We start from the raw sequence: 57,671 nt of genomic DNA, 5'->3' as shown, positions 1-57,671 counted from the left end.
ACTTAGTGAATGGGGTCGTATGACACAGCTTTACTATAAAGACAGTGATTGGGAATATTTTCGTGTTGGCGATCCTGCTTGGGGAGATTCTAGAGCCGCTTATTGGACTTCAGATGATCAAAATCGTTGGAGATATAACTATGTTGTAGAGGCCAATACTGGTGGTGTTGGTGATAGAGATCATTCGGATCAAGATTATAGAGTAGCCTGCGTTACACCTTAGTTTGCAGCTACCATCTAAAACACGTCTAATCATGGTTATTTAGGCAAGAAAAAACTAAATTTTTTGCCGAGATAGCCAATAAAATGTACATTGATGTAGACTAAGAACTAATGTGGTTGCTAATTAGTTTTTAAGCAATATGCCAGTAAATACTACTTTTCTTATTTAAAAAGTAAAATGTATAACAAATATTGAGCACACACTTTAATAGAAATTAACCTTAGATTTAAAATATTTATAAAAATAATTAACAATAAACTATATTGTTAAAAAGTGGGTTTTGTATCAAAAAATATTCTATAATTGTGAAAAAGCATTGATATTAAAAAGGTGGTAAATAAATGGAACAAAAAATTGGTTTTATTGGTTTAGGTAACATGGGGAATGCCATATTGCAAGGTATTTTGGGCAGTAATATTGTGCCGGGAACCCAAATTTATGTTTATGATCATCATCCAGAAAAAGGTCAAGTTCTTAATCAAACTTATTCAGTAAATAATCTTGATTCAGCGAGAGATGTTGCTCGAGAAGCCGATATAGTTTTTGTTGCGGTTAAGCCTAATGTGATTGTTGATGTACTTGTTGATATTCAAAAAGAATTAAAGAAAAATACCATCGTTATTTCAATTGCGGCAGGTGTTACCATTAAAACAATTGCCAAATGCGTGGGTTATGAGCAAAAAATTATACGAGTTATGCCTAACACACCAGCCCTTGTTAATGCCGCTATGTGTTCAATTACCCCTAATACCGAAATTACCGATGAAGAATTGTCTATTGTTCAACAATTGTTAAATTGTATTGGTGAAACGGAAGTTGTTCCTGAAGATTTAATTGACGCAGTTATTGGTGCAAGTGGATCTTCCCCCGCTTTTGTGTTTATGTTTATTGAAGCATTAGCTGATGGTGCGGTTAAAGGCGGATTATCAAGAAAACAAGCTTACAAGTTTGCTGCCCAAGCAGTTTTGGGATCGGCAAAACTACTATTAGATACAGGTAAACATCCAGGGGAGTTAAAAGATATGGTCTGCTCACCTGCGGGTACAACCATTGAGGGTGTGCAACTACTTGAAGCCAAAGGATTTAGGTCAGCAGTTATTGATGCAGTGGAAGCAACGATAAAAAAATCTCAAATGATGGCAAAAGATTAATGTTATAAAATTCATAATGTTATATCTTTAAATTAGCGTTATGAATTATTTTTACTGATATAATAGGTAATCTTTTAAAAAGATTGCTTGCATTAGTAAACTAATTATGAGTAAATAGAAACAAGCATACGACATGCGGATTTATTTTGTAACATTTCGATATATGTAGTTTGTAGTTTACTATAGCTTAGAGATTAGTTTTCTTTAGTATATTCTTCTTAGTGTTAATAAGTAATCTAGGTTTTATGTTTTTGAATATAGTCCTTTAAGGGCTAAAGTTAATTTATTTATAGGAAGATTATTATGTCTAAGAAAACTGGTCAAGTAAAATGGTTCAACGAAAGTAAAGGTTTTGGTTTCATTTCCCCCGCTGATGGTAGCAAAGATGTATTTGTACATTTCTCTGCAATTTCTGGCGATGGATTCAAAACATTAGGTGAAGGTCAACAAGTAGAATTTTCAATTCAAGACAGCCCTCGTGGTCCTTCTGCTGCTGATGTTATTGTAATCTAAGTCTTTTATTATCTTATCAGCATTTGCTGGTAAGATTTATATATTTCCATCCTAAAATTCTTCGCTACATCCTAGCTATTTTATAATATTCAAATTATTTTTTATAGATTATCAATGAAATGTAATAAAGGATAAAAATTAGTATTTTTATGGCGCCTTTAGGCATTTTTTCAGTAACTATGACTGATTTATCTGAAGTTTGTAAAAAGTTTTTATAAAATTGATACTTTACTCAAAACTAGCCCTGATGATTTAGCAATTAAATAACAAACTGACATAATCAAACAAAGCTTAGAATATAATAAACAATAAATTTCTGCACCACCAGTCGATAATCAAGAAGTGGACTGTAAACTAGTTATTGGTTCACATTGACATGTTGAAGCTTCACTCCCCCCTAAAAAAATAGGTATTTTATAAGGTGCCTTATTTGTTATTATGTCGAAAATCCCAAGGAGCTATTGGATGTTTATCTTTCCATAGTCCTTTTTTATTTTGTTTTGCTCTAGTCTCTAATTTTACCATCATTTTGTTATTAGCTACTCCTTTATAACGGTATGCCCAAGCATAACCTTTTTCGACCATTTTGGCATTGATATTAACTTTATTTAAAAAAATAGTACCTAAGGTTCTTTTATAGATATCTTTTTTGTTTTCTTTAACAAAAACATTTTTACCAGCAATGAGTGAAGCTAAATATTTCCGTGATACATTACCATAGGCTTGTTTACTTTCAGGCGCATCGATATCAAGCAAACGAACACGGATTTTTTGTTTTTTGATAGTTAAGATATCAACTGTATCGCCATCAATTACTTTGACAACTTTACCATTGAAATCAGCATAAACTAGTGTGTTTGATAAAAAAAATAAAATAATACAAATTAATAAAGGTTTTAAACGATTCATTATAAATAAAAAAGTATAAAAATTTGTAGCATTATACATGATTATTCATGCTATAACTAAATATGGATTTAATAAAAAAAGAGATGATGTCAACCTTACTTGTATTTAATAAGGCTGACAGAATGAGTAGCTTTAAATTAAAAAGCGTTGGTATCTTGGAATAGACCTACTTTTAAATCAGATGCTTGATAAATAAGCTTACCATCAACAAAAACTTCACCATCACCGATACCCATAATTAATTTGCGATTAATAACACGTTTGAAATGGATTTTATAGGTTACTTTTTTATTAGTTGGTAGCACTTGGCCAGTAAATTTTACCTCACCAACACCTAAAGCGCGGCCTTTCCCTTTACCACCAATCCAACCTAAATAAAATCCAACTAATTGCCACATAGCATCAAGTCCTAGGCAACCAGGCATAACTGGATCGTTTTTAAAATGACATTTAAAAAACCATAAATCGGGATTAATATCAAGTTCAGCTTCAACAAAACCTTTGCCAAAGTTGCCACCGTTTTCATTCATTTCGATAATACGATCCATCATTAACATTAAATCAGATGGTAATGGTGGTCCATCATGACCAAATAATTCATTATTGCCTGATTTAATCAGATCTGCTTTATCGTACGATGATTTACGTTCAAATGTCATAAAAAAACCTTTTATTTAATGTAAATTAAAACATGTTTTGAAAAATTGAAAGTTAGCTAACTCTCTTTTTCTATTTCGTAATTAATAAAATTTTGAACCAAAGTTTATTTGGTATTGTTACTTTTTGCAATATTTTTGCCATCTACTTAACCAACTATCTTGTTTTTTGTCCTGCAACAATACTGCTTGCATACGTGCATGAATCAATTGGTAAAGATTAATGCTATCTTTATCTTTATAAGGAATACCTGTTAGTAGGTAAAGCGCATCAGCAACATGTTCAACAGACCATATTGAAAACTTTCCTTGATCGATTGCTTCAATAACATCATCATTTAAACTTAAATGGCGTTGATTGGTGGCTGGTATGATCACTCCTTGTTGACCTGTTAAGCCTTGTTGTTTACAAACAGCAAAAAATCCTTCAATTTTTTCGTTCACTCCACCAATTGATTGGACATGACCAAATTGATCTACTGAACCAGTAACAGCCAATTGCTGATCAATAGGTTGCTGTGATAAAGCGCTAATGATTGCACAAAGCCCTGCAAGTGAAGCGCTGTCACCATCTATTTCACTGTAAGATTGTTCAAACACTAAAGAAGTTGAAAAAGGTAATTGATGATTGATAGCAAATTCAGACATAATAAATGCCTGCATTATCATCATTCCTTTTGAGTGAATATTACCAGCTAATTCTGTTTTGCGTTCTATATCAATTATCTCTCCATCACCAAAATGAATAAGACAACTTAGACGAGTGGGTTCACCAATCGCTTTTGGATATCCAGGGTATTCAATGACTGATAAGCCATTTATTTGACCAACAACTTGCTCTTTAGTATTAATCATTATTTGATTACTAAATATCTCCTCATGTAGCCTTTCTTGCAAATAATTTTCATGCCATGATTTTTGCTTTATAGCAGAAGTGATGGCTGATTCATCGATTACATTATTTTGCATAAAGTGTGTAGCATTAACTAATAGCGAATTAATCCAATCTACTGAAAGAGGGAGGTAATGTTGATCACCAGTATAGCGCGTTGCTTCTTTGTAAATTTTTGCAAAAGCTAAGGTATCAATATTGGGTAATTGTTGTTTGTTCGCAATAAAATTTAAATAATTAATCCATTGTTCGATTTGTTCTGGTGATTTGACCTGCAATTCATTTTCAAATTCAGTATAAATAGAAGTTGAATAAAATTCAGGTTCAAAATCTTGTAATTCTGCTAAACTTAATCTATCTCCAACTAAAATGATTCGTAAATCAAGTGGCATAGGAGGAATGGACAAAGGTAAAGGATGAGATTCGTCAGCTGAAACCCATTCAAACTCTTGCTTTATTACCATTTGTTTTAGTTTAGACCATAACAATGGTTGGCTAAGTAGTGAGCGAAGGCCTAAAATTAAAATGCCGCCATTAGCACGATGAACAAGTCCAGCTTGTAATTTTATAGGGCTATTTTCAGGTTGTCTAACACAACCAAATAGTTTTTCACTATCAACAGAAGATGCAAATAAACAATTGTCTTGAGCTGCAAAATTATCTTGTTTGCTCTTTGCATTGGCCAGCGTAATTTTACTTTCGCTAAAAAAATAACTATAGCCTAATGAAGGTGAATATAAATCAGATTTAATGGCTTGTCTTAGTAAATCAAAAAAAAGCTCGCTTTCAGGTGCTTTAAGCAACATAAAACGTGGGCTATAACATACTCTTTTGGGTGGGCATAACAGTGCTAAGGCTGAGGCCACACGTGGTTGCCACATGAGTAAATGTTCTGATTTTTCTGATGCTAATGATATTGAATTATTAGTTTTGTTTCTAAGTTCAGAAATATAGGATAAATCAGGCTGGATCTGTTTTGCGTTGAGTTGTTTAATTGCCAAAGTTTTTATCTTTTTGTTAACTTATTTCATTTTGAAATTATAACAAGTATCCGATGTATCGCCAACAGATTACCAAAATCTTTATGGTAGCAAATAAAAAATTTACAGAAAGATTTTTTAAAATCAGGTAAACTAAAACATAATTTATTGTTTATTCATCTTAATAATCACCATTAGCAACGACTTAATATGCTCAAAATCAAAAATACTTACTTCAAAGACTATCGTGCCTCACAAATTGTTAGTTGGGGGCATTGGTTTACGTTGTTTAATATTTTTGTTGTAATTTTACTAGGTAGTCAATATTTATTTATTGCAGATTGGCCTCGTACTTTTATGGGGCGATTTTATGCAATTATTAGTGCAATCGGACATTTCAGCTATTTGACCTTTATTGCTTATTTGATTCTGCTTTTTCCGTTAAGTTTTTTCATTCATTCATCTCGATGGCAAAGGATAATTGCAACGGTTTTTGCAACAGTAGGTCTTTCATTACTAATTATTGATATTGAAGTTTTTTCGCATTTTAGAATGCACCTTAATTTGTCTATTTGGCAATTATTTTCATCGCAAAAAGTCACTTATTTAAGTACGGTATTTATTGCTATTCCGTTTATTTTGTTGATTGAAATTTTATTTTCGGTATGGAGCTGGAAAAAATTACGTAGTTTAAGTAAACGTAAACGTTATGCAAAGCCCGTAGTAATTCTTTTTATTCTTTGTTTTGTTACCTCACATTTGATTCATATTTGGGCTGATGCTAATTTTTATCGACCAATTACTATGCAGCGTTCAAGCCTACCTCTTTCTTATCCTTTAACTGCTCGCCATTTTCTTGAGCGCTATGGCTTTATTAAAGAAAATGATTATCGTGATCGTGTTGCTCAAGAAGGGAATCCTTTTGCGATGGCAATTGAATATCCGTTGGGAAATATTGTTTATAATCAAAAGCCAATAAAAAATAATGTGTTAATGATTGTTATTGAAGGGTGGAATACTAATTTATTAACTCAACATATGCCGTGGTTAAATGAATTTTCTCAAGATAATATTTTCTTTGCTAATCATTATGGTGCAAGTAATCAGTCCTATTTAAATGACTTTTCATTGTTTTATGGATTAGATCCTAACTACTATAATAGTATCCTTGTTGGACATAAACCGTCTGTATTGCTTGATGTCGTTACAAAACAGCACTACAACTTAGGTCTATTTTCGGAAGATGGTTTTGCTGAGCCTTTATATCGTTCAGCTTTGTTATCTAATTTTTCAATACCACAACCTAAAAAACAATCTAATAAACAAATAACAGAAAACTGGAGGACTTGGCATGAAGAACAAAATAGCCTTGCTAATCATGCACCTTTGTTTTCTATAATCCAATATTCATTGGGTAATAAAAATAAAAAAATCACGATATCTGATCTTCAATCAGAAGCTAAAAGGCTAGATCAATACATTGAATCATTAATTGCCTATTTAAAATTATCTAATGCCTATGATGATACGATTATTGTTATTACTGGTTCGAATGATATTAAAATTGATGAGGTGAAAAAAGTAGCATCACGCAATACAAGTAGTGATTTTAAGAGAGAATCATTAAAAGTACCATTGATTATATCATGGCCGAATAAAGGAAGTGCTCAAATAACAGAAGCAACTTCGCAAACTGATATTATGCTTACATTAATGCAAGACGCATTTTATGTTACTACGCCACCTCAACAATACAGTCAAGGTAAAAACCTATTTACTCAAAAGCCTAGACAATGGCTAGTTGCTGGTGATGAAAATACTATAGCAGCACTTTATGATGATAAAACGGTTGTTTTAGATGCTTTTGGTCGTTCTAAAATTTATGATATTAATGGTAAATTGCAAAAAGAAGAAAAAATTAGCTTACCCATCTTTTTGCAAATCGTTACTGAAAATCGCCGTTTTATGGTTGTCGATAATTAATTTAGCTTTTGAGTAGAATTATAAAAAGGGGGGTGAAGATTACTTCACCTCTTTGCCCATTGCTTGTAAATCAGCATGATAAGATGAACGTACAAATGGTCCACAAGCTGCATGTGTGAATCCCATGTCTAATGCCGTTTGCTTTAATTCTTCAAATTCTTGTGGCGAAACATAACGTTCAACGGGTAAATGATATTTACTTGGTTGTAAATATTGACCAAGCGTCAACATAGTAACACCATGGCTGCGTAAATCTTTTAACACTTGAATTAATTCTTGATTTGTTTCGCCAAGTCCTACCATTAAGCCAGATTTTGTAGGAATTTCAGGATGTCGTTCTTTAAATGCTGCCAGTAATTTAAGTGATCCTTCATAGTTAGCACCAGGTCGAATCCTTTTATATAAGCGAGGTATATTTTCTAAATTATGATTAAATACATCGGGAGGATTATCACTTAAGACATCAATTGCTTCATCAATACAACCACGAAAATCAGGAGTTAATGTTTCAACCTTTATATTTGGATTTAATTCTCTGATTTCTCGAGTACAATTAGCAAAATGGCTAGCTCCACCATCTTTTAAATCATCCCTATCAACCGAGGTAATAACAACATAGCGTAATTTCATTTCTTGAATGGTTTGCGCTAGCTTAATGGGTTCTTTACTATCTGGTGGTAATGGTCTACCATGAGCTACATCACAAAATGGGCAACGGCGGGTACAAATATCACCTAAAATCATAAAAGTAGCCGTGCCATGATTAAAACATTCAGCTAAGTTAGGGCAAGATGCTTCTTCACAGACTGAATGTAATCCATGTTTGCGCATTGTGTTTTTAATATGTGCTATATTATCAGAGTGAGCAGATAATTTAATTCGCATCCAGTCAGGTTTTTTTAGCGGTGCGACATCTTCTAATGTTACAGTTGGAATTAAGCGCGTCTTTTCGGCATCACGATATTTCGAACTTCTGATTATTGTTTCATTATTTTGCATAATTGGTATCTTATCTTTGAGGTAACTGCTTAATAAAATTATTAGTTAATAGTTGTTTTATCTCTTTACGGTCAATTTGAGAGACATATTCTTTTAGTTGCGTCATTTGTAATCCAGCGTAGCCACAAGGGTTAATGTTATTAAAAGGGGAAAGATCCATATCAACATTGAATGCAAGTCCATGTAAAGTGCAGCCACGACTGATATGCAAACCAAGTGAACAAATTTTCTTTTCGTTAATATATACTCCTGGTGCATCAGACTTTGCATTAGCTATAATACCATAATGGAGCAATGTTTGAATGACACTATTTTCTAAATAACTAACTACATCTCGGATACCTATCTTAAGTCTTTTTAAATCAAATAAAATATACATGATTTGTTGACCTGGAGCATGGTAAGTAATTTGACCACCGCGATCGGTCTGAATAACAGGGATATTTGTCTGATTTAATAAATGTTCTGCTTTACCAACTTTACCTTGGGTAAATACCGGTTCATGCTCGACTAGCCAGATTTCATCAAGAGAATGCTCATTGCGTTGTTTGGTAAAGTCATGCATAGCTTGATAGGTATACACATATGGTTTAATTTTTAAGTCTTTGATTATGACATTATTAATGATCATAGTTTTTTCTGTTGTCTTCAAGTAATATTATCGAAATTTTTACAAGTATATAACAGATTTTGTAATAACTTGACAACTTGTAGTTATTCTAAGCATAGCTGTTAGGAATAATATTTAAATTTATTATTAAGTAAAATTTAGTTATTTATCAGATAAATACCATTTATTTTATTATTAGTATTGAAATAGTTGATTAATTTGATAGGAATTAACATTCTTTTCAAAGCGGCAGTTTGCTTTACTTTTTTTTTTTAAATGGCAGACTGATATTAATGAAGCTCCGTAATGCAGAGTTTAAGCTTTCTTTTATTACGTTTTTTAATGTAATTGAGAATAGCAAATAATGCATTTTTCTAAACAAAAAAAGAGGTTTTTATATGTCGGACATGCAAATGAATGATGTCGATCCCATTGAAACACAAGATTGGCTCAAAAGTGTTGAGTCTATTATTCGAGAAGAAGGAATCGAACGTGCACAGTATATTATTGAACAAATAGTTAATAAGGCGAGAGATGGGGGTGTTCCAGTACTTTTTGGATCTTCAACAAGTAATTATGTCAATACTATTCCAGTAGAAGAGCAACCTACTTATCCTGGCGATTGGGAAATAGAAAGACGTATTCGTTCAATTGTCCGTTGGAATGCAATTATGATGGTGTTACGAGCTTCAAAGAAAGATTTAGAGCTTGGTGGTCATATGGCATCGTTCCAATCTGCAGCTACTTTTTATGAAGTCTGTTTTAACCACTTTTTCCGTGCTCGTAATGAAAAAGATGGCGGTGATTTAATTTACTTCCAAGGGCACATCTCACCAGGTATTTACTCTCGAGCCTTTATTGAAGGACGTTTAACCGAAGAGCAATTAGATAATTTCCGTCAAGAAGTTCATGGTAAAGGTTTACCATCATACCCTCATCCTAAATTGCTTCCAGAATTTTGGCAATTTCCAACAGTATCGATGGGGCTTGGTCCTGTTAATGCCATTTATCAAGCACGTTTCTTAAAATATTTAGAAAATCGTGGGTTGAAAGATACTTCTGAACAAACTGTCTATGCTTTCTTAGGCGATGGTGAGATGGATGAACCAGAATCAAAAGGTGCAATTACCGTTGCAACACGAGAAAAACTAGATAATTTAGTTTTTGTTATCAACTGTAATTTACAACGTTTGGATGGTCCAGTAACGGGTAATGGCAAAATTATCAATGAACTAGAAGGTGTATTTGCTGGTGCTGGTTGGAACGTAATTAAAGTTCTTTGGGGTGACCGTTGGGATAAACTTCTCCAAAAAGATAAATCTGGTAAGTTAATTCGACTAATGAATGAAACACTTGATGGTGATTATCAAACATTAAAATCAAAAGACGGTGCTTATGTTCGCGAGCATTTCTTTGGTAAATACCCTGAAACTGCTGAATTAGTTAAAGATATGTCTGATGAAGAAATCTTTAGATTAAACCGTGGTGGTCAAGATCCTGCTAAAATGTTTGCAGCATTCCAACGAGCAAAAGAAACTAAAGATCGCCCAACTGTTATTCTTGCTCACACCATAAAAGGTTATGGTATGGGGGCTGCTGCTGAAGCAAAAAATATCGCTCACCAAGTGAAAAAAATGAATATGGATGGCGTGCGTCATGTTCGCGATTTCTTCAATATTCCAGTGACAGATGAAGCACTTGAAAAATTACCATACATCAAATTTGAGGAACACACGCCAGAATACAAATACATTCATGAGCGTCGTGAAGCGTTACATGGTTATGTACCATCTAGATTAACTCATTTTTCAGGAACAGTTTCAATTCCTCCATTAAGTGAATTTGCGTCATTACTTGAAGCTCAATCGAAAGAAATATCAACCACTATAGCATTTGTCCGTGCGCTTAATATTATGCTTAAGGATAAAGAACTTGCTCCACGTTTAGTACCTATTCTAGCTGATGAAGCACGTACTTTTGGTATGGAAGGTTTATTCCGTCAAATTGGTATTTATAATCCACACGGTCAACAATATACACCACAAGATAAAGAACAAGTGGCTTATTATCGTGAAGATGAGAAAGGTCAAATTCTTCAAGAAGGAATTAATGAATGTGGTGCAACGGCTTCTTGGATTGCTGCGGCCACTTCATATAGCACAAATGATTTTCCAATGATTCCATTCTACATTTACTATTCAATGTTTGGATTCCAACGTATTGGTGATCTAATGTGGGCAGCAGGTGATCAACAAGCACGTGGATTTATGATTGGTGGAACCTCTGGTCGAACAACGCTAAATGGTGAAGGTTTACAACACCAAGATGGTCACAGTCACATTCAAGCATTAACCATCCCTAACTGTATATCATATGATCCTGCTTATGCTTATGAAGTTGCGGTAATCATGCAAGACGGTTTACGTCGTATGTATGGTGAGCAAGAAAACGTTTACTACTACATTACAACTCTCAATGAAAACTACGCACAACCAGCAATGCCAGAAGGTGCAGAAGAGGGCATTCGACGAGGTATTTATAAACTAGATACCGTTGAGGGTCAAAAAGGCAAACCGACTGTTCAGTTACTAGGTTCAGGCTCTATTTTACGTCATGTTCGTGAAGCGGCTGAAATCTTAGCTAAAAATTATGGTATTAGCTCAGAAGTTTATAGCGTAACATCATTTACTGAACTGGCTCGTGATGGTCAAGATTGTGAACGATATAATATGTTGCATCCAAGTGAAACACCAAAAGTGCCTTATGTTGCACAAATTATGAATAACAATCCAGCGGTGGTTTCAACTGATTATATGAAATTGTTTGCTGAGCAAATTCGTGGATTTGTACCTGCTGAAAGTTATCGAGTACTCGGTACTGACGGTTTCGGTCGCAGTGATAGCCGTGAAAATTTACGTCATCACTTTGAAGTCGATGCATCTTATGTTGTGGTTGCAGCATTGGGTGAACTTGCTAAACGTGGCGATATTGAAGTTAGTGTTGTTGAAGATGCGATCAAAAAATTCGAAATCAATGCCGATAAACTTAATCCACGAATTGCATAAGAGGTTATTATAATGAGTATTCAAATCAAATTACCTGATATCGGTGGTGACGAAGTAGAAGTAACCGAAATTCTGGTTAAAATAGGTGATAAAGTTGAAGCTGATCAGTCAATTATGACAGTTGAAGGTGATAAAGCATCAATGGAAATCCCTGCACCACAGGCTGGTATTGTTAAATCTATTTCTGTAAAAATTGGCGATAAAGTCAAAACAGGTGTTGACATTATGGTCTTTGATGGGCAAGGTGGCGAAACTGCTGCTCCAGCTCCAGCTCCAGCTACAGCTACAGCACAAGAAGCACCAAAAGTTGAAGTAACGCCAACTGCAACTAGCCAAATTGTAGATGTAAAAGTTCCAGATATTGGTGGTGATGAAGTCGAAGTAACGGAAATTTTGGTAAAAGTAGGCGATACTATATCTGTTGATGATTCATTAATTACCGTTGAGGGTGATAAAGCCTCAATGGAAGTACCAGCAACCATTGCTGGTACGGTTAAAAGTATCACGATAAAAGTGGGTGATAAAGTGAAAACAGGTTCCAAAATCATGGAATTTGAAACCACATCTAGTGCAGCTCCAGTTACTCAAGCAGCTCCAGCTGCCGCAGCGCCTGTTGCTGAAAAAGCAGCACCTGAGCCAACGCCAACGCCAGCACCAGTTGCTGCAAAATCAGCGCCTGCTTCATCAAGCAATGAGTTTGTTGAAAACGATGCTTATGCTCATGCAACACCATCTGTACGTCGTTTAGCACGTGAATTTGGGGTAAATTTAGCAAAAGTTACTGCTACAGGTCCTAAAAACCGTATTTTACGTGAAGACATTCAAACTTACGTAAAAAATGCTGTTAAACAAATTGAAAGTGGCGCTACAGGTGGTGCATTACCTGGTCTATTACCATGGCCTAAAGTTGATTTTAGCAAATTTGGTGAAGTTGAAAGTTTACCATTAACTAAAATTCAAAAAGTATCAGGTGCAAATTTACACCGTAACTGGGTAATGATTCCGCATGTGACAGAATTTGATGAAACAGATATTACTGATTTAGAAGCATTCCGTAAGCAACAAAATGCAGAAGCAGAAAAGAAAAAACTTGATCTTAAGATCACGCCACTTGTGTTTATCATGAAAGCGGTAGCAAGTGCATTAACAGCGTATCCACGCTTTAATAGCTCATTATCTGAAGATGCCCAAACCTTAATTATCAAAAAATACATTAATATTGGCGTTGCTGTCGATACACCAAATGGTCTTGTAGTACCAGTATTTAAAGATGTTGATAAAAAGGGTATTGTTGAACTTTCTCGTGAGCTTGCGGCAATTTCTAAAAAGGCACGTGAAGGTAAATTGACAGGTAGCGATATGCAAGGTGGATGTTTCACTATTTCTAGCCTTGGTGGCATTGGTACAACCTCGTTTACACCAATTGTTAATGCGCCAGAAGTTGGTATTTTAGGTGTATCTCGCTCTAGCATGAAACCAGTTTGGAATGGCAAAGAGTTTACACCACGGCTAATGTTGCCATTATCATTATCATTCGATCACCGAGTTATTGATGGTGCTGATGGTGCACGCTTCTTAAGCCATATTGTTAACGTCTTATCCGACTTACGTCGTTTAGTGATGTAATTAAGGAGATCAAATTATGAGTCAAGATGTTAAAACACAAGTTGTGGTTTTAGGAGCAGGACCAGCGGGTTATTCCGCTGCGTTCCGTGCTGCCGACCTTGGACTAGAAGTTACCCTTGTTGAACGTTATTCAACACTTGGTGGTGTTTGTTTAAATGTAGGCTGTATTCCATCAAAAGCATTACTTCATGTTGCTAAAGTAATGGATGAAGCAAAATCATTAACCGAACATGGTATCCATTTTGGTACACCTAGACTTGAATTAGACAAAGTGCGTGGCTGGAAAGAAAAAGTTATTAGTCAACTGACTAATGGACTAGCTGGTATGGCCAAAATGCGCAAAGTCAATGTTATTCAAGGTGAAGCACAGTTTACTGGTAGTCATACAATGGAGGTAACTTCATCAAAAGGAATCACTAAGATCACCTTTGATAATGCAATTATTGCAGCGGGCTCTCGTCCAATCAAGTTGCCTTTTATTCCACATGATGATCCTCGTATTTGGGATTCTACAGATGCCTTAGCCTTAACCACCATTCCTAAAAAATTATTATTAATGGGTGGCGGAATTATAGGTCTTGAAATGGGGACTGTATACCATGCACTTGGTTCAGAAGTCGATGTAGTTGAAATGTTTGATCAAGTGATTCCGGCTGCTGATAAAGATGTAATTAAAGTCTTTACTAAGCAGATCCAAAAGAAATTCACTTTACGATTGGAAACTAAAGTTACTACCGTTGAAGCAAAACATGATGCAATTTATGTTACCATGGAAAAGAAAGACGGCAGCACCGAAACTCATACTTATGATGCGGTATTAGTGGCTATTGGTCGTACACCAAATGGTAAATTAATTAGTGCGGAAAAAGCAGGCGTTAATGTTACTGACCGTGGATTTATCGAAGTCGATAAACAGATGCGTACCAATGTTCCGCATATCTATGCAATTGGAGATATTGTTGGTCAACCAATGCTTGCGCACAAAGGCGTACACGAAGGTCATGTGGCAGCAGAAGTAATTGCAGGTAAAAAACACTTCTTTGATCCAAAAACCATTCCTTCTATCGCTTATACTGAACCTGAAGTTGCTTGGGTTGGTTTAACTGAAAAAGAAGCGAAAGAAAAAGGTATTGATTATGAAGTATCAATCTTCCCATGGGCAGCTTCAGGACGAGCTATTGCTTCTGATTGCTCTGAAGGGATGACAAAACTGATCTTCAATAAAGCAGATAATCGCCTATTAGGTGGTGCGGTTGTTGGTGCAAATGGTGGTGAATTACTTGGTGAAATCACCTTAGCTGTCGAAATGGGTTGTGATGCCGAAGATATCGCATTAACTATCCATGCTCACCCAACATTGCATGAATCAATTGGCTTAGCCTCTGAAATTTATGAAGGCTCTGTCACTGATTTACCAAATGCTAAAGCGAAGAAGAAATAGTTAATAAGTCATTTATTTACTTAATAAAATGCCGTTAGCTTAAACTAACGGCATTTTTATTTTTTTATAAGATAATTTTTGTCAAAAAGTTTCAGGTAACTATACGTTTCAGTAAAAAATGAATTAAATAACTAAGTGTTGATCTTAATGAAAACGAGAGATAAATAAGTTATATATCATTGATAACTTTCGTAAACGTTAATACTCTAGTACCTGTTATTAACAGGTGTCTTTATATTATTAAAAAGATTAGAATACTTAGGATTTTATTCAGATGATTTATCGCAGATAAATTTGTCTGTAAATATATAAAAAGATTTTTCAGAAAAACAATACCCATTAATAATAAATTGAAAAAATGAGGTTTATATGAATACACAGGAAATACAAACAAAATACGGCATTATTTATACACGCAATGCATTGATATTATCTGACGTTAAATTAGAATGTATACCATTCACTTTGATGGTCAATACATCATTATCATTAGCAGGCTGTAAGCCAGAAATCCTGGATGCTCCAGAAGTTAAAGTTACATTTATTTTTAGTGATATTGATAGCTTATCTATTTATCTAATAGATGAATACCCTTATGAAAAATATTCAAAATCTAGTTTTGATTTAGTAGATGAAGTTCATAAAAAAGGCAAGCAACGTATAATTCTTAGTACTTATGATCATATTTTTGATGTTATAGGCAGATATAAAATTGAATATGATTAATTGATAGAAGCAATACCAACATAAACCTATCTATTGTTGGTTGTTGACAGCCTAAAAATACTCAGTAATCATTGGTAATAGAAATTATTATAAATAAAATTCATAAAACACGGTTCTATCTTTCTGCCTTTGATTAAATAGCTTGGAATATTGATTCACACAGTATTAAACAATATTTGGATGTTGGTAACAGAGTTTGATATGTTAAAACTGAATGTTTTTGCTGATCAAAATTTAATATTTGAACACGCCTTTCCTGTTGCATCCTTATTTACTTAATAAAATGCCGTTAGCTTAAACTAACGGCATTTTTATTTTTTATAAGATAATTTTTGTCAAAAAGTTTCAGGTAACTATACGTTTCAGTAAAAAATAAATAAATTATCTATAACTATATTTTTAAATGAAAGTAATTTTATAATGAATTCATTATATTCATCAGGCTTTGATAACTATCAACATCATGATAGCGTACCTTACTAGTCGAAAGTTCGTTAAAAAGCTTTTTCGCGCACGAAATTTTTGCTTGTTCAATTGGCCTTAAATTTAAACTATCCATAGTACCTTTGGTTTCAGCAATAAAAAAGATATGCTTTACTTTCCCAACATGAAAAGCAATTGCCCAATCGGGTGAATAATTACCAACAGGTGTTGGAATATGAAAACCTTTTGGTAATTTTGCATATACGCACACTTCTTCTGCCGTATCAAGATCTTCAACAAATTTCCGTTCAATACTTTTTTCGGCTAGACCATCGGTAAATACATAATTTTGAATTGCTTTTTTCGCTAAAAACGCTTTATCGTAACTTTGTAAACTTTTTTCCTGAGTGAAAATAGTACTGTCATATTTGCCTGAAGTTTTATTGTATGTAATATGTTCTATAATTGTAGTTGCTTTTTGTTCTTTAATTAATTTAATAATTTTAGCAATAAATTCTTCTGGATTATCCTTGAACATATCTAGTTTTTTTGTATCTAACCCCTTTAATATGGCCACTACTGTTTTGCGGGTTAATGTGGTTTCTTGCGCAATCTGACCAATCAAGTCGTATTTTATTGGTTTAAAATAAGCATGTTCCAAAGTGGTAGTCTTTGTTTCTTGAGTTTTAAACGCATCATTTTGATAGATACTTTGTGTCGTTATCTGCTCTTTAAGTTGACCGACAGCCGTAATGTATTGTAGCTGCGAGACAAATAACTTATCGTTGATATGAGCAATTGCTTTGTTGATTAATTCATCACTATCAAAGTCAACAGTATAGGCATATTGCTGATTAATTTGCTGCCATAATGCTTGGAATTCGGCTTTATCAAAATTCTCATTAAGTGGATTATCTTTAATCTTTGTTTCATGACCATCGGTAAACATGGCGTCTAACTCGCTATCATTATAAATAGTCTGAATTAGGCGATGAATTCCGTCACCCATTGGTTGTAATTCATCTGGTAATGGTGCCACTGAGTTCATTACAACATCGTTGCGGTATTTATCGGTTATTTTACGCTCGATATCAACATAGCCATGACTAATTAAATAAAATTCAATTTTATCAGCTACTGCTTTATCGATAATGGTTGATACACCATTAACTTCTACATATTTACCGAAAAAGTACTCACTGGTGGCAACAGTTGGTCGATCATAAATGACTGTTTTTATGTCGGCTTGAAGATCATTAACAAAGTTTCTATAACTTTCACTAGCGATAACGGTTAACATGTTGATATCGTGGACTTGTTCGCCGCAGCTTTCAATATCCATACGATTACCATCTTGATTAACACATAAACGAAGACCACGACCAACTTCTTGCCGTTTAGCTGTTTGGTTATCGGAGTGTTTTAGTGTACAAATCTGGAAAACATTGGGATTATCCCAACCTTCACGTAGTGCTGAGTGCGAAAAGATAAATCGAGTGGGCTCATCAAAGCTTAACAGTTGTTCTTTATTTTTAAGAATCAGGTCGTAAGCTGAAATATCATCTGAAGATTCGCTACCTCGTTTTAATTGGCTATCAATACTTTTGCCAGTTTTTTTATCAATGCTAAAGTAACCTTTATGTACTTGGCTTGCATCATTACACTTAGTTTTTAAATATTGTTGATAAGGTGTGTTGCTGGCTTGGTCTAAGTATTGTTGCAAAATCGTTAGGTATTCTTGTTCAAATATTTGTCCATATTCGCCCAATATTTCGTTATTGTTATCATCATATTGGCGGTATCTTGCCACTTCATCAATAAAAAATAATGATAGTGACTTAATGCCCATATTGAACAGTTTTTCTTCTTTGTCAAAGTGGGATAATATGGTTTCTCTAATTTGAATGCGGCGCATATTTTCTTCAGAAATATCACCTATCACTTCACCGGTTTTAATTGAAACACCATTGGTAAAAGTGACTATTCCAGTCAAAGGATTGATCTCAGATACTGTATATCCCTTGTATTGCTGCATCTGTTTTGAAACAGAATAAAGATTATCACCCTCAGTAAAATGACGAATTTCACGTTTGATACCATTCTTATGATTTATTTCTAGCTCAATATTTGCCAGTGGTGGCTTTTTACTGGATAAGACGATTTGTTCAAGATACAAGTAGCTATCAGTACCTCTTAGATTTTTAACTTCAAAACCCTTTACTTCAATTTTTTTAACTAGCCGTTTATTGTATGCATCAAGTGCATCAAGGACATAAATTAGATTATTCTGTTTTTTATGGGTGGCAGAATAATTTAATGAAAATAATGGATTAAAATTTTTTAAAGCTTTTTGCGTGACTTCACCACCCATTTTTTGTGGCTCATCCAAAATAATAATGGGATTATTAGCGGCTATCACATCAATCGGCCGGCGCGAGGCAAATGCATCGCGTTTTGAGTAAATAATTCGTGCTTCTTTATTTTTGCCATCTTCTTTTAGCGAGGAAGCAAAAGCTTGGGTGTTAATGATCATAACATTAATGCCCGAATTGGCAGCAAAACTATCTAATAAAGTTAAATTTTTACTGTCATAGACAAAAAAGCGAGCCTTTTGACCATAATGCTCCATAAAATGGTCTGAGGTTATTTCAAAGGTTTTTTTTACTCCCTCACGAATGGCAATAGAGGGTACCACAACAATAAACTTGCTCCAGCCATAATGCTTGTTCAGTTCAAACATGGTTTTGAGGTAAACATAGGTTTTACCAGTACCTGTTTCCATTTCAATATCAAGACTACACCGACCTAAGTTTTTAATTAAATCAGCCGACTGTTTGATATTGTTTATATTTTGTATTTTTTTAATATTAGCGAGTAACTCGTTATCGGTTAACGAAATAATTTCATTTTTAAAACCAATATCGATTGCGCTATCATCTGATGTATAACTTGAAGCCGTTTCATAACTCATTTCTGCCTGAGTAGGTGCATTGCCTAAATCACGCACATAACGCAGGCTATTTTGATAACCTTGCCCGTTAAAAACTTGAACTACTGCATTTACTGCATCGGTTTGATATTGTTGAATTTTAAAATTAAATTTCATTACAACACCTTCCTCTTGGTTTCAGGGCTGTAGGTAGTAAAAATTTGTTCAAAATTGGTGGCAACACTATCATTTTCCATTGAGCTGTCACGCATAACAAAATAGTAAGGTTTTTGTTTGGCAATAGCCGTGATGACCTCTTCATTAATGTCTGTATCAAAGCAAGCCATTAAAAAGTTATCTGCTACGTTAAATACGGTTTTACCAGCAATGGTGGTTTGCTTAATATCACTAGAAAGTAATACCCCTAAATCCAGCATAACTTGGAACAATAAATCTTCCGCCGTTCTATCGGTTTTGATATTGTCAATCAGGGCGTCAAGAAGATCGGTATTATACTCAGCAGGGTTGTAATAAACCTCTTTCATATTACTGCTATCGCACTTTAAGACGCGAAAGCCTTTATCAAATTTAGCCTGTGGATTTTCTTGAGCAATTTTATTGCCTGCCCGGCGAATGCGCTCTTTACCAATTTCGCAGATATTTTTATAACCAGCCTTATAAGCTTCGCTTTTCTCATCCGTTGTTTCTGGCAGTTGCACCATGATAAATTTGCGGTTGCCGCCATCTTCTGCGTTGAGTTGCATAATAGCGTGGGCGGTAGTAGCGGAGCCAGAGAAAAAGTCGAGGATTATATCGTTATTATTAGTTCCAATTTGTAAACATCTATTAACTAATGATGTAGGTTTGGGATTATCAAAAAGTCCCCTAATACCGATTGAAGTTCCAAGTTCCTTGCTTCCTACATTATTCTCTGCTAAATCATTCCAAAGGGTATCAATTCTTTTTCCTTCATTCTCTCTTTCATTCCAATAGTCTTTAACTCGTAGACTTTTCCCTCCAAATACAAGCCTATTATCATTTTCAAGTGCTTTAATTTTGTCATATACCATACGCCAGCCTTTTGGTGGACAAAGCCATACACGTCCGCTATTATCGATGTAATCAAAACTTGTTTCAGGACCAGGATCCCGTGGTTTTTGTAAGCTTACTGTTTGATATAGCCCTCTACCATCGTTATCATCCTTGTTATACATTTTTCTTGATGAATCTGCTAAAGGCTTGTATGCTGAATTTAATAAAAAATTACGAGTTTTTGTGTAGAGTAATACATACTCTGTATTTATCGTAAATTTATCTATTTCTGTTTTACCACTCGAATTTCTAAGCCATACAAATTGGTTAACAAAGTTATCCTCGCCAAAAATTTCATTACAACACATCTTTAAATTTTCTTGTTCATTATCATCAATACTAATAAAAATCACACCATCATCAGTTAATAGATCTCTGGCGAGTTTTAAACGTGGATAAATCATATTCAGCCAATCGGTATGAAAGCGGCCATTCGTTTCTGTATTTTTTACTAAACGGTTGCCTTCATCATCAAATTGCCCACTGTTTTCAAGGTATTCTGATGAGTTTTGGGTAAAATCATCTTCATAAACAAAATCATTACCGGTATTATAAGGCGGGTCGATATAGATCATTTTGACTTTGCCAAGATAAGTTTCCTGCAATAGTTTTAATACCTCAAGATTATCACCTTCAATATATAAATTTTCGGTATCATCAAAATCAACACTTTCTTCACGACAAGGTCGTAAGGTTTTAGCTATGGGGGCATTGGCAAGTAGAATCGATTTCTTTTTATCTGGCCAAGTAAATTGGTAACGTTCTTCTCGACCTTCAACAATCACTGATGAAAGTTCTTGTTTGAGCATATCAAAGTCGATGGCGTATTCCACTTCACCCTGTTGGTTTTTGCGTTCAGTAATACAGTTCGGGAATTGTGCGCCGATTTTTTTGATATTTTCATCCACTTTATTGAGTGAATGCATCTTTAATTTATCCATTTAAGAATCCTTTAACTCTTGTTTCAATTGGTTAATTTTTTGCACCAATTCAAATACTTTTTTAGGCTGTAGCTCTTTTCTTGCTTGCTTTTCAAGACGTGCAATATTTAAAATCAGTTTTTGTCTTTTATCGGCAATGATAATCTGCTGCTCAAGGCTATTGCCTTGCTCAATATTGAATTTGCCGACTTGTTGAATGATGTTTTGCCAGACATTATCAAGGTTTAATCCTTTTAATTCAATGTGTAATTCTTCTTTAGCTTGCCAATCACTTTGTATCAATTTATGTTGAAAAACGGCCAATTTAGCCTGCTTAGCATATTGCAAAATAAATAGTATATTTTGCGGTATTAGTTTGGATAATAAAACAAGGCTTGTTTCATTAAAATTGATTTTTTTTAGTTGTACCAATGCCACAAAAAAAGCATTAATGTTGTTTCCTGCTGCGAGATTTATCTTTGCTGCGGAAACCTCGTTAACAAGGGTAATTTTAGCTATATCCGCATCGACTTTTTCTTTCGTAGCATTGTTCAGTTGAAACTTTGCATAGATTGTTTTTTTAGCTAACTGGTGATTTATTTCTGTCGTTTTGGGCAAACCAAGCATTATGCTACCTTATTTTCTGATTCACTGACAACTAAAAAACAGATTAATTCAAAGTCATCTAGACCTTTTATACTATCGGTAACAAAACTAACTGAGTTACCGCTTAAAAAATTATCAATATCACTGTGTTTTTTTACTTCAATAATTGAATTTATGGCATCACCAAGTCGTTGTGAAAAATGAGTCATATTACTGCCATCGGCTGTGATTTTGTTAAATTGCTGATACAATTTTGCAATGGGTTCTGTTTTGCCTTTGCAAAGTAAGCGTATTTTATCAAGTAATTGTTTTGGTGATAAATGATCACAAATAACTTCGCCATTATTAGCTACATACACCATGTAAAATGGATGAAGTCGATTTTGATTATTAATATTAATGCTGTTTGCCCGATTTTTTAATATATAAATAACTCCTGCGGGTATATCTGGTGAAGCTGGCACAACTGCATGTAATCCATACGGTGTTTTATCAAGCTCAGGATGGTTTTTGATATACTCTAGCAAATCAAGTCTAAATTCATTTAAACCTAAATCCATAATTGATATACTGTTAGTGATATCTTCAATATCAACCACTTCATCTTGTAAGCGTTTGAGCTGTGCTTTACGATAGGCTAAATCGGATTTTTCTTCTTCACTTAAAATATTGTCATCACCTGTTGCAGTCATGTCGACAATTTTCATGCGAGTTTCTACCTTAGCTTTTAGATCAATATATTCATCTAAAGTAACATCAGGCCAAAAGTTAACTAGCTGAATCGACTGATTTTTGCTGCCTATGCGATCAATACGTCCAAACCGCTGAATAATTCGTACCGGATTCCAATGTATATCGTAATTAATTAAATAATCACAATCTTGTAAGTTTTGCCCTTCAGAGATGCAATCGGTTGCAATTAATATATCAATCTCATGAGTGTTATTCGGCATTAACAAGTGTTTATCTTTTGATTTGGGTGAAAAGCAGGTTAAAACAGTGTTTAAATCACAATGCAATTTAGGTACAGTAGATCTTCCGTCAACCGAACCTGTTATCATTGCGGTATGTAGGGAAAAGTTATTTTGTACATACTGGCTAACGTGATCAAACAAATAACTTGCTGTATCGGCAAAAGCGGTAAATATAATCACTTTTTTATTATTGTTATTAATGGGGTTTAGTTGCTTATTTTTAATAATAGTAAGTAAATTTTGTAATTTAATATCATGTTTTGCGGTGATATCACTTATCATATGAGTTAATAATGATAAGATTTCATAATCTTTAGTAAGATAGTGTTTCCATGAAAGATAATCCATATCGGCTAAGGCAATTTTTACTTTTTTGCCAAATGTAAATAACTGATCATTATTTTGTTCATCTTCATCAAGATCATTGAAATTAGTAATATCGGTAAGCTCTAATTCTTTTTTTATACTTTGATTATAAGATTCAATAGTAGCTATTGTTTGCTGAATAAAGTTTTTTATACGCTCTAATGTATGATTAAATGAGAATACTGAGCTTTCCAGTCGTTTCATCAAGTTGATTGCCATTAAACGACGAATTCCTTGTTCTCGATTAGCTTGGGTAAATCCTACATTGATTGTGTTGTCCTCATATATTTCTGCATACTTTTCCATTTTACTTGGTAAGATAAAGTGGGTAGGGGTATAAATTGATAGATTCAGTAGCATTAGTTGTTCGAAAATTTCGTTATAACTTATTGCATTAGCTAAATCAGTTAGTTTAGGTCTTACTGAAATAGGCTTGAGCCTGGTTGGAAAAGTACCTATATCTGTGGTATCGTAATATTTTTGAATGTGTTTGCGTGAACGAGCAATCGTAACAGAATCCAATACTTCGAAAAAGTCAAAATCCAACATCCGTAATAGGCTTTCTGTTGTTCTTTCAGTTGTATCTTGTTTACTCCAAATGTTAAATGCTTTTTGTGCATTCTTAAAAATCTCATCCAATGAACGATGAGTATTGAGATTTTCATCAATATGACTGGTTTTTCCTTCGTAAGCAAGGGCTAATTGATTTTTTAAATCATTGAAACGATTATTAACAGGTGTTGCGGAAAGCATCAATACTTTAGTTTTGACCCCTTTTCGGATCACTTGATTAAGTAATTTTGAATATCGATTTTCTTTTTCATTTTCGTTGTCTTTGCTTGATAATTTGCCACCATTACGGAAATTATGTGATTCATCAATCACTACAAGGTCGTAATTATTCCAATGAATTCGATCTAAATCTATACCATTTGATTTACCACAAGAGCGATTAAGGTCGGTATGAAAAAGCACATCATACCGTAATCGATCTTCAGCGATGGGGTTATTAATGTAATTTGCTTTGTAAGTGTTCCAGTTATTGTTCAGTTTTTTAGGGCATAAAACGAGCACAGACTTATTTCGGTTTTCATAATATTTAATTACTGATAAAGCAGTAAATGTTTTACCCAGCCCAACACTGTCAGCTAAAATACAGCCATTATATTTTTCAAGTTTATTGATGATTGCTAAGGCTGCATCTTTTTGAAAGTTGAATAGCATATTCCAGATTTTGCTATTTTTGAATCCAGTAGCTTCGTTGGGCAATACATCTTCTGAAATATCTTCAAGAAATTCATTAAAAATATTATAGAGGATAACAAAATAGATAAACTCAGGTGAATTTTCATTGTAGGCGCTGGCAATATTGTCGATAACAATATTGGTTACATCCTGAAGTTTAGTTTTATCTTGCCAAAGTTCATTAAAAATGGAAAGAAATTTAATTGAATCTGGAGAAGGAATCTTTTGTACTATGTTGTAAGCATTGTTTCCTCGTTCACAACCTAGATCAATAGTTGTAAATCCATTGATTGGTATATAAGCATTATCGTCTACATGTATGAATCCAGCCATATTTTCATTAGTGATGTTGGATTTAAATGTAACCTTTTGTCTAATCCAATCAGCACATTCTTTAGCAATCGCTTTTTGTGTTAATTCGTTACGAAGTTTAATTTCAAATTCGGTACCATAAAGGCTACGTTCTCGATTAAGGCGTGGTATGTAGAATTCTCTTTGTGCTTTTGGGGTTTGCTCGGTTATAAAGGTTGGCGAAGTAAAGATGAAACGGAGTTCATCTATATTTTTCAACTCTTTTTTGAGTTTTTCAAAAGCAAAAAATGAAAAGCATGCGGCAACGATTGCTAATTTACTCCCTTGCTTTATTTCGCCTGATAGATCTTCTTGGAGCGTTTTCGTTATGTTATCTATGATTCCCATTGTTTTATTTTCTCTGCGATATTATCTGTACTAATGCTAACTTCCCTTATTTTAAATTAGCTTCTACAAAAAAGTATTGTCATTGGAGATTAACTATAGCGCAATTTATTGTGATATTTTTATTATTGTAAAAATGTAAATTATTGTCTAGAAATGTTTTTATCTATTTTTTGCTAAAAAGTATGGTTGTTGATAGTGGATAAAAATTGGAAAAAAATTTACTGATACAAATAAAAATCATAAGCGAATATCTCATGGCAAAAAAAGTTAGTGTTAAGTTTAAATAATAATTAATTATCTTTTAACTCTTTCTAAAAAATACACTCACAAGTAGAAAATTTTTTATGATCAAAATAGAATTTAAATATGAAAAAATGATAGTGCAAAAAATAACCTAACATTAAGTTTCTAATATATTGGTTATTTACATATAATATTTCATTTATTCAATCGATTTGCTATACATTATTTATGTAATTATGCGATATATACCTGATAACTAGCTCAAACTGTATTTTAAAAGTGATTAAGTATATAATGCCCCACAAATTTAATTAATTTATATCATCTAATATATATTTTTATGAAATCTTCAATTATCAACAAATTAGAAATGCTACAAGAGCGTTATGAAGAAGTTCAAGCATTATTGTCTGATGCTTCGGTTATTGCCGATCAAAATCGCTTTCGCACTTTGTCTAAAGAATATTCGCAATTAACAGGGGTGGTTAAGTGTTTTTCTGATTGGAAGCAAACTCAAGAGGATATTGAGACAGCTAAAATGATGCTATCCGATCCTGAAATGAGTGAAATGGCGCAAGAGGAGTTAAACGAAGCATTAAGTCGAGTTGAAGAACAAGAAAAGCAACTACAAGTTTTACTATTACCTAAAGATCCTAATGATGACTATAATTGTTTTGTCGAAGTTAGAGCAGGAACGGGGGGTGATGAAGCGGCTATTTTTGCAGGTGATTTAGCTCGAATGTATACAAGATTTGCCGAATCACAAAATTGGCGTGTTGAGATTATGAGTGCAAATGATGGTGAACATGGTGGCTATAAAGAAGTTATTATGTTAGTTAGTGGGGATGGTGTTTATGGTAATTTAAAATTTGAATCTGGTGGACACCGAGTCCAACGTGTGCCAGAAACAGAATCTCAAGGTCGTATTCATACCTCTGCTTGTACTGTTGCTGTTTTACCGGAAGTTCCTGAAGCAGAAATGCCTGAAATTAACCCCGCTGATTTAAAAATTGATACCTATCGTTCATCTGGCGCAGGTGGTCAGCATGTTAATACAACAGATTCTGCTATTCGTATTACCCACATTCCTACGGGCATCGTTGTTGAATGTCAAGATGAGCGATCGCAACATAAAAACAGAGCCAAAGCAATGTCAGTTTTAGCTGCAAGAATTCAAGATGCGGAACTACGTAAGCGCCAACAAGAAGAGGCTTCAACACGTCGAAATCTATTAGGTTCAGGCGATCGTTCAGATAGAATCAGAACATATAATTATCCACAAGGTCGAGTAACCGATCATCGAATTAATTTAACGCTTTACCGTTTAGACGAAGTCATGGAAGGAAAATTAGAGATGCTAATCGATCCGATTGTGCAGGAATATCAGGCCGATCAACTAGCAGCTTTATCGGAACAAGATGAATGACATACTTACAATGGCTTAAAAGTGCATCTCAAACCTTAACAGATAGTGAAAGCCCAAAGCGAGATGCTGAAATTTTACTGAGTTTTGTTACGCAAAAAACGCGGACATTTTTAATGGCGTTCAGTGAAACATTGCTAACTGATGATGAATTGATTGCTTTATCTGAATGTTTAGAACGCAGGAAAAATGGTGAGCCTATCGCTTATATAACTGGCGAAAAAGAGTTTTGGTCTTTAAAGTTTAATGTTTCTAATGCCACTTTAATACCTAGACCAGATACCGAAAAATTAGTTGAATTAGGTTTAGAGTACCTTCCTAAAGTGCCTTGTGAAGTATTGGATCTTGGCACGGGAACAGGCGCGATAGTTATTGCAATGGCAACCGAACGTCAAGACTGTTTATTTACCGCAATTGAAAAAAATAAAGATGCCCTAATCTTAGCTCAAAAAAATGCTGCCCAAATTGGGGTGAATAATGTTTATTTTTTACAAGGTGATTGGTACAAGCCAATAAAGAATAGAAAGTTTTCAATGATTGTCAGTAACCCTCCTTATATTGAGCCAACAGACATCCACTTATCCCAAGGCGATGTACGCTACGAACCAAGAAGCGCATTAGTTTCTGAAGATGATGGTTTAGCTGATATTAAACTAATTGTACAAGGTGCAACTAAGCACTTAAACCAATATGGGTGGTTACTAATAGAACATGGTTGGAAACAAGGCGAGGCAGTGCAAACTGTTTTTAAACAACACGGATTTCAATTAGTAGAAACCTTCACCGACTACAGTGGTAATGATAGAGTCACCCTTGGTCGCTGGTTTAAACCTTAACTAGGAAAATTTTATGATGCAGCAAAAAAAAGTAAACATTGGTGACATTACTGTCGCTAATGATCTACCCTTTGTACTATTTGGTGGTATGAATGTGCTTGAATCTCGTGATTTGGCGATGAAAATCTGTGAACATTATGTCACCGTTACCAATAAACTAAATATTCCTTATATTTTTAAAGCCTCTTTTGATAAAGCAAATCGCTCATCAATTCATTCCTATCGTGGACCAGGATTAGAAGAAGGGCTAAAAATATTTCAAGAGCTTAAACAACAATTTGGCGTTAAAATTATTACTGATGTACATACTGAAGCACAATGTCAACCCGTTGCTGATGTGGTTGATGTAATTCAATTACCTGCCTTTTTAGCAAGACAAACTGATTTAGTTGTTGCAATGGCTAAAACAGGCGCAGTAATTAATGTCAAAAAACCACAATTTGTTAGTCCAGGGCAGATGGGTAATATTGTTGAAAAATTTGAAGAGGCTGGTAACAATCAAATCATCCTTTGTGATCGTGGTAGTTGTTTTGGTTATGACAACTTAGTGGTTGATATGCTTGGTTTTAACATTATGAAAAAAGCAAGCAAAGGGTCACCAGTTATTTTTGATGTTACTCATGCTCTTCAATGCCGTGATCCTATGGGAGCAGCATCAGGTGGACGTCGTGGTCAAGTAACAGAACTTGCACGTTCGGGCATGGCTGTTGGTATTGCTGGGTTATTTTTAGAATCCCACCCAGATCCAAGTCATGCAAAATGTGATGGACCGTCAGCGTTACCACTAGCAAAATTGGAACCTTTCTTAAAACAGATGAAAGCCATTGATGAACTAGTAAAAAGTTTTGATGAAATTGATACTGAACATTAAGAGTTTAATTATTTAGCTACGATTAAAAAAACGTTATTTATTATAAGGTAAACGGTATTTTTAGCATATTAATAAAAAAGAGAAACCAAATGTGATTTCTCTTTTTTATTTGGTTATGTGGTCATTTTACGTTATTAATCTTTAGAAATTACTTACTTTTTAATTTTCAATTTTTCAACCACAGTAATAAATATACATAAAAAATGCCATATCCTAAATCATAGGTAGCGTGTTGATATTATAAATAAAATTGGTGATAGACTAAATATTGACACCAAACGTTCATTTAGAACATATTCATTAGCATCTTCCAAAATCGTCATAACACATTAAATAGTGTGACTTTAATGATTAATACTAACGTAATTTTGTACGTGGGTTGTCCATTTACAATGGGATATTTATACAAAGGTTTATATTTTTGGTGATATTTTTGTAAAAAATATTCAGGATTCTATACCGTCATAAGTTTAAAAAACTCTAAAAAAAGTCCGTCATATTATTTTTTACAATAAAAAAAGTTGTGACTTTTATCTAAAAATTAGCATAAAAATCGATCTTTTTAGTGATTATGATCACGATTTAGAGTGTTTAATTTGCTAGATAAAATATGTTTATGCATTATAAAAATACATATTTACCTCATATCTGAATTTAAATATACCACCTAAACATGTCACCTAAATATAGTTTAGGAGTTAAATATTTAAAATAAAAATTAATTTTAATTTACCTATAAATCACATTTTTATAGTTTATTGTAAGTTAAACAGCATAAATTTATCATTTTAGGAAAACCAATATGAATACCTATAATGCACAAATAAAACCTCGTCCATTTAATCATTTAACTAAATTGATTTTATCCTTATCTATTTTAAGTAGTGCCGTTCCTGTTTATGCTACCTACGAAAACCATTTTGTCGATGATTCTTCATTAACTGGTAATGTCTTTTTTTGGAATCGAGATCGTGAACGCAAAGATATTGATACACATAAGTATGAAAAAAACCTAAGACATACTTCATTCAATACTAATTTGGATTTTAAATCAGGCTATATTGCCGATAGATTGGCTATTGAACTCGGTGGTTATGGCGCTTGGGAAGTCAGTAATGGCGGTAATGGACACCCAAATGAAATAGGATTTAGTGGTGCTCATACCCGTTGGGATGAGGATTGGAAGAAAGATGTCAGTGGACTTAGTTTTTATAAAGCACAAGCAAATTTTAAAATTGACGAATTATTTTGGGTAAAAGCAGGTTATATTCAGCCATCAGGACAAACATTACTTGCGCCACATTGGAGTTTATTACCGGGTACTTATCGTGGGTTTGAGATAGGTTCAACGCTTGATTTTGATAGCGCTGGAGCATTGTCGATGTCATATATGTGGAGTGATAAATATAAAGCACCTTGGTATAAACGGCTTTATGAATTTAAACAGTGGGGAAAAGGTAAAAAAATTGATTATTTACATTCTGCCGGTTTGAAGTATGACTTTAAAAATGACTTAGTATTAGAAAGTGCATTTGGACAAGCACAAAATTATATGAACCAATTTTTTGGTAAAGTATCTTATAAAATGGAAGTATTTGATAATCCTATGATTATGAGCTACCAATTTTATGGCGCTAAAGATCAATCTCATAAAGGTACAGATGTATATGATGGCTTAGCGTGGTTGCAAGCAGCAACATTAGGCTATCAAGTTGGTGCTATAGGTCTACGATTTGAAGGCGTTTCGGTTAAAGCTGATGGAGAACAGGGATTCTTTTTACAACGTATGACACCTGATTATGCTTCATCAAATGGTCGTTTAGATATATGGTGGAATTCTCGCTCAGACTTCAATGCTAATGGTGAAAAAGCCCTGTTTGCTGAAGTGACTTATGATTTAAGTCACTTATCTCATTATTTAGCGGGTTGGAAAACAGGTGCGTCTTATGCCTATGGTTGGGATGCAAAACCTAGCACTAATCGTCAATACAATCAAAAACAGCGTTTGATTGAATCTGCATATAACTTTGATTTAGGTTATACCGTGCAAGAAAGTTGGGCAAAAGATACAACCTTCCAATTGCACTATACCAAATATAATAACCATTCAAATATACCGAGCTGGGGTGGTGGATACGGTAATATCTTCCAAGATGAACGGGACATTAAATTTATTGTTACAATTCCATTCACTGTTTTTAGTGCTAAACAAAAATAGGTAAAAAAGATGAAAAAGATTAAGGCAACGATATTAGCAACTTCAATCCTTTCTTTGTTAAATATATGTGCGATCCAATCAGTACATGCTTCTCAACAAATTGCTGATTTGATTAGTTCTCAACTTAATGTTAAATATGAAGTCGTCGACAATCAAGCAAACGCAAATGGCGTTAACTGTTCAGCTTTAGGTGCTGATTGGGCTTCTTGTAATAACGTCATGATTTCAATTAAAAATACTGGAACAGCCATTAATAATAAAGATTGGGCTATCTATTTTGATAATATCAGAATGATTCTAGCTGTAGACAATGATCAGTTTAAAATCACCCATATTACAGGTGATTTACATAAGCTCGAGCCAACAGAAAAGTTCACTGGTTTTCCTGCTAATACAACGGTGAATATTCCAATTATTGGGGAATATTGGATTGTAAGTGAAAGTGATGTTATGCCTCGTTGGTATGTAACTTCAAGTGATGCTAAACCCAAAATTATTGTTAACACTAACACGGATTCTGACAATTTATCGGCATTTGTTGCACCAATAAAACAACAATGGAAAAGAACGGCTGATGATCACAATATTTTAATGACGCCTGCTAACCGTTTTGAATATAACGCCGATATTAATAAATTATCTGAATTATCGTTACGAGGGCAAATTCTACCAACACCAAGCAAACTTACAATAGGTAAAGAGGATGTTACGATTGATCAGCAAGGCGTTAATTTAATTCTTGATGGTTTAAATCAAGATAGTTTAGCTATTCTAAAGGCACAATTTAAAGCATTAAACATAGCTGTGACAGAAAAAGGTTATCAAATAAAAGCAACGATTGATCCTAAACAATTCGAACAAGGAAAAGTAGGATCATATCAATTAGATATTAAAAATGATAAGACATTAATCACCGCTTATGATGAAGCAGGAATTTTTTATGCAGTTCAGTCAATTTTATCTGTTATTCCTGTAAATCATGCTAATTCAATACCAACGTTAAATGCAGTCGATTCGCCACGTTTTACATATCGAGGGATTATGCTTGATATTGGGCGTAATTTTAAATCTAAACAAGCCATATTAAGTTTATTAGATCAAATGGCAAAATATAAAATGAATAAATTTCATTTTCACTTAAGTGACGATGAAGGTTGGCGAATTCAAATTCCTGGATTACCTGAGCTAACCGATATCGGTAGTAAACGCTGTCACGACCTCACGGAGCAAAATTGTTTATTACCACAATTAGGTTCGGGACCTGATAGTAATACAAGTGGATCAGGATTTTTAAGTCGTAATGATTACATTGAAATTGTCAAATATGCAAAAGCACGCTTTATCGAGGTTATTCCTGAAATCGATATGCCTGCACATGCCAGAGCAGCAATAGTATCAATGGAAGCACGTTATAAACGCCTAATGAATGAAGGAAAAGAGCAACAAGCTAATAAGTATCGTTTAGTTGATCCAACCGATACATCTAATACCACAACGGTACAATTTTATAATCGCTTAAGCTATTTGAATCCTTGTCTTGATTCATCTAAACGCTTTGTTAATAAAGTTATCGATGAAATCGCAAAAATGCATATTGAAGCAGGGCAACCGCTTAATACTTGGCATTTTGGTGGTGATGAAGCTAAAAATATCCGTTTAGGTGCAGGTTATCAAGATCTGCAAGCAAAAGAAAAAACTAATATTAAAGGTACTATTGATCAAAGTATTGAAGATCATCCATGGGCTAAATCACAAGCTTGTCAAACTTTTGTGAGAAAAGGCGAAGTGAAAGATATTGAGCATCTACCAAGTTATTTTGCACAACAAGTCAGTACCATTATTAAAGATCATGGCATAAACCATATGCAAGCATGGCAAGATGGTATGAAACATGCTAAAAATGCCAAATCTTTTGCAGTCGATAAAGTTACAGTTAACTTTTGGGACACATTATATTGGGGGGGATTTGATTCAGTTAATGAATGGACAAATAAAGGTTATCAAGTAATTATCTCTAATCCAGACTATGTTTATTTAGATATGCCATATGAAGTGAATCCAAAAGAAAGTGGTTACTATTGGGCAACACGTTTTAGTGATGAACGTAAAATATTTAGTTTTGCGCCCAATAATTTACCACAAAATGCTGAAACTTCGGTTGACCGAGATGGTAATCCATTTACAGCTAAAGGTACTATGAACTGGTCAGGTGCTTATGGGCTATCAGCACAAATTTGGACTGAAGATATCCGTAGTGATAACAAAATGCAATATATGACTTTTCCTCGTTTACTAGCGGTTGCTGAAAGGGCTTGGCATCAAGCTGATTGGGAAATGGCTTATCAAAAAGATCGCCAATATCAGCAAGGTGAAACACATTATGTAGATAGCAAAGCGTTACATGATGATTGGAATCGCTTTGCTAATTTACTTGGACAAAGAGAGCTAGCTAAACTTGATCTTGCGGGTATAAATTATAGATTACCTATCCCTGGTGCAAAAATTGTAAATGGTAAATTAAACGCCAATATTGTATTTCCGGGATTAAACATTGAATATTCAACAAATAATGGAAAAAATTGGAAACTTTATACTGTTCCAGTGGCAATTAATAAAGATAACACTATCTCTATTCGTAGTATTTCATCAGATCAAAAAAGAACAAGTCGTATAGAAAAGCTAAATTAAGCTTTAAAACACTAATATTCTTATCCGTTTATCGGATAAGAATAAAGCCTAAGAAAGGGAGTTGATGATATTTAATGAAGCGTTTCCATTAGCTCCATTTCGTCAAAATCGTCATCATTCCCATCTTCAAAATAAGTGCCCCAACCATCATAATTGACGTCAAATTGAGTAGTAAGTGTGATGATTTCTGCAATTTGTGCATTTATTATTTCGGCATTGAGTGGGCTTTCGGTAACAATATCAAAAGCGATAACAACATTGCCTGCATCGTCAATATCTTCATCGGGATCGGTTGCTTCATAGCCTAATTTATAGGCTTCTACTGCCACTTTTTCTAATTTATCAAAATTTTGTGATGAAATGTGATGCTCAATGATATAAAGTGCATGAGGATCGCTACCATCTTCTAATAGTTCCTCAATAATTGCGCTAGTATCTTGTTGAGCAAGGCGAATTTGATCTTTCATAATATACCTTTTAGTGGTCATGCAAATTGTGTGGTATATTACACGTTTCAAAATAATTTTCGAGAAAAAAATGATCGTTGATTTACATTCACATACTACGGCATCGGATGGTCTTTTAACACCTAGCGATCTTGTCAAAAGAGCTGTGGATAACCAAATTGCTATTTTGGCTATTACCGATCATGACACCGTTAAAGGTTTACCTGAAGCTCAAAAAACGATTGCTAACGAAAATTTACCTATTAAATTAGCTTGTGGTGTTGAAATATCAACTTCTTGGAAAAACAACGAAATCCATATTGTTGGGTTAAATATTGATATTGCACATCCTGAGTTAACGACACTGCTATCATCACAAGAACAAGGAAGAATCGATCGAGCGTTGGCTATAAGCCATAAATTAGCTAAAGTTAGTATTGCAAACGCTTATCAACAAGCACAACAATTTGCAAAAGGAGACATTGTTTCGCGTGCTCATTTTGCAAGATTTTTAGTTGCTAACGGCTATGTTAAAGACATTAAACGCGCCTTTAAAAGGTACTTAGGCAAAGGTGGTTATGCTTATGTACCAGCAACATGGTGTAGTATTTCAGATGCAGTTAATGCCATTCATGCGGCAAAAGGACAAGCAGTACTTGCACATCCAAGTCGATATGATCTAACTTTAACTAAATTGAAATTATTAATAAGTGAGTTTAAATCTAGTGGTGGTGATGCAATTGAAGTTTCACAAAGCAGGCAAACGCAAGATGATTTACAAAAATTAGCTAAATTAGCCAATGAATTTGAACTATTGGCATCACAAGGATCGGATTTTCATGGTGTTGACACCTATTTAGATTTAGGAAAAACAACCCCACTACCCGGTAGTGTTACACCAATTTGGCATAATTGGAAATTCTAAATAAATCTGGATTAAAATCGATTTATATTCGTGCTTCACTATAAGGTTAACGATATAAAATTTAATTATGCAAATCAGATTAACAATAATATTGATATAGAAGAAAATTATGAGTCAAACTTTTTATATTCATCCAGATAATCCGCAAACTCGATTATTAAATCAAGTTGTCAACATATTAAATGATGGTGGTGTTATAGCTTTTCCGACCGATTCAGGATATTCACTGGGTTGTTTACTAGACAATAAATCGGGTGTTGATCGAATTTGTCAAATTCGTCAACTTGATAAAAATCACAATTTTACCTTGATGTGCCGTGATCTTTCTGAACTATCTAGTTATGCTTTTGTCGATAACGCAACTTTTCGGTTACTAAAAAATAATACCCCGGGTAAATATGTTTTTATTTTACAGGCAAGTAAAGAAGTACCCCGTCGATTGATGAATGAAAAACGCAAAACAATTGGACTAAGAATTCCTGATAATAAAATTGATTTAGCGTTGCTCGAATTATTAGGGCAGCCATTAATGACTGCGACATTAATTTTACCTAATGATGACCAAGCGCAATCCGATCCCGACGAAATAGAAGATAAAATAGGTTATCAGCTTGATGCGATTGTGCACGGTGGTTATATAGGTCAACAACCTACCAGCGTAATTGACTTGACTAATGACTATCCAACAATTATTCGTAAAGGGAGTGGAGATACTAAGCCATTCGAATAAATGTTCATTTTTTATTGTCAATATATCGACAATATAGTTAATAGAAAATTGATACCTGAGAAGGTAACAGCGAGGATTTTATGAAAAATAGCAAATTAGCATTCCCACAACTTGGCAAAAAGACAAATAGCGTTAAAGCAAAGGAAAAGCAACTCTACGAAAAACCAAAAACCTCAAAAGTACCAGCTATTACACGCAAAACATCGGCACATGATAATACTGAAAAACTCCAAAAAGTATTAGCTAATTTAGGTAATGGATCACGCCGAGAGATTGAAGCAATGATTGTGGACGGTAAAATCAGTGTAGATGGTAAAATTGCCTCATTAGGTGATCGAGTTGATGTAAATGCAAACCCTAAAATTCGTATCAATGGACATTTAGTTCAGCTTAGAAGTAAAGAAAAAGAAGTTTGCCGAGTACTAGCTTATTATAAACCAGAAGGTGAAATTTGTTCACGCAATGATCCGCAAGGACGGGCAACTGTTTTTGAACGTTTACCTAGATTAAAAAATGCCCGTTGGGTGAACATTGGCAGACTTGATATCAATACATCGGGTTTATTATTATTCACAACTGATGGTGAATTAGCTAATCGATTAATGCATCCACGGCACGAGATTGAGCGTGAATATGCAGTGCGAGTATTTGGTAATGTGACTGATCAACAAATTAACCAACTTCGTAAAGGGGTGCAACTAGAAGATGGCCCAGCCTCATTTCAATCAATTAAAGCACAAGGTGGTGATGGAATTAACCAATGGTTTAATGTAGTTATAACAGAAGGCCGTAATCGGGAAGTTCGTAGAATGTGGGAAGCTATTGATGTGCAAGTTAGTCGATTGCTACGCATTCGCTATGGCAATATCACTTTACCCAAAGGATTATCACGCGGAACTTGGCTAGAACTTGGTATTGACTCAGTCAATTACTTACGTGAACTAGTCGGTTTGCCACCTGAATCTAAAAGTTTCACCACAAATTCTTCTTCTGACAAAAGAATAGTAAGACCTAAACGAGTCAAACTTAATCAACAGATTAAAACAACACGGCAAAGAGTAACTCAAAAAGCAACTCGAAAATAACCTTTACCCTGCCCTTAAATAGTTTAGTTATTTAAGGGTACCAGTATAAAATATAATTCACACCTTTCCTATTTCAAATAAACTGACTTGTCACCCAATAATAATGAGTAACTAGTTAATCAATTTTTAGCAAAAATAGTTAATAAATTAGAACTAATTTATAATAGACTCACCAACTAGCTTATTAATCAAGCTATATTTAAACAGTTTTCATCTTAATAACAAGATGAACAAGCAAAAAAATAAACTAAAATGAATTGAAAGGAAAATTATGCGTATAATTATAGCTGTTTTTTTTATGTTCTTATTAGCCGCTTGTCATACACGTACAGCAGAAGAAGCTTATAAAGAAGGAAAATATTTAGAAAGCATCAACTTATTGGCGGATAGTATTGAGGATAAGGGTACTGCAAAATTAGGTCAAAAAGACGTACAACGACTACAAAATATCGTCAATAACGTTATGCAACATTATGAAACAACTTTATCAAATGCCAATAATCAGGATTATGCCAAACGAATAGAATGCTACCAAAATTTATTAGCAATGAAACTGCGATTAAGTGATCGCTTTTATAGCCAAGAAATCAGTTTTTTTGATAATAAATATGATTTTACTAAATTACAAGAGAGTATCGCAAAAGAGTACTATGACTATGGTAATTCAATCACAGGAACCGATAGTAAAAGTTATAGAATAAAAGCCGATTTATACAAAAAAGGATTTGAGCAATACAACTATAAAAACATTGAAAGTTTGTATAACAATGCAAATAAAAAATATATGCAACTTGCTGCTAAAGATTATTATGACCAAGGAAAAATGTTAGCACAGCAAGGTAATTATAAAGCTGCTGCGGATGCATTTAATAATGCCTCGGAAGTATATCAGCCTCTTGGCAAGTACAAAGATAGTGACAAACTTTCTATTGAGAATGATAGAAAACACTGTACTCAACAAGCAGAAAATGCTTATGAACAAGCACAACAATTAGCCAGAACAGCAACACGTCGTTATCAATTTCGAGAAGTTGCCCAATATTACGCTTCAGCTGCTTCGGCTTATCGCCAATACGGAGCGTTTCGCGATGCAGATTTCCAAGCAGATAAATATAAAAGAGAAGGGAAAATAAAAGTTTATTATAATTCTTCAGAATTAAAATCTTATGTAACAGATCTATTAAGTAAAGACTTTATAGAATTTGTTATCTACCAACCAGGACAAGCAGATGTCACGATCCGTGTAACGACAAATGTTGAATTTTCTGATCTTGGTAAATCAGTTAACAATGAAACCAAAACCGAAAAAATATTTGATAAATTTATTGAATTCGCTGACGAAAATGGTAATAAAAAGCAAGTTAAAACCTATAAAGATCAGCAGTTTAATTTACAAACTGTGACTCACAGCAATAAATTAACCTTAACCACTGAAATTGAGGCTCATGGAATCTATAGTTACAGTAAATCATTTAACATTGTACAAACGTCAGCAAAACATGATTATATCTACTCTGGCAATGTGCCATCAAATTTACATAATTACAGTAAAGGAACATTGCAAACCAAAGATAGCTTGCTTCGAGCGGCAAAAGAACAGCAATTAACAGAATTAAAAGTATATATTGAAGATATGGTTCGGGATTTATCATATCTATAATTACTATAAATGTCATAACTAAAATTTAACTAAATAAAGACTACTTACTCATTGGTGCTCATTTTTATAAATGAGTGTCCAATGAGTAAATTGAATGTTTTTATTTATTTGCGGAGTTGATTTAATTCGTCCAGTATAAAGAAGTACGGGCTAGATTAGAGCATATCTAGTCAAAAATTAAAAATGTGTTTGTTTGGGGCAGCGTTGGTTAGTAAACACTGTTTTCGGCTAAATGAAACTTGAATCCTTGTTGATGCATGATTTCTCGCAATGTTTATAGTATTAATTACTGTAAACAACACTAGAAATTCCTACAATTAAAAAGTTGCTATATCAGTACTAAATTTCATCTAAAATAAAACGACGTTTGGTTTATCAGAACATCAACTCCATACTTTTTCAATTCAATTATTGAAGTGATAACTAAAATAGTTGTTTTATCAAATTCATGATAAAATATGGTTTCTTTTAAAAACTTTACAAAAAAATTAATACGATGAAAAAAATAAAATATTCTTTGTTGCTAGTTTGCAGCATAACATTGGTCGGTTGTTTTGGTTCAGATACCACTTCGTCTAGCTCTGTTGATCGTATGATTGATAATCCAACACCAAATGAAATAAAAGTGATTATTGATGGAAATGAATTAACCATTCCAGCAAAATCAAGTGTGAATTATACATTTGAATACGGTAAGCATACACTGTCTTACGGTAATCAATCATTAAATTTTATAGCTAAACCTTCAACAACTAATAGTTCAGGATTAATTAATCCTACTCAAAGTAATTATTATTTATTAACAACTTTCTATACAACTTCAAATGTGAGTGATGAAACTTACGATAAGTTGATAGCTAAATATTTAAATTCAGTTCCAGTAATTATTAAAGGTGAACAGCAAGAGCTTGAACTACCAGTTAAAGTTATTAATGATGTTTTTATTGAGCGTCAAAAAGATTTTTGGGATTATTCAGTAGATGAACCTTATCCAGATGAAGTAACTTTACGAGGGAAAGGGCAATTTCAATCTCGAAAAATCAAATTATTCCGAGAAGATGGCTTTATTGAAGCTTTAAAAGCAGAAGGGCTTAATGAAAAAGTTGATTTTATAAATGAACATCCTAAATTTTCTGAGCTTAAAAAATATACTATACCAAATATTCAGCTAGATGCTATTACTTGTAAGAAAGGTCGCGAATTTGTTGAAACGCAGTTAAATGATTGGAATAAGCTTTTTACTCTGACAGGTAAAGATTTGGCCTTGTTATACAAACAGTTAACATCGTCTGAAACTTTTCACACGAAACATGCCATTATAACAGAATGTACGAAAGCAGGAGATTCAAATCAAAGCTATCAGTTCGCTACAAGAGAACTTGAGGGGGCATTCGATGAAACTAATCAACTTAATTTTTTTATTACTCAATAAACTAATTCAAATAAAGGTAAACGTTTAACCAAATCGGTAATAGTTACATCTTCTTTATAATATAAGCGCCATATCTTTCGTCAGTGATAAGGCGTTAGTTTTGTTTTCATGTATATTCTTTATAGCCATTTTTTAAAGCTTCATAAATAAAGTGAGTTGTTCCTACATTAAATTTTTATCACTTCTGATGTTTACAATCTTCATACTAACCTCTAAACTAATTGATGTTCTCAACGGGGTGCCCCAAAGGGCTGAGAATGTTAGATAGGATAACATAACCCGCCGAACCTGAACTGGATCATGCCAGCGGAGGGATTTGAGTTATTGCACTTGCTCAAACCTTTTGTCTTTTATTTGCTATTTTGGAGGCAAAATGTTTTGTAAAAAATTGTTATTATCTTTGGTATTTTCGATACCTTTTATTGTAAATGCTGCCAACGTAAAACCAACCTTAACTGTTTATAGTTATAATTCCTTTATTTCAGAATGGGGACCAGGAAAAGCAATTGAGAAAGGGTTTGAAGCACAGTGTAACTGTGAACTTGAGATTGTTACATTAGGCGATGGAGTAGCGGTTTTAAATCGAATGCGACTTGAAGGTGATAGAACTAATGCCGATGTAATTTTAGGATTAGATAACAATCTTTTAGAACAGGCAAAACAAGCCAAAATAGTTATACCTCATCAAATCAATAAACCAGATAATTTAAATACCAACTGGTGGGATAGTGATTTTATGCCTTATGATTTTGGTTATTTCGCTTTTATTTATGATCAACAAAAAATCAGTAATCCACCACACAGCATGCATGAGTTAGTAGATAATAAAGTCAACTGGAAAATTATCTATCAAGACCCAAGAACTAGCACTCCTGGGTTAGGTTTATTATTTTGGGTGAAAAATATATATGGTGATGATGCCGCATCTGCATGGCAGAAAATAGCAAAAGATACTGTGACAGTGACTAAAGGTTGGGGTGAAGCTTATGGCCTATTTTTAAAAGGCGAAGCTGATTTTGTGCTTAGTTATAGCACTTCGCCAGTTGCACATATTATGAATGATAATGATCATCGTTATGCTGCTGCTATTTTTGACGAAGGGCATTATCGCCAAGTCGAAGTTGCGGGTATTACTAAGTATAGTCAGCATCCCGAATTGGCACGTGCTTTTTTACAATATTTATTAACGCCTGATGTACAACGTCAATTTGCTGAAAAAAATTTCATGTATCCGATTATTAATATAACGTTGCCTGAAGCTTTTCAGCAAATTAAACCAGTCAATAAAGCACTCGAGTTTGATGCTAAGCAAGTTAAAAATAATCAAAAGAGCTGGGTGCGTGAATGGAAATCCACCATTAGTAAATAGTTTTATTCAGTATAATGTTGAAATTAAGAACGTTAATCCCCGGCATTAGTGCTGCAAGCTTGATTTTAGTTGTATTAGGTTCAGCACTATTTGCGCTTTGTTTAGTTGCTTTTGAGTCTAATAATTTAACTGTCTATTTTGATAGTTATTTATTACATGTTATTTGGATAACAATATTTCAAGCAACGTTATCAACGTTGCTATCTGTGTTATTGGCAATATTGATGGCTAAAGCCCTATCGATAGTCAATTTTTGGGGTAAAAATCTATTGCTACGCATTATGCCTATCACCTTTATATTTCCTACGTTGGTTGTGGTAACGGGGTTATTATCTGTTTATGGGCAACATGGTTTATTAGCGTCGTTTTGTCATTATTTAGGTTTGCCTTTTGTGATATCCATTTATGGTTTAAAAGGTATTTTATTGGCACATATATTTCTTAATTTCCCTTATGCTTGTTGCTTGTTTTATCAAACCTTAAATAGTGTACCAGTCGAACACAAACAATTAGCTGCTCAATTGAATTTTTCGAGTTTTACTTATTTTAAATTGGTGGAATGGCCACTATTGCGTCGACAGTTGCTACCTATGGCATCGCTAATCTTTATGCTTTGTTTTTCTAGTTTTGCTATTGTATTGGCTCTAGGTGGTGGACCTAAATATACCACACTTGAAGTTGCCATTTATCAATCCATCCGTGAATTTGATTTGATACAAGCCGTGCTTTTAGCATGTTTGCAGTTGGTTTGTTGTGCTTTTTTTATGGGGTTGATGCAAAAGTTTAATTATAGCTATAAATTTAACACTAAATATGTTAAGCAAAGTTATCGTTTACCTGTTTCGTTTAGCTTAATTTTGTCGAGTTTTGTTATTATTGTTATTGGTGCATTATTTATTTTGCTACCCATCATAACTATATTAATAAAAGGTATTTATTTTTTTCAGTGGTCATTTTTTTCAGTGGCCTTTCAACGTGCAGTTATGTTTTCTTTACTAATTGCTTTTGGGTCAGCCAGTATTGCTATGCTACTAGCTTTATTATTACTCTATACAAACAGCCGATTATTGATTTATCGGCAAATAAATTGGAGTAATCGATTAATGTTAATTGGATCGCTGATATTAATTATTCCAAGCATGGTGCTGGCGTCAGGTCTGTTTTTACTGTTATTTTCGTACGCTTATAGTTCGGTCTTTGTTTGTGTTTTGACGATGCTTTGTAACAGTTTAATGGCACTGCCATTTATATTAAAAAACCTTGCTGCACCAATGTATGATGTTACATCTCGCTATTGGCACTTAAGCCAGTCACTTAATATTACTGGTTTTTGGCATTTTTATTTAATTGAATATAAAGCACTAAAAAAGTTAATTATCCAAAGTTTTGCCTTTTCAGCAATATTATCATTGGGTGATTTTGGTATTATTGCGTTATTTGGTGGCCAGTCAGTCACAACGTTACCTTATTATTTATATGAGCAAATATCGTATTATCATTATCATGAAAGTGCCGTAACGGCTGCATTATTGCTAATATTATCTTTTAGTTTACTGGTTGTGATAGATTATGATCGAACTGAATCAAATTAATTGTCAATATGATAATTTTAAAATGCATTTTGATATCAAAATTACTGCAAAAGAAAAGGTGGTTATTGTTGGGCCAAGTGGTGCAGGTAAAAGCTCATTGTTAAGCTTGATTGCTGGATTTATTTCACCAAATTCTGGGCAAATTTTACTTAATCATCAAAATATGACTCACACTCAACCAGGAAAGCGGCCTGTTTCGATTTTATTTCAACATAATAATTTATTTGATCATTTAAATGTTGAACAAAATATTGGCTTAGGCATAAAGCCTTGTTTAAAACTAAATACATCGGAACGCCAAACAATAGATGATATGTTAGCTAAAGTTGGTTTAACTGGTTTTAATAATCGTTATCCCGAACAACTTTCAGGTGGTCAGAGTCAACGTGTTGCGTTAGCTCGTTGTTTAATTCAACGTCGACCTATTTTATTGTTAGATGAGCCATTTTCAGCTCTCGATCAAGCATTACGCTTTGAGATGTTAGCATTAGTTGATCAAATTTGCGATGAGCTCGATTTGACATTAATGATGGTCTCACACAATCTTAATGATTCGCTTAGTTATTTTTCTCGTTGTTTGGTGGTGGATAATGGACAGATCGTTTTTTATGGTTTACCAAACCAATTAAACCAACCTGAAAATAATCACATTGCAAAGATATTGGGTTTAAATATCTCAAAAAATTAATAGGTTAGAATTTAATGATTTATATATTTAAATTTAGATATTTAAAGCTTAAGGTTTTATTAATCTACCAAGCATATATTGCATTTTATGATCAATAACAAAGCAAATTAAATATCTATGCTAAACATAAAAGCAACCAACAAATTTAGCTGGTCAGCACTTATCTTTAATATTTTATTTTTTACTTATTTTTCTAGTGCATTACAGTTATATATTTTTCTTTCGGGGCATTCCAATGCAATTGGACTTCGCGATTCAATTATCTATAGTTTGATTTGGCTTATTCCTGTTTTGATTTTTCCTGATTATACAAGAAAGATTGCGACTATATTTGGGCTTATTGTCGGCTGTTTGTCTTTGGTTTCTGTCGGTTATTTTGTGATTTATCGACAAGAATTTTCGCAAAGTGTATTTTTTGTTATGGCAGAATCAAATTATAGTGAATCGAGCGAATTTGTTCAGCAGTATTTTAGTATTAAATTAGTTATAGTATTGATTATTTATAGTTTAATGGGTGTTTATCTTTGGAGTAAAGTCAGACCTGTTTATATTAAAACTTCTACTAAATGGATTGTATCACTATTAATAGCTATTTATGCCATAATGCCTGTGTTTATTAGTGTGATAATAAAAAAATCATCTATTGAAAAAGCCGGAACTCATTTACTAACGCGTATGGAAACAACTGTGCCATGGCAACTTATTAATAGCTATTTAGCTTATCGATCTCAACTTAAAAATATGGAAGATATTTTAAATCATTTAGACACTTTACCTCCTGTTGAAAATTTAAAAGATGCTAACGGTAATACGCCTAGGACGTTGGTGTTAGTCATTGGTGAATCAACAACACGTAATAGGATGAGTATTTATGGTTATGGTCGAAATACCACACCTCAAATTGAGCAGTTTAAAAAAGATAATGCTGATTTTGTTGTATTTAACGATGTGGTTTCATCAAGACCTTATACTATCGAAATTTTGCAACAAGCGTTAACTTTTGCTGATGAGAAGCATCCCGATTTATACCTGAAAACTCCTTCATTAATAAATCTTATGAAGCAAGCAGGGTATAAAACATTTTGGATCACTAACCAGCAGACCATGACCAAGCGTAATACCATGTTGACTATGTTTTCTAAACAAGCCGATGAACAGTTTTATATGAATAACGATCGTAATCAAAGTTCAAGACAATATGATGAATCGGTATTTGAGCCTTTCAAAAAAGTGCTAGCTGACAACGCTGAAAAGAAATTTATTGTTATCCATCTGCTTGGTACGCATATGAAATACGAGTTCCGCTATCCAAAAGACGGTAAGTATGACCGTTTTAAAGATAAGGAAAGTATTCCATATCCTCTCGATGACGATAAAGTAGATGTATATAATAGTTATGATAATGCAATAAGTTATAACGATTATGTCACAACAACACTGTTTAATATCTTCAAAAACAGTAAAGAAAATGGTTTTATGTTATATTTTTCAGATCATGGTGAAGATGTTTATCAAACGCCACCGCATAATGTGTTAGGGCGAAACGAGAAGGCACCAACTAAAACTATGTATACTGTGCCATTTATGCTTTGGCAATCGCCAACATGGGTGGCAACGCATCCTAATAACTATCAAGCTTATGTAGATCGAAAATTTAATACACAAGATTTGATTCATACTTGGTCTGATTTAGCAGGGTTAAGCTATAACTTATATGTTCCTGAAAAAAGTATTGTTAATCCTAATTTTCATGAATCGATTCGTTGGATTGGCGATCCTTATGACAAGAATGGCCTAATTGATTTTGATAAATTAACAAAGTAATTCACTTAGGTTGTTTACACAAATATTTAAGGTATAATATTGTATATTTATACAGTTATATTTGAGTATTGTGAAACCCTCTATGCGAAAAATTATTCATGTCGATATGGATTGTTTTTATGCCGCCGTTGAAATGAGAGACAATCCCCGTTATCGCAATATGCCTATTGCGGTAGGGGGCGATCCTCGTAAACGTGGCGTGGTTGCGACTGCCAATTATTTAGCTCGTCAGTATGGTATACACAGTGCTATGTCAATGGCTCAAGCCATAAAACTTTGTCCTAACCTTAAAATTATAGCGGGTAGGCATGCAGTTTATAAAGAAGTCTCCAAACAGATCCACCAAATATTTAAACGATATACTGAATCTATTGAGGCTTTATCACTCGACGAAGCTTACCTTGATGTAACTGATTGCAAACTTTGTTATGGTTCAGCGACTTTAATTGCTCAAGATATCCGTCAGGCAATTTACAAGGAACTTGAGTTAACTGCATCGGCAGGTGTTGCTCCACTTAAGTTTCTTGCCAAAATAGCCTCTGATATGAATAAACCTAATGGCCAATATGTAATAACACCAGATAACGTTGATAGTTTTATAGAGCAGCTACCGTTAAAAAAAATCCCAGGTGTGGGTAAGGTCACGGAAAAAAAATTAGCCCAATTGGGGCTATTTACATGCAATGATATTGTTAATTATGATGTAACTAAATTAATTACCCAATTCGGTAAATTTGGAAGAATACTATATGAGCGATGTCAAGGTATTGATGATCGTGAAGTGTGTAATGACAGGCAACGTAAATCGGTAGGGGTAGAGCGTACTTTAACTGATGATATTCATAGTTGGGAAGAGTGTTTATTGCAGTTCGATCCATTATTTGATGAAATGGAAAAACGGTTAAGCAAAGTTCGTGCTGATTTATCGATTGCTCGGCAAGGTGTAAAATTTAAGTTTGACGATTTTCAGTTAACTACGCAAGAACATGTTTGGTTTAAATTGGATAAAGCTGATTTAATTGAGCAAGCGCATAAAGTTTGGTTAGAACGGCGTAATGGGCGTGGAGTTCGGTTAATTGGTTTTCATGTAACGTTAATCGATCCGCAAGTTGAAAAGCAGTTGATTTTTCAGTTTTAGCCCTTTTAACCATAAAAATGAGGATGCAGGCAAAGCCTTTAAACATCCTCATAACAAATGATAGCTAGCTAATAATGATTATTTCAAACTTGCACCATTAGTACTAATGACTTTTTTGTACCATTCAAAAGAGTCTTTTTTATAGCGTTTCATACTACCGTTACCTTCATTATCACGGTCAACATAAATTACGCCATAACGTTTTTTCATTTCGCCAGTAGTGAATGATACAACATCAATAATTCCCCAAGCAGTATAACCCATTACATCAACACCATCATAATCTATAGCGGTTTGCATGGCTTTGATATGGGCACCTAAATATTCAATACGTGGTTTATCGTGTATTTGATTACCGTTTTTGAGTTCATCAATTGCACCAAAACCATTTTCGACAATAAATAGCGGTAATTGATATCGATCATACAGACGGTTAAGTGTATAACGTAAACCTTCAGGATCAATTGGCCAACCCCAATCGCTGCTTTTTATATAAGGATTTTCAACCGCATTAGGTAGTGCACCGTTAACTATGTTGTCACGATTATCATTTTTGGCATCAGCTTTAACGACAGTAGACATATAATAGCTAAAGCCAATGTAATCAACCGTACCTTTTTTCAAATAACCTAAATCTTCTTCGGTAATATCAAGTTTATATCCTTCACGCTCAAATTCTTTTAATGCATAAGCTGGATAGTAGCCGCGAACGTGAACATCAGGGAAGAAGAATCGTTGATGCATGGCAATTTCTGAAGCCATCATATCTTCAGGATTACAAGAATATGGATAAATTGGCACATGCGATACCATACAACCAATTTGAAAATCAGGATTAATTTTTTTACCTGCTATTACTGCTTTAGCACTGGCTAACAGTTCATAGTGTGCAACTTGGTACAGAACTTCTTGCGGATTTTCATCAGGTTTAACTTGTACGCCAGAGTTAGTCCAAAAGAAGATAGGATTACTAGTATCCATTTGATTATTGATTTCGTTAAATGTCATCCAGTATTTAACTTTATTTTTATAACGTTCAAAACATGCAGTAGCAAAGCGCTCAAAAAATTCAACAGTCTTACGGTTTCTAAAACCACCATAATGACGAGCAATATGTAAAGGCATTTCAAAATGGGATAATGTGATAACTGGCTCAATGCCGTGAGCTATTAGTTCATCAAAAACATCATCATAAAAGCGAAGACCTTCTTCATTTGGTTCAAGTTCATCACCCTTTGGAAAAATTCGAGTCCACGCGATCGAGGTGCGTAGACATTTAAGGCCTAATTCGGCAAAAAGCTTGATATCGTCTTTATAACGATGATAAAAATCAATTGCTGTATGGTTTGGATAAAATTTACCCGCTTCGATATCTTGAGTGATTTGTCTTGCAACGCCATGAGCACCTGCGGTCATAACATCAACAACACTTGGGCCTTTACCGCCTTCATTCCAACCGCCTTCAAATTGGTGAGCGGCTAAAGCACCGCCCCATAAAAATGGTTTTTTAGTCATTTTTTATTCCTTGTTATTGCTTAATGTTAAATATGATATCATCAACTGTTACTTGTGTTTTATCGGTTAATGAAATTTGTTGATACTGATCGGTATTAACAATAATAATTGGGGTAATTAATGGATAACCTGCTTGCTTAATTGCCTCAGGATTGAAGCTGATTAGCAAATCACCTTTTTTTACTTTTTGATGTAATTCAACATGATATTCAAACTCATTGTTAGTTAAATTAACTGTATCAATACCCACGTGAATTAACAATTCGACGCCATTATCTAATGTTAACCCAATGGCATGTTTAGAATTTTCAAATACTGCAGTTACCTCGCCATCAAAAGGCGCATAAACGTGATTATCAGTAGGTTCAATTGCAATCCCTTCTCCCATGAGTTTTTGTGAAAAAGCAGGATCGGGCACTTCGCTTAGTGGTAAAGCATGACCTGTCATCGGGCTTGTGATGTCAACTTCATCAAGAAGAATCTTAGGATTATCATCTTCAATATTGATATTTTCTTGACTATTAACTGTATCTTGTATGGTTTCGCCAGTTCCCAAAATTTGGATCAAAACTACTGGTCCTAAAAGAGCAATAAGTGAACCAATCAAGACGCCAATAAATGAACCAGGATTATTTGGGCTAATTGCATTAACGATGGTTAGTGGACCTGGTAAACCAGCGTAAGCAACATAGTGAGGAGCAAAAAATCCTGCCACAATACCACCACAAGATGCAGAAATACAGCCATAAATAAATGGTTTTTTAAAGCGTAAGTTAACACCATAAATAGCAGGTTCGGTTATACCAAATAAGCCAGTGATAAAAGCAGATAATGAAATACCTTTCATCTCTTGGGTTTTGGTTTTTAAATAAAAACCTAATGCTGCACCGACTTGACCAATAACGGCAATGGTTTGGAAAGCTTGGAAAGAATCTTGACCATACTGCTTAAAGTTTTCGACGATAACAGGTGTGATCCCCCAATGTACACCAAAAATAACAAAGACTTGCCAAACAGCACCTATGATTCCGCCTGCAACTGAAGGCGCTAGGCTAACAAACCAATTATAGCCGTTGGCAATGTATTGTGCACCATTTGCGGTTAATGGACCAACAACAAGTAATGTTAAAGGTACCATAATGACAAGGCTAAATAATGGCAATAAAACGGGTTTTATAATGCTATGCAGTCTAGGCTCTAAGAATCGTTCTAAATAAGAAAGTAACCAAACTAAAAAGAGTGGTGGTAAAACGGTTGAAGCATAAGTGGTTTGTGATAGCGCAATACCAAATAGATCAATTTCTTGTCCTTCACTAATTAGTTTTGCAAACTCTGTCCATGTCGGTGATAACAGCGCAGCACAACAAGCAACAGCGATATATAAGTTACAACGAAAATGCTGAGAAGCTGTAATGGCAATAAAGATAGGTAAAAAGAAAAAAGGTGCCCAAGAGATGAAATTGAATACCTCAAAAGTCCCCGTTTTTTCTAGCTCAGGGCAGGCTAATTTAAGTAAAATCAAGATACCTTGCAAAATTCCTGATGCGGCTAAAATATAGACAAACGGGGCGAATACAGCCGACATTGTCGCAATGATGCGATTTAATATGTTGTTATCATTTCCTGCTTCAATTTTGTTATCAGTATTAACTAGCTGAGTAAAAGCGTTATAGACTTTATCAACATGTGTACCAATAACCACTTGGATTTGACCGCCTTTTTCAACAACGGTAATCACACCCGGCAATTTAGCAATGTTTTCTTTTGCATGATCTGGTGTGTGTTGGGTAACAAGGCGAAGGCGTGTTGCACAGCGAGAAACGGTAACAATATTCTTCTCACCACCTAACTCATTTAAAATATCAACAGCTAGCTTGTTATAATCTCTAATTTTTGATGACATCCATAAACTCCTTAAAAGCAATTCAGTAAGATTATTTTATAGACAATTTCAAAATTGTTAATTAACAATTATATTGTTTGTGATCTAGATCGAGTTTTTATATTATTTAATTTAAAACTAAAAATAAGCTGTATAAAATACTACTTCAATTATTGATTAAATTAATAACATAAACAAATGGTTAAATATCAAGAAGTTGCAAAAAAAATCAAACAGATGATTTATCAAAAACAACTGTCCAAAGGCACTCAGCTTGCTAATATTGACGGGTTAATTAATCAATATCAGGTCAGTCGTAGTACAATTGTTAAAGCGCTTAATTGTCTTGAGCGGCAGGGCGTTATTTATCAAGTGCAAGGTAGTGGTATTTTTGTTCGTGAACGTAAAAAAAGAGGCTATCTCAATTTTTTGCAAAGTCATGGTTTTACTGTCGATCTAGAAGATGTTTATGGTTCTTCGACAGTACTTAATGTTGATATCATCAAGCCCAGTGCAAAAGTTAAAGAAAATCTACAATGTGATGATAACGAAGAAGTCTATTTTGTTAAAAGATTGCGCTATGTTGAAGATAAATTATATGGCTTAGAACAGTCATATTACCGTAAAAAGTTAATTTGTTATTTAAATAAAGAAATTGTAGAAAACTCAATTTTTAATTACATTCAGGAAAATTATAATATTAATATTGGTTTTTCTGATAAATATTTACAGGTAATAAAACTTGATGAAAAAATGGCGCCATGTTTAGGATTGCAACCTGGCGAACCTGCACTTTGTGTTGAAGAAATATTTTATACCTCGTCTGGTGAACCTTTTGATTTTTCAAAAATCATTTATCATTACGAAAATGCAAGATTTTGTATACAAAATCACTCGAAGTAAGTTTGAATGATGAATTATTAGGAAGATGAATAAGAAATCGATCATTCATCTTCCTTTAATTATTAGCAAATTTAACTGTTAACAATTAAATTTCACCACCAACACCCTTAAACTTTTCAACCAATGCGGCGATCTTTTCAAAGACTCGGTTCTTTTTAATTAAATATTGAGGATTCAGTGGGCTCATTTTTGGTAAAATCTCGTTCAGCTCTGTGCCGTTTTCGGTTGCATATTTTCGCTTTAATGATGATGCAATATAGCGTTTTGTTGCTGCTTCATTTAAATTTTCCTCTTCAATTAAGGAATTAAGCTCTACCTGTAACTCTTGCTGTGCATACAAGAAAAACGCATCAATAATCGAGGCTTTATCTGGAATAGCATCAAGATCAGTTTGTTTTATAAACTCTACAACTAGCTCTTCTTTAGCTCGATTTTCTAAGCTTGATCGAATTAATCGCTTAGCATCTTCGACAATGTCCTGTTTGGTTTTTTCTTGTTTATTTTGTTCATAAATTAACTCAAGAATATAATCCAGATTGATCTCTTGCGATTTTAATAGATCAATTTCGAAAACCACATCATCCCAGTCAAATCTTTGCTGATCTTGTTGATTGGCTTCTTTTTCTCGGCGTAGCCAATCACGAATATCATTATAAGTTGAACGATAATTTTGAATTGTGCGGTCAGTCGGTAGTTTAACTGCTTGCATTTTTTGCAGATCTTCATCAGTCACATAATGTTTGTTTTTAAACGCTAAAACTGCCTGCGCATCTGTCATATCTAATTGTTGGAAATCCTTTAATGCAACAAATTCATCATAATTTTGTAATATATTGTCAGCACGTAAGTACTCACCAAATAATTTAACAAACTCTTTTTTATCTTTTTCTTTGATAATTTCATCAGGGCGTGGGAACTTTTCTTGTAACTCGGCAACGATGGCTAGATAGCCATTGTGGAAATTACCTGAATCTTTATCAGTAAACCCTTCCATGTATTCCTTAAAGCTTTTTTCTAACACTACTTCATGAGTATTACTTTTACCAAATGTTATTATTGCATCAATGGTCGCTTGTTCTAAATCACGAAACGCCACAATATTACCAAAGGTTTTGGTGGCATTATAGATACGATTGGTGCGTGAAAAGGCTTGAATTAACCCATGATACCGCAGGTTTTTGTCAACAAATAGGGTATTAAGTGTTGGGGCATCAAAGCCAGTTAGGAACATGCCAACGACAATTAATAGATCGACTTCTTGATTTTTTACTTTTAAAGACAAATCGCGATAATAGTTTTGAAATTGATCGCTACTGACATCAAAGTTAGTTTTAAACATCTGATTATAATCTGATATCGCAGAAGCTAAAAACTCTTTAGCACTTTGATTTAAGGCATCTATTTCAAAACTTTCATCGGCAAAATTACCTTGCGCATCTTGTTCTTCATTAGCAGAATAAGAAAATATCGTGGCTATTTTTAACGGCTGATTTGCACCTTCTTGTAATTTTTTGAATGATTCATAATAGAGTTTAGCCGCATCTACACTACTCACTGCAAACATGGCATTGAACCCTTTACTTTTGCCCATTAATCGGTGGGTTTTTTGTTTAAAATTATTCAGAATATATTGTGTGATTTGCTCAATACGGTTTGGGTGGAGCAATGCTTTTTTATTTTCAGCAGCGCTGAGTTTTTCAAGATTTTGTTCTTGCTCTATCGATTTAAAATTAGGACGCACATCATTATAGTCAACTTTAAATTTTAGTACCTTTTCGTCACGAATTGCATCGGTTAATACATAAGCGTGCAGTTCACGACCAAAAACATCCGCTGTGGTTTGCGTTCCGATTGCGTTAGTATGCATAATCGGCGTACCAGTAAAACCAAATTGGTAATATTTTTTAAATTTACGCTTTAAGTTTTTTTGAGCTTCGCCAAACTGGGAGCGGTGCGCTTCGTCAAAAATAAATACAACGTGCTTATCATAGATCGCTAAGTTATCGTCGCTTTTGATCAAGTTATTAAGTTTTTGAATGGTAGTAACAATAATTTTATTATCGGTTTTCTCAATATTGCGCTTAAGCCCTGCGGTACTATTTGAACCATTCACACTATCTTTTGAAAATTTTTGATACTCTTTCATGGTTTGATAATCCAGATCTTTACGATCCACCACAAAAAAAACTTTATCAATAAATTCTAGTTCGGTTGCAAGGCGTGCCGTTTTGAAACTGGTTAGTGTTTTACCAGAACCTGTTGTGTGCCAAATAAAACCACCACTTTGTAAGCTACTCCACTTTTTGGCATGATAAGCGCTAATGATTTTCCATAATATACGCTCGGTGGCAGCGATTTGGTAAGGGCGCATAATTAACAATGTGTCATTCACATCAAGCACCGAATAAGTCAATAACACATTTAACAGCGTTCGGCTGGCAAAAAAGGTTGCGGTAAAGTCTTTTAGATCTTTTATCGGCTCGTTTTTAACATTCGCCCAATTCATTGTAAAATCAAAGCTATTTTTGTCACGTTTAGTCGTGTTAGCAAAATAGCGCGTATCGGTACCATTTGATATAACAAACAGTTGTAAATATTTAAATAGTGAATTGTCTTGATTAAAGCTCTCTTTACTATAGCGATGCACTTGATTAAAGGCTTCACGAATAGCAATACCACGCTTTTTTAGTTCAACTTGAACAAGCGGCAAGCCATTAACTAAAATCGTCACATCATAACGATTTGCATAATTACCTGTTTGCTGAAATTGATGGATAACTTGTAATTTATTATTGGTGACATCTTTTTTATCTAACAGCTTGATATTTTGGATATGACCATCATCAAAAACAAAATCATAAATATGATCGTGGTGGATTTTGCGACTTTTGTCGATCATCGATTCATTGGGTTTATCCAAATACTCTAATACAAAACGTTGCCATTCCTCATCGGTAAATTGCATTTTGTTTAGTGTTTGCAACTGCTCGCGAATATTGGCTAATAACTTTTCATGCGTATTTAAATTCGGTAAATATTCATAGCCTTGTCGAGTTAAATCATGAATAAATTCGTTTTCTAAATCCGTTTCAGTCTGATAAACAGCCGCTGTCTCTTCAAGCTTGTTGTAGTTATCTAAAATAATGTAGCTATTGGTTTCGGCAATTGGTTTTGTATAAGTCGTCATAGTCTATTCCAAATGTTTAAAATTGTAATTTTATTCTACTATTTAGTTCACTGTAATTTTTCTGTGATTTATTGTTCTGCCTTAGGAAAATCCAATAACAAATTACGATAATATTCATATTGTTTTTGGCGTAATTCAATCTCACGCGGTAAACCCTCCGTGATTGAGTTGGTGAGCACATCAAATTTATCTAGGATTTCAACAATACGTGCTTGTTCCTTGAGTGGGGGGATGGGGATATTGATATTATCTAAAATAGCTTTAGTTAAACTTGGTCTACCTGATCCTGTATCTAACTTGGTTAGATCTATTGTTTTCATATAATAATAAAAAAATTTAGGGATGATTTCTTCTTCATCTATTTCTGTGTAGTAGATTGTATCAACATTCCAAAATGGTGATTCAAGATAAAAAATATTTGTGATTGAACCTTTACGTGGAATTAGTACTGTCGGTTTATTATATGCATGTGTATTAACATAGCCCATAACTCCTCCCGTACCATAAACAGGAATATCGCCATCACCTAATTTTTTCCAATCTTTACCATTTTTAATTTTCGCAATCTCTCCCAAATTCTTCCACTCAACCTCATCCTCTTGAAAGGTCAACAATTGATCTCGATAATAATTGTATTGTTTTTCCCTTGCAGTAAGCTCTGCTGTGAGCTCTGCTGTGAGCTCTGCTGTGAGGGCTGTGAATTTGTCTAAAATACGGACGATTTCAGTTTGAATCGAAAATGGAGGTACTGGAATCTTTTTATTAGCATAATTACTAATCCATTGTCTCTTATGATCATTATCTATCTTTTCATTTGGAAGTGTACTCATCCAATAATAAATATATTTTAAATTATATTTTTCTTCATCAGCTGAACTGATGATTTTCATTGCGGACGACTTAATTTTGAAATCAAAATTAACCCATTTATTTGCGGTTGTAAAATCATCAAAAATGATAACTGGATTATTTTTCCCTGCATAAATTCCAGCTATTTCATTCGTATAACCTAAAATGAAAGTTTTACCTGCCGTCAAAACAGGTGTTTTGTATTCATCATTGTAATTTGTTGATGTGACAAGATATTTGGTAGGTTGTTCATAATTTGTTACTTCATCCAAATTTTTCCACTCAACCTCAACACCTTTTAATAACTCAGTTATATTATTACGCATAATCATCCCTCAATCTCCGCCACAATTGCATCAATTTGGGATCGTAAGCTATCAATTTTAGCCACGGTATCTTTTATTTGGGCATTAAGTTGGGTGATATCAATCACTTCACGGGTATCTTCGGCTTCCACATACGAGCTGACTGATAGATTATAGTCATTTTGCGCAATGGTTTGATTATCGACCGATTTAGCAAAATATTCGATATCTTGCTTGCTAGCAAATATTTGCATAATTTCTTGAATATGTTCATCAGTGAGCACATTATTATTGGTCTCTTTTTTAAACAGTTTACTAGCATCAATAAATTGTGTTGTTTTGACGGTTTTATTTTTGGCAAGCACCAAAATATTAACCGCAATCGATGTGCCATAAAATAAGTTTGGTGCGAGCGAGATTACGGTTTCAACAAAATCATTATCGACCAAATACTTACGAATTTTTTGTTCCGCACCACCACGATAAAATATCCCCGGAAAGGTAACAATTGCCGCTCGCCCTCGCTCGGACAAATAACTTAGTGCATGCATAATAAAGGCAAAATCGGCTTTCGATTTTGGTGCTAGTACGCCAGCAGGCGCATATCGGTCATCATTGATTAAGGTTGGATCATCACTGCCAATCCATTTAATTGAATAGGGTGGATTAGAAACGATTGCATCAAATGGCTTTTCGTCGCCAAATTTTGGATTAAGTAGCGTGTCCCCTAAAGCAATTTCAAATTTATCATAGTTGATATTGTGTAAAAACATATTCATTCGAGCAAGGTTATAGGTAGTATGATTGATTTCTTGACCGAAGAACCCATCCTCAATAATATGTTCGTCAAACTGTTTTTTCGCTTGTAACAATAAAGAGCCTGATCCTGCTGCTGGATCATAGATCTTATTGACCTTTTTTTGATTATGTAAGGCTAATTGCGAGATCAGCTTGGACACATTCGGCGGCGTAAAAAATTCACCACCAGATTTACCAGCATTCGAGGCATAATTAGAAATCAAAAACTCATAAGCATCGCCAAACAGATCAATTTGATTGTCTGCAAAATCACCAAAATCAAGCTCGGCAACACCATTAAGTACTGCGGCTAACCGTTTGTTTTTATCGGCAACTGTATTACCTAATCGGTTACTGGTAGTATCAAAATCGGCAAATAATCCTTTAATATCGCTTTCTGAAGGATAACCAATGGCTGAGCTTTCAATTGCATTAAAAATATTGGCCAAGTCAGTATTTAAACTTGGATTGGTATTAGCTTCAGCTACAATTTTACAAAATAATTGGCTAGGATAAATAAAATAGCCTTTGGTTTTTATTGCATCTTTTTTAACTTCATCGTTAATGACATCGTCGGATAATGTGCTGTAATCAATACTCTCATCGCCACCTTCAATATAATTGGCAAAATTCTCACTAATAAAGCGATAAAACAAAGAACCAAGTACATACTGTTTAAAATCCCAACCATCGACAGCACCACGGACTTCGTCGGCAATTTTCCAAATTTGTCGTTGTAGTTGATCGCGTTGTTGCGTTTCGGTAATTGATTTAGCGTTATTAGATGTCATATTTTTCAAAATTCCTAAATAAAAAATAGGTGCTGCCTAATTAGAAAGTAACTGATTTTTACTTTCATATTAGTCATTTTATAGCTACCTGTTATAGGTGTTATAGCATAGCTGATTTGTTGTTATTTTTCCATCTGGGGTGTTTATTAAAAACTCAGCCAATGGGTATTTTGAACTTTAAGGTTGGTAAATCTTAAAAAATAACAAAGCAACAAAATCTAAAAACAAAACCCTTTTTTTAGCTATATTTTAAAAGTTAATAAAATCAATAAATTAAATTTATCTTTAAAAAAAGGGTTTTTAAAACCTAAATACCTATTTGCCTTTTTACATACTATATTGATAGTATATTAGCTTCTAGTTCACTGCCGTGTAGGCAGTTTAGAAAGTATAAAATGGTTGACGATCTTTTTCATTTTTGTTCACTGCCGTGTAGGCAGTTTAGAAAAATACGCCAATATTGGAGGTGAACTAGATAAGGTTCACTGCCGTGTAGGCAGTTTAGAAATCCTCCGCTTCAAATTTTGATTTCAAATGTTCGTTCACTGCCGTGTAGGCAGTTTAGAAATATTCGCATGTTTGCAGAGCAAGGCTCGGATAGTTCACTGCCGTGTAGGCAGTTTAGAAAACACAAATGCGAGAATTGACGCAGAAAGTGCAGTTCACTGCCGTGTAGGCAGTTTAGAAATATCAAGTGTTTCGATAAAAAATAGTGATGCTGTTCACTGCCGTGTAGGCAGTTTAGAAACACAGGGTGTAAGTAGACAGAAGTTAATATTAAGTTCACTGCCGTGTAGGCAGTTTAGAAATGGTTATTCAACAGTATTTCCATTTTATGCGGGTTCACTGCCGTGTAGGCAGTTTAGAAAAAGCCGAACACGTGACAACGCTACGTTTGTGCGTTCACTGCCGTGTAGGCAGTTTAGAAACCGCAGCGGCGTAAGCCCAGTAATTTACGTATGTTCACTGCCGTGTAGGCAGTTTAGAAATTAATATTTTTCGCCAAATTTGGCGTTAACTAGTTCACTGCCGTGTAGGCGGTATTTTGTATAAAAAATAGAAATTTCTGTATAACTGGTTGATTTTAATTAAAATAAAAAATTAAATAAAATCAATGCTCTACCTGAACGATTTTATGAGTGTAATACATCCCATAACATGGTAAGGTTTATATGTTCATTGGTTGTTAGGTAATTCACTAATTCCTTGGTTTAGAAATTATCACCAATATTCATTATTTCCACA

General features: G+C 34.0%; 39 protein-coding genes, 1 CRISPR repeat array and 1 riboswitch (1 of these 41 running past the window's edge). Of the genes, 24 read left to right on the top strand and 15 right to left on the bottom strand.

Translation table 11 applies throughout. The annotated features are described in order from the left end of the window. From ACGH80_RS08455 to ACGH80_RS08445, 3 genes are all read left to right on the top strand, one after another. Positions 1–223: part of a hypothetical protein coding region (locus tag ACGH80_RS08455; RefSeq protein ID WP_411630909.1), annotated on the top strand (this coding region is incomplete at its 5' end). The annotated region extends 1,428 nt beyond the left edge of the window; the window shows 223 of its 1,651 annotated nt. A gap of 341 nt (positions 224–564) precedes the next feature. Beyond that, on the top strand, positions 565–1,374 hold the full coding sequence (proC, locus tag ACGH80_RS08450; RefSeq protein WP_085165210.1) for a pyrroline-5-carboxylate reductase: 810 nt from the start codon (positions 565–567) through the stop codon (positions 1,372–1,374). Between the two features lie 303 nt (positions 1,375–1,677). Continuing rightward, positions 1,678–1,887, top strand: a complete 210-nt coding sequence (locus tag ACGH80_RS08445) for a cold shock domain-containing protein (protein WP_085165212.1) — start codon at positions 1,678–1,680, stop codon at positions 1,885–1,887. 426 nt (positions 1,888–2,313) lie between these two features. On the opposite strand, the gene ACGH80_RS08440 is transcribed toward ACGH80_RS08445, so the two are convergent. From ACGH80_RS08440 to ACGH80_RS08430, 3 genes are all read right to left on the bottom strand, one after another. Next, positions 2,314–2,835, bottom strand: a complete 522-nt coding sequence (locus ACGH80_RS08440) for a thermonuclease family protein (RefSeq protein WP_296300583.1) — start codon at positions 2,833–2,835, stop codon at positions 2,314–2,316. Positions 2,836–2,933: 98 nt separating this feature from the next. After that, positions 2,934–3,455, bottom strand: a complete 522-nt coding sequence (gene fabA, locus ACGH80_RS08435; RefSeq protein WP_034909831.1) for a bifunctional 3-hydroxydecanoyl-ACP dehydratase/trans-2-decenoyl-ACP isomerase — start codon at positions 3,453–3,455, stop codon at positions 2,934–2,936. A gap of 117 nt (positions 3,456–3,572) precedes the next feature. Continuing rightward, positions 3,573–5,345 (bottom strand): AAA family ATPase, encoded by a 1,773-nt coding sequence (locus ACGH80_RS08430; protein WP_411630907.1) that lies wholly within the window; start codon positions 5,343–5,345, stop codon positions 3,573–3,575. 189 nt (positions 5,346–5,534) lie between these two features. On the opposite strand from ACGH80_RS08430, the gene ACGH80_RS08425 reads away from it, so the two are divergent. After that, the gene (locus tag ACGH80_RS08425; RefSeq protein ID WP_085165214.1) at positions 5,535–7,307 is read left to right on the top strand and encodes a DUF3413 domain-containing protein; all 1,773 of its coding nucleotides are present in this window, start codon (positions 5,535–5,537) and stop codon (positions 7,305–7,307) included. A 39-nt stretch (positions 7,308–7,346) separates the two neighbouring features. On the opposite strand, the gene lipA is transcribed toward ACGH80_RS08425, so the two are convergent. After that, positions 7,347–8,306, bottom strand: coding sequence for a lipoyl synthase (gene lipA, locus ACGH80_RS08420; RefSeq protein WP_411630905.1), 960 nt, complete (start codon positions 8,304–8,306; stop codon positions 7,347–7,349). 10 nt (positions 8,307–8,316) lie between these two features. Next, entirely contained in the window at positions 8,317–8,937 is a 621-nt protein-coding gene (gene lipB / locus ACGH80_RS08415; RefSeq protein WP_065589947.1) for a lipoyl(octanoyl) transferase LipB, read from the bottom strand. A 377-nt stretch (positions 8,938–9,314) separates the two neighbouring features. On the opposite strand from lipB, the gene aceE reads away from it, so the two are divergent. The 4 genes from aceE to ACGH80_RS08395 all read left to right on the top strand — a co-directional run bounded on the left by aceE (position 9,315) and on the right by ACGH80_RS08395 (position 15,774). Further along, positions 9,315–11,981, top strand: coding sequence for a pyruvate dehydrogenase (acetyl-transferring), homodimeric type (gene aceE / locus ACGH80_RS08410; RefSeq protein WP_065589946.1), 2,667 nt, complete (start codon positions 9,315–9,317; stop codon positions 11,979–11,981). Between the two features lie 12 nt (positions 11,982–11,993). Next, positions 11,994–13,607, top strand: a complete 1,614-nt coding sequence (aceF, locus tag ACGH80_RS08405) for a pyruvate dehydrogenase complex dihydrolipoyllysine-residue acetyltransferase (protein WP_411630903.1) — start codon at positions 11,994–11,996, stop codon at positions 13,605–13,607. A 16-nt stretch (positions 13,608–13,623) separates the two neighbouring features. Next, positions 13,624–15,048, top strand: a complete 1,425-nt coding sequence (gene lpdA, locus ACGH80_RS08400; RefSeq protein ID WP_065560236.1) for a dihydrolipoyl dehydrogenase — start codon at positions 13,624–13,626, stop codon at positions 15,046–15,048. Between the two features lie 369 nt (positions 15,049–15,417). Further along, positions 15,418–15,774, top strand: a complete 357-nt coding sequence (locus ACGH80_RS08395) for a hypothetical protein (RefSeq protein ID WP_296300587.1) — start codon at positions 15,418–15,420, stop codon at positions 15,772–15,774. Positions 15,775–16,189: 415 nt separating this feature from the next. Here ACGH80_RS08395 and ACGH80_RS08390 read toward each other — a convergent pair whose 3' ends face one another. Genes ACGH80_RS08390 through ACGH80_RS08375 form a run of 4 tightly spaced genes read right to left on the bottom strand, consistent with a single transcriptional unit; the run spans position 16,190 to position 25,028 of the window. Beyond that, positions 16,190–19,303: a type III restriction-modification system endonuclease gene (locus ACGH80_RS08390; protein ID WP_411630901.1), complete on the bottom strand. Its 3,114-nt coding sequence runs from the start codon at positions 19,301–19,303 to the stop codon at positions 16,190–16,192. Further along, positions 19,303–21,159: a site-specific DNA-methyltransferase gene (locus ACGH80_RS08385; RefSeq protein ID WP_411630899.1), complete on the bottom strand. Its 1,857-nt coding sequence runs from the start codon at positions 21,157–21,159 to the stop codon at positions 19,303–19,305. Before ACGH80_RS08385 ends, ACGH80_RS08390 begins: the two co-directional genes overlap by 1 nt. Further along, positions 21,160–21,765 carry a DUF4391 domain-containing protein gene (locus tag ACGH80_RS08380; RefSeq protein WP_065608599.1) on the bottom strand — a complete coding sequence of 202 codons (606 nt, stop codon included), beginning with the start codon at positions 21,763–21,765 and terminating at the stop codon, positions 21,160–21,162. Then, positions 21,765–25,028, bottom strand: coding sequence for a helicase-related protein (locus ACGH80_RS08375; RefSeq protein ID WP_411578524.1), 3,264 nt, complete (start codon positions 25,026–25,028; stop codon positions 21,765–21,767). Before ACGH80_RS08375 ends, ACGH80_RS08380 begins: the two co-directional genes overlap by 1 nt. A 583-nt stretch (positions 25,029–25,611) precedes the next feature. On the opposite strand from ACGH80_RS08375, the gene prfA reads away from it, so the two are divergent. From prfA to ACGH80_RS08350, 5 genes are all read left to right on the top strand, one after another. Then, entirely contained in the window at positions 25,612–26,697 is a 1,086-nt protein-coding gene (prfA, locus tag ACGH80_RS08370; RefSeq protein WP_065607402.1) for a peptide chain release factor 1, read from the top strand. After that, on the top strand, positions 26,694–27,530 hold the full coding sequence (gene prmC / locus ACGH80_RS08365; protein WP_034909809.1) for a peptide chain release factor N(5)-glutamine methyltransferase: 837 nt from the start codon (positions 26,694–26,696) through the stop codon (positions 27,528–27,530). The genes prfA and prmC overlap by 4 nt, the downstream gene beginning before the upstream one ends. A gap of 16 nt (positions 27,531–27,546) precedes the next feature. Then, positions 27,547–28,401, top strand: a complete 855-nt coding sequence (kdsA, locus tag ACGH80_RS08360; RefSeq protein ID WP_065560258.1) for a 3-deoxy-8-phosphooctulonate synthase — start codon at positions 27,547–27,549, stop codon at positions 28,399–28,401. A gap of 802 nt (positions 28,402–29,203) precedes the next feature. Further along, entirely contained in the window at positions 29,204–30,619 is a 1,416-nt protein-coding gene (locus ACGH80_RS08355; protein WP_085165233.1) for an OprD family outer membrane porin, read from the top strand. Between the two features lie 9 nt (positions 30,620–30,628). Then, on the top strand, positions 30,629–33,307 hold the full coding sequence (locus ACGH80_RS08350) for a beta-N-acetylhexosaminidase (RefSeq protein ID WP_411630896.1): 2,679 nt from the start codon (positions 30,629–30,631) through the stop codon (positions 33,305–33,307). Positions 33,308–33,378: 71 nt separating this feature from the next. On the opposite strand, the gene rraB is transcribed toward ACGH80_RS08350, so the two are convergent. Then, entirely contained in the window at positions 33,379–33,774 is a 396-nt protein-coding gene (gene rraB, locus ACGH80_RS08345) for a ribonuclease E inhibitor RraB (RefSeq protein WP_411630894.1), read from the bottom strand. A 70-nt stretch (positions 33,775–33,844) separates the two neighbouring features. Here rraB and rnm point away from each other — a divergent pair, with 70 nt between their 5' ends. The 10 genes from rnm to dinB all read left to right on the top strand — a co-directional run bounded on the left by rnm (position 33,845) and on the right by dinB (position 46,196). After that, positions 33,845–34,678: an RNase RNM gene (gene rnm / locus ACGH80_RS08340; RefSeq protein ID WP_411630892.1), complete on the top strand. Its 834-nt coding sequence runs from the start codon at positions 33,845–33,847 to the stop codon at positions 34,676–34,678. 109 nt (positions 34,679–34,787) lie between these two features. After that, positions 34,788–35,408, top strand: coding sequence for an L-threonylcarbamoyladenylate synthase (locus tag ACGH80_RS08335; protein ID WP_296300596.1), 621 nt, complete (start codon positions 34,788–34,790; stop codon positions 35,406–35,408). An 80-nt stretch (positions 35,409–35,488) separates the two neighbouring features. Next, positions 35,489–36,493 (top strand): 23S rRNA pseudouridine(2605) synthase RluB, encoded by a 1,005-nt coding sequence (rluB, locus tag ACGH80_RS08330; RefSeq protein WP_411630890.1) that lies wholly within the window; start codon positions 35,489–35,491, stop codon positions 36,491–36,493. 271 nt (positions 36,494–36,764) lie between these two features. Then, on the top strand, positions 36,765–38,153 hold the full coding sequence (locus ACGH80_RS08325; protein ID WP_085165241.1) for a hypothetical protein: 1,389 nt from the start codon (positions 36,765–36,767) through the stop codon (positions 38,151–38,153). Between the two features lie 496 nt (positions 38,154–38,649). Beyond that, positions 38,650–39,585, top strand: coding sequence for a hypothetical protein (locus ACGH80_RS08320; RefSeq protein WP_143422084.1), 936 nt, complete (start codon positions 38,650–38,652; stop codon positions 39,583–39,585). A gap of 224 nt (positions 39,586–39,809) precedes the next feature. Continuing rightward, positions 39,810–39,918: riboswitch (TPP riboswitch) on the top strand. A gap of 40 nt (positions 39,919–39,958) precedes the next feature. Further along, a complete protein-coding gene (gene thiB / locus ACGH80_RS08315) occupies positions 39,959–40,954 on the top strand; it encodes a thiamine ABC transporter substrate binding subunit (protein ID WP_411630888.1) in 996 nt (331 codons plus the stop codon). Positions 40,955–40,968: 14 nt separating this feature from the next. Then, positions 40,969–42,546, top strand: coding sequence for a thiamine/thiamine pyrophosphate ABC transporter permease (gene thiP, locus ACGH80_RS08310; protein WP_085165245.1), 1,578 nt, complete (start codon positions 40,969–40,971; stop codon positions 42,544–42,546). Beyond that, positions 42,524–43,234: a thiamine ABC transporter ATP-binding protein ThiQ gene (gene thiQ / locus ACGH80_RS08305; protein ID WP_065589937.1), complete on the top strand. Its 711-nt coding sequence runs from the start codon at positions 42,524–42,526 to the stop codon at positions 43,232–43,234. The genes thiP and thiQ overlap by 23 nt, the downstream gene beginning before the upstream one ends. Positions 43,235–43,351: 117 nt before the next feature. Next, entirely contained in the window at positions 43,352–45,058 is a 1,707-nt protein-coding gene (gene cptA / locus ACGH80_RS08300; protein ID WP_411630886.1) for a phosphoethanolamine transferase CptA, read from the top strand. Between the two features lie 82 nt (positions 45,059–45,140). Next, positions 45,141–46,196, top strand: coding sequence for a DNA polymerase IV (gene dinB, locus ACGH80_RS08295; RefSeq protein WP_411630884.1), 1,056 nt, complete (start codon positions 45,141–45,143; stop codon positions 46,194–46,196). Positions 46,197–46,274: 78 nt separating this feature from the next. Here the strand turns inward: dinB and ACGH80_RS08290 are convergent, their stop codons facing one another. Next, positions 46,275–47,711, bottom strand: coding sequence for a 6-phospho-beta-glucosidase (locus ACGH80_RS08290; RefSeq protein WP_411630882.1), 1,437 nt, complete (start codon positions 47,709–47,711; stop codon positions 46,275–46,277). Between the two features lie 13 nt (positions 47,712–47,724). Then, entirely contained in the window at positions 47,725–49,614 is a 1,890-nt protein-coding gene (locus ACGH80_RS08285; protein WP_411630880.1) for a beta-glucoside-specific PTS transporter subunit IIABC, read from the bottom strand. Between the two features lie 177 nt (positions 49,615–49,791). Between ACGH80_RS08285 and ACGH80_RS08280 the strand changes: the two genes are divergently transcribed. Then, entirely contained in the window at positions 49,792–50,496 is a 705-nt protein-coding gene (locus ACGH80_RS08280) for a GntR family transcriptional regulator (protein ID WP_034911654.1), read from the top strand. An 85-nt stretch (positions 50,497–50,581) separates the two neighbouring features. Here ACGH80_RS08280 and ACGH80_RS08275 read toward each other — a convergent pair whose 3' ends face one another. The 3 genes from ACGH80_RS08275 to ACGH80_RS08265 all read right to left on the bottom strand — a co-directional run bounded on the left by ACGH80_RS08275 (position 50,582) and on the right by ACGH80_RS08265 (position 56,426). Further along, on the bottom strand, positions 50,582–53,683 hold the full coding sequence (locus ACGH80_RS08275; protein ID WP_411630877.1) for a type I restriction endonuclease subunit R: 3,102 nt from the start codon (positions 53,681–53,683) through the stop codon (positions 50,582–50,584). Between the two features lie 68 nt (positions 53,684–53,751). After that, positions 53,752–54,864 (bottom strand): restriction endonuclease subunit S, encoded by a 1,113-nt coding sequence (locus ACGH80_RS08270; RefSeq protein ID WP_411630875.1) that lies wholly within the window; start codon positions 54,862–54,864, stop codon positions 53,752–53,754. Beyond that, a complete protein-coding gene (locus tag ACGH80_RS08265; RefSeq protein WP_411630874.1) occupies positions 54,861–56,426 on the bottom strand; it encodes a type I restriction-modification system subunit M in 1,566 nt (521 codons plus the stop codon). The genes ACGH80_RS08270 and ACGH80_RS08265 overlap by 4 nt, the downstream gene beginning before the upstream one ends. Positions 56,427–56,786: 360 nt before the next feature. Then, a CRISPR array of direct repeats spans positions 56,787–57,415; the repeat unit is 28 nt; unit sequence GTTCACTGCCGTGTAGGCAGTTTAGAAA. Positions 57,416–57,671: the final 256 nt, after the last annotated feature.

The organism is Gilliamella sp. BG1 (assembly GCF_046635625.1).
Classification (GTDB): Bacteria; Pseudomonadota; Gammaproteobacteria; order Enterobacterales; family Orbaceae; genus Gilliamella; species Gilliamella bombi.
Note: the sequence above shows the minus strand (reverse complement) of the source record. Positions and strands in the feature narration are given on the sequence as shown.

Excerpts from the sequence above, each read along its gene's own strand:
- proC (WP_085165210.1), top strand. The coding sequence starts at position 565 with ATGGAACAAAAAATTGGTTTTATTGGTTTAGGTAACATGGGGAATGCC.
- ACGH80_RS08445 (WP_085165212.1), top strand. The coding sequence starts at position 1,678 with ATGTCTAAGAAAACTGGTCAAGTAAAATGGTTCAACGAAAGTAAAGGT.
- ACGH80_RS08440 (WP_296300583.1), bottom strand. The coding sequence starts at position 2,835 with ATGTATAATGCTACAAATTTTTATACTTTTTTATTTATAATGAATCGT.
- fabA (WP_034909831.1), bottom strand. The coding sequence starts at position 3,455 with ATGACATTTGAACGTAAATCATCGTACGATAAAGCAGATCTGATTAAA.
- ACGH80_RS08425 (WP_085165214.1), top strand. The coding sequence starts at position 5,535 with ATGCTCAAAATCAAAAATACTTACTTCAAAGACTATCGTGCCTCACAA.
- lipA (WP_411630905.1), bottom strand. The coding sequence starts at position 8,306 with ATGCAAAATAATGAAACAATAATCAGAAGTTCGAAATATCGTGATGCC.
- lipB (WP_065589947.1), bottom strand. The coding sequence starts at position 8,937 with ATGATCATTAATAATGTCATAATCAAAGACTTAAAAATTAAACCATAT.
- aceE (WP_065589946.1), top strand. The coding sequence starts at position 9,315 with ATGTCGGACATGCAAATGAATGATGTCGATCCCATTGAAACACAAGAT.
- aceF (WP_411630903.1), top strand. The coding sequence starts at position 11,994 with ATGAGTATTCAAATCAAATTACCTGATATCGGTGGTGACGAAGTAGAA.
- lpdA (WP_065560236.1), top strand. The coding sequence starts at position 13,624 with ATGAGTCAAGATGTTAAAACACAAGTTGTGGTTTTAGGAGCAGGACCA.
- ACGH80_RS08395 (WP_296300587.1), top strand. The coding sequence starts at position 15,418 with ATGAATACACAGGAAATACAAACAAAATACGGCATTATTTATACACGC.
- ACGH80_RS08390 (WP_411630901.1), bottom strand. The coding sequence starts at position 19,303 with ATGAAATTTAATTTTAAAATTCAACAATATCAAACCGATGCAGTAAAT.
- ACGH80_RS08385 (WP_411630899.1), bottom strand. The coding sequence starts at position 21,159 with ATGGATAAATTAAAGATGCATTCACTCAATAAAGTGGATGAAAATATC.
- ACGH80_RS08380 (WP_065608599.1), bottom strand. The coding sequence starts at position 21,765 with ATGCTTGGTTTGCCCAAAACGACAGAAATAAATCACCAGTTAGCTAAA.
- ACGH80_RS08375 (WP_411578524.1), bottom strand. The coding sequence starts at position 25,028 with ATGGGAATCATAGATAACATAACGAAAACGCTCCAAGAAGATCTATCA.
- prfA (WP_065607402.1), top strand. The coding sequence starts at position 25,612 with ATGAAATCTTCAATTATCAACAAATTAGAAATGCTACAAGAGCGTTAT.
- prmC (WP_034909809.1), top strand. The coding sequence starts at position 26,694 with ATGACATACTTACAATGGCTTAAAAGTGCATCTCAAACCTTAACAGAT.
- kdsA (WP_065560258.1), top strand. The coding sequence starts at position 27,547 with ATGCAGCAAAAAAAAGTAAACATTGGTGACATTACTGTCGCTAATGAT.
- ACGH80_RS08355 (WP_085165233.1), top strand. The coding sequence starts at position 29,204 with ATGAATACCTATAATGCACAAATAAAACCTCGTCCATTTAATCATTTA.
- ACGH80_RS08350 (WP_411630896.1), top strand. The coding sequence starts at position 30,629 with ATGAAAAAGATTAAGGCAACGATATTAGCAACTTCAATCCTTTCTTTG.
- rraB (WP_411630894.1), bottom strand. The coding sequence starts at position 33,774 with ATGAAAGATCAAATTCGCCTTGCTCAACAAGATACTAGCGCAATTATT.
- rnm (WP_411630892.1), top strand. The coding sequence starts at position 33,845 with ATGATCGTTGATTTACATTCACATACTACGGCATCGGATGGTCTTTTA.
- ACGH80_RS08335 (WP_296300596.1), top strand. The coding sequence starts at position 34,788 with ATGAGTCAAACTTTTTATATTCATCCAGATAATCCGCAAACTCGATTA.
- rluB (WP_411630890.1), top strand. The coding sequence starts at position 35,489 with ATGAAAAATAGCAAATTAGCATTCCCACAACTTGGCAAAAAGACAAAT.
- ACGH80_RS08325 (WP_085165241.1), top strand. The coding sequence starts at position 36,765 with ATGCGTATAATTATAGCTGTTTTTTTTATGTTCTTATTAGCCGCTTGT.
- ACGH80_RS08320 (WP_143422084.1), top strand. The coding sequence starts at position 38,650 with ATGAAAAAAATAAAATATTCTTTGTTGCTAGTTTGCAGCATAACATTG.
- thiB (WP_411630888.1), top strand. The coding sequence starts at position 39,959 with ATGTTTTGTAAAAAATTGTTATTATCTTTGGTATTTTCGATACCTTTT.
- thiP (WP_085165245.1), top strand. The coding sequence starts at position 40,969 with ATGTTGAAATTAAGAACGTTAATCCCCGGCATTAGTGCTGCAAGCTTG.
- thiQ (WP_065589937.1), top strand. The coding sequence starts at position 42,524 with ATGATCGAACTGAATCAAATTAATTGTCAATATGATAATTTTAAAATG.
- cptA (WP_411630886.1), top strand. The coding sequence starts at position 43,352 with ATGCTAAACATAAAAGCAACCAACAAATTTAGCTGGTCAGCACTTATC.
- dinB (WP_411630884.1), top strand. The coding sequence starts at position 45,141 with ATGCGAAAAATTATTCATGTCGATATGGATTGTTTTTATGCCGCCGTT.
- ACGH80_RS08290 (WP_411630882.1), bottom strand. The coding sequence starts at position 47,711 with ATGACTAAAAAACCATTTTTATGGGGCGGTGCTTTAGCCGCTCACCAA.
- ACGH80_RS08285 (WP_411630880.1), bottom strand. The coding sequence starts at position 49,614 with ATGTCATCAAAAATTAGAGATTATAACAAGCTAGCTGTTGATATTTTA.
- ACGH80_RS08280 (WP_034911654.1), top strand. The coding sequence starts at position 49,792 with ATGGTTAAATATCAAGAAGTTGCAAAAAAAATCAAACAGATGATTTAT.
- ACGH80_RS08275 (WP_411630877.1), bottom strand. The coding sequence starts at position 53,683 with ATGACGACTTATACAAAACCAATTGCCGAAACCAATAGCTACATTATT.
- ACGH80_RS08270 (WP_411630875.1), bottom strand. The coding sequence starts at position 54,864 with ATGATTATGCGTAATAATATAACTGAGTTATTAAAAGGTGTTGAGGTT.
- ACGH80_RS08265 (WP_411630874.1), bottom strand. The coding sequence starts at position 56,426 with ATGACATCTAATAACGCTAAATCAATTACCGAAACGCAACAACGCGAT.